Annotated in this window: 46 protein-coding genes and 5 pseudogenes; 26 read left to right on the plus strand and 25 right to left on the minus strand. The window is 71.5% G+C overall.

The window, feature by feature from the left end:
• Positions 1–368, plus strand: a 368-nt coding sequence (locus ACZ5DC_RS28155; RefSeq protein ID WP_468657215.1) for an MmyB family transcriptional regulator, incomplete at its 5' end; no start/stop codon positions are given.
• Positions 365–754 (plus strand): DUF2255 family protein, encoded by a 390-nt coding sequence (locus ACZ5DC_RS28160; protein WP_468657217.1) that lies wholly within the window; start codon positions 365–367, stop codon positions 752–754. The genes ACZ5DC_RS28155 and ACZ5DC_RS28160, both read left to right, overlap by 4 nt.
• Positions 755–889: 135 nt before the next feature.
• Here ACZ5DC_RS28160 and ACZ5DC_RS28165 read toward each other — a convergent pair whose 3' ends face one another.
• Entirely contained in the window at positions 890–1,894 is a 1,005-nt protein-coding gene (locus ACZ5DC_RS28165; RefSeq protein ID WP_468657219.1) for an NADP-dependent oxidoreductase, read from the minus strand.
• Positions 1,895–1,947: 53 nt separating this feature from the next.
• Positions 1,948–2,910, minus strand: coding sequence for a zinc-binding dehydrogenase (locus ACZ5DC_RS28170; protein WP_468657221.1), 963 nt, complete (start codon positions 2,908–2,910; stop codon positions 1,948–1,950).
• Positions 2,911–3,344: 434 nt separating this feature from the next.
• On the opposite strand from ACZ5DC_RS28170, the gene ACZ5DC_RS28175 reads away from it, so the two are divergent.
• The 3 genes from ACZ5DC_RS28175 (at position 3,345) to ACZ5DC_RS28185 (ending at position 6,271) form a co-directional block, all read left to right on the plus strand.
• Positions 3,345–3,812, plus strand: coding sequence for an SsgA family sporulation/cell division regulator (locus ACZ5DC_RS28175; protein WP_468657223.1), 468 nt, complete (start codon positions 3,345–3,347; stop codon positions 3,810–3,812).
• Positions 3,813–3,985: 173 nt separating this feature from the next.
• Entirely contained in the window at positions 3,986–4,852 is an 867-nt protein-coding gene (locus ACZ5DC_RS28180) for a Bax inhibitor-1/YccA family protein (protein WP_468657225.1), read from the plus strand.
• Positions 4,853–5,038: 186 nt separating this feature from the next.
• Positions 5,039–6,271, plus strand: coding sequence for a cytochrome P450 family protein (locus tag ACZ5DC_RS28185; protein WP_468657227.1), 1,233 nt, complete (start codon positions 5,039–5,041; stop codon positions 6,269–6,271).
• Positions 6,272–6,359: 88 nt separating this feature from the next.
• Here the strand turns inward: ACZ5DC_RS28185 and ACZ5DC_RS28190 are convergent, their stop codons facing one another.
• The 5 genes from ACZ5DC_RS28190 to ACZ5DC_RS28210 form a co-directional block, all read right to left on the minus strand.
• Complete coding sequence (locus ACZ5DC_RS28190; RefSeq protein ID WP_366755126.1) at positions 6,360–6,950, minus strand: DUF308 domain-containing protein; 591 nt, start codon at positions 6,948–6,950, stop codon at positions 6,360–6,362.
• A 42-nt stretch (positions 6,951–6,992) separates the two neighbouring features.
• The gene (locus ACZ5DC_RS28195; protein WP_468657230.1) at positions 6,993–8,624 is read right to left on the minus strand and encodes a tannase/feruloyl esterase family alpha/beta hydrolase; all 1,632 of its coding nucleotides are present in this window, start codon (positions 8,622–8,624) and stop codon (positions 6,993–6,995) included.
• A gap of 426 nt (positions 8,625–9,050) precedes the next feature.
• Positions 9,051–11,378: an ATP-binding SpoIIE family protein phosphatase gene (locus ACZ5DC_RS28200; RefSeq protein ID WP_468657232.1), complete on the minus strand. Its 2,328-nt coding sequence runs from the start codon at positions 11,376–11,378 to the stop codon at positions 9,051–9,053.
• A 1-nt stretch (position 11,379) separates the two neighbouring features.
• The gene (locus tag ACZ5DC_RS28205) at positions 11,380–12,081 is read right to left on the minus strand and encodes a cytochrome b/b6 domain-containing protein (RefSeq protein ID WP_468657234.1); all 702 of its coding nucleotides are present in this window, start codon (positions 12,079–12,081) and stop codon (positions 11,380–11,382) included.
• The gene (locus tag ACZ5DC_RS28210) at positions 12,029–12,751 is read right to left on the minus strand and encodes a molybdopterin-dependent oxidoreductase (RefSeq protein WP_468657236.1); all 723 of its coding nucleotides are present in this window, start codon (positions 12,749–12,751) and stop codon (positions 12,029–12,031) included. The genes ACZ5DC_RS28205 and ACZ5DC_RS28210 overlap by 53 nt, the downstream gene beginning before the upstream one ends.
• 445 nt (positions 12,752–13,196) lie before the next feature.
• Between ACZ5DC_RS28210 and abc-f the strand changes: the two genes are divergently transcribed.
• From abc-f to ACZ5DC_RS28225, 3 genes are all read left to right on the plus strand, one after another.
• Positions 13,197–14,831 carry a ribosomal protection-like ABC-F family protein gene (gene abc-f / locus ACZ5DC_RS28215; protein WP_468657238.1) on the plus strand — a complete coding sequence of 545 codons (1,635 nt, stop codon included), beginning with the start codon at positions 13,197–13,199 and terminating at the stop codon, positions 14,829–14,831.
• A gap of 79 nt (positions 14,832–14,910) precedes the next feature.
• Positions 14,911–16,575: an ABC-F family ATP-binding cassette domain-containing protein gene (locus tag ACZ5DC_RS28220; protein ID WP_468657240.1), complete on the plus strand. Its 1,665-nt coding sequence runs from the start codon at positions 14,911–14,913 to the stop codon at positions 16,573–16,575.
• A gap of 216 nt (positions 16,576–16,791) precedes the next feature.
• On the plus strand, positions 16,792–17,355 hold the full coding sequence (locus ACZ5DC_RS28225; RefSeq protein WP_366755119.1) for a CGNR zinc finger domain-containing protein: 564 nt from the start codon (positions 16,792–16,794) through the stop codon (positions 17,353–17,355).
• A 76-nt stretch (positions 17,356–17,431) separates the two neighbouring features.
• Here the strand turns inward: ACZ5DC_RS28225 and ACZ5DC_RS28230 are convergent, their stop codons facing one another.
• Positions 17,432–18,118 carry a hemerythrin domain-containing protein gene (locus ACZ5DC_RS28230; protein ID WP_468657243.1) on the minus strand — a complete coding sequence of 229 codons (687 nt, stop codon included), beginning with the start codon at positions 18,116–18,118 and terminating at the stop codon, positions 17,432–17,434.
• Between the two features lie 390 nt (positions 18,119–18,508).
• Positions 18,509–19,144, minus strand: a complete 636-nt coding sequence (locus ACZ5DC_RS28235) for a hypothetical protein (RefSeq protein ID WP_468657667.1) — start codon at positions 19,142–19,144, stop codon at positions 18,509–18,511.
• A gap of 1,035 nt (positions 19,145–20,179) precedes the next feature.
• Here ACZ5DC_RS28235 and ACZ5DC_RS28240 point away from each other — a divergent pair.
• Positions 20,180–22,261 carry an AfsR/SARP family transcriptional regulator gene (locus ACZ5DC_RS28240; protein WP_468657245.1) on the plus strand — a complete coding sequence of 694 codons (2,082 nt, stop codon included), beginning with the start codon at positions 20,180–20,182 and terminating at the stop codon, positions 22,259–22,261.
• Positions 22,262–22,732: 471 nt separating this feature from the next.
• On the opposite strand, the gene ACZ5DC_RS28245 is transcribed toward ACZ5DC_RS28240, so the two are convergent.
• Entirely contained in the window at positions 22,733–23,230 is a 498-nt protein-coding gene (locus ACZ5DC_RS28245) for a sigma-70 family RNA polymerase sigma factor (protein WP_468657247.1), read from the minus strand.
• A 574-nt stretch (positions 23,231–23,804) separates the two neighbouring features.
• On the opposite strand from ACZ5DC_RS28245, the gene ACZ5DC_RS28250 reads away from it, so the two are divergent.
• Complete coding sequence (locus ACZ5DC_RS28250; RefSeq protein WP_468657249.1) at positions 23,805–24,242, plus strand: cupin domain-containing protein; 438 nt, start codon at positions 23,805–23,807, stop codon at positions 24,240–24,242.
• 165 nt (positions 24,243–24,407) lie between these two features.
• Here ACZ5DC_RS28250 and ACZ5DC_RS28255 read toward each other — a convergent pair whose 3' ends face one another.
• A complete protein-coding gene (locus ACZ5DC_RS28255; protein WP_225814250.1) occupies positions 24,408–24,806 on the minus strand; it encodes a 6-pyruvoyl trahydropterin synthase family protein in 399 nt (132 codons plus the stop codon).
• Between the two features lie 301 nt (positions 24,807–25,107).
• On the opposite strand from ACZ5DC_RS28255, the gene ACZ5DC_RS28260 reads away from it, so the two are divergent.
• From ACZ5DC_RS28260 to ACZ5DC_RS28275, 4 genes are all read left to right on the plus strand, one after another.
• Positions 25,108–25,701 (plus strand): YbaB/EbfC family nucleoid-associated protein, encoded by a 594-nt coding sequence (locus ACZ5DC_RS28260; protein WP_468657251.1) that lies wholly within the window; start codon positions 25,108–25,110, stop codon positions 25,699–25,701.
• A 74-nt stretch (positions 25,702–25,775) separates the two neighbouring features.
• Positions 25,776–26,285 carry a cupin domain-containing protein gene (locus ACZ5DC_RS28265; protein WP_468657253.1) on the plus strand — a complete coding sequence of 170 codons (510 nt, stop codon included), beginning with the start codon at positions 25,776–25,778 and terminating at the stop codon, positions 26,283–26,285.
• Between the two features lie 37 nt (positions 26,286–26,322).
• Positions 26,323–27,087, plus strand: a complete 765-nt coding sequence (locus ACZ5DC_RS28270; RefSeq protein ID WP_468657255.1) for an MBL fold metallo-hydrolase — start codon at positions 26,323–26,325, stop codon at positions 27,085–27,087.
• 281 nt (positions 27,088–27,368) lie between these two features.
• Positions 27,369–27,962 carry a hypothetical protein gene (locus ACZ5DC_RS28275; RefSeq protein ID WP_468657257.1) on the plus strand — a complete coding sequence of 198 codons (594 nt, stop codon included), beginning with the start codon at positions 27,369–27,371 and terminating at the stop codon, positions 27,960–27,962.
• 547 nt (positions 27,963–28,509) lie between these two features.
• Here ACZ5DC_RS28275 and ACZ5DC_RS28280 read toward each other — a convergent pair.
• The 7 genes from ACZ5DC_RS28280 to ACZ5DC_RS28310 all read right to left on the minus strand — a co-directional run bounded on the left by ACZ5DC_RS28280 (position 28,510) and on the right by ACZ5DC_RS28310 (position 34,277).
• Positions 28,510–29,112 carry a GPP34 family phosphoprotein gene (locus ACZ5DC_RS28280; RefSeq protein WP_468657259.1) on the minus strand — a complete coding sequence of 201 codons (603 nt, stop codon included), beginning with the start codon at positions 29,110–29,112 and terminating at the stop codon, positions 28,510–28,512.
• The gene (locus ACZ5DC_RS28285) at positions 29,109–30,548 is read right to left on the minus strand and encodes a dihydrolipoyl dehydrogenase family protein (RefSeq protein ID WP_468657261.1); all 1,440 of its coding nucleotides are present in this window, start codon (positions 30,546–30,548) and stop codon (positions 29,109–29,111) included. The genes ACZ5DC_RS28280 and ACZ5DC_RS28285 overlap by 4 nt, the downstream gene beginning before the upstream one ends.
• A 102-nt stretch (positions 30,549–30,650) precedes the next feature.
• On the minus strand, positions 30,651–31,097 hold the full coding sequence (locus ACZ5DC_RS28290; protein WP_225814242.1) for a VOC family protein: 447 nt from the start codon (positions 31,095–31,097) through the stop codon (positions 30,651–30,653).
• Between the two features lie 302 nt (positions 31,098–31,399).
• Positions 31,400–31,828: an organic hydroperoxide resistance protein gene (locus ACZ5DC_RS28295; protein ID WP_468657263.1), complete on the minus strand. Its 429-nt coding sequence runs from the start codon at positions 31,826–31,828 to the stop codon at positions 31,400–31,402.
• A gap of 358 nt (positions 31,829–32,186) precedes the next feature.
• Positions 32,187–32,819, minus strand: coding sequence for a peptide deformylase (locus tag ACZ5DC_RS28300; protein ID WP_468657265.1), 633 nt, complete (start codon positions 32,817–32,819; stop codon positions 32,187–32,189).
• A gap of 697 nt (positions 32,820–33,516) precedes the next feature.
• The gene (locus ACZ5DC_RS28305; protein WP_030741591.1) at positions 33,517–33,828 is read right to left on the minus strand and encodes a cyclic nucleotide-binding domain-containing protein; all 312 of its coding nucleotides are present in this window, start codon (positions 33,826–33,828) and stop codon (positions 33,517–33,519) included.
• Positions 33,825–34,277 carry a MarR family transcriptional regulator gene (locus ACZ5DC_RS28310; protein WP_078611565.1) on the minus strand — a complete coding sequence of 151 codons (453 nt, stop codon included), beginning with the start codon at positions 34,275–34,277 and terminating at the stop codon, positions 33,825–33,827. The genes ACZ5DC_RS28305 and ACZ5DC_RS28310 overlap by 4 nt, the downstream gene beginning before the upstream one ends.
• Before the next feature lie 999 nt (positions 34,278–35,276).
• On the opposite strand from ACZ5DC_RS28310, the pseudogene ACZ5DC_RS28315 reads away from it, so the two are divergent.
• Positions 35,277–35,481: pseudogene (locus ACZ5DC_RS28315) on the plus strand (IS5/IS1182 family transposase); the annotation flags it as partial.
• A 617-nt stretch (positions 35,482–36,098) separates the two neighbouring features.
• Positions 36,099–36,583: pseudogene (locus tag ACZ5DC_RS28320) on the plus strand (DDE-type integrase/transposase/recombinase); the annotation flags it as partial.
• Between the two features lie 664 nt (positions 36,584–37,247).
• On the opposite strand, the pseudogene ACZ5DC_RS28325 reads toward ACZ5DC_RS28320, so the two are convergent.
• Positions 37,248–38,334, minus strand: a pseudogene (locus ACZ5DC_RS28325) (IS701 family transposase); the annotation flags it as partial.
• On the opposite strand from ACZ5DC_RS28325, the pseudogene ACZ5DC_RS28330 reads away from it, so the two are divergent.
• Positions 38,299–38,461: pseudogene (locus tag ACZ5DC_RS28330) on the plus strand (type II toxin-antitoxin system PemK/MazF family toxin); the annotation flags it as partial. The pseudogenes ACZ5DC_RS28325 and ACZ5DC_RS28330 sit on opposite strands and share 36 nt — an antisense overlap.
• Before the next feature lie 200 nt (positions 38,462–38,661).
• Here the strand turns inward: ACZ5DC_RS28330 and ACZ5DC_RS28335 are convergent.
• Together ACZ5DC_RS28335 and ACZ5DC_RS28340 are read right to left on the minus strand one after the other, a co-directional pair.
• A complete protein-coding gene (locus tag ACZ5DC_RS28335; protein ID WP_468657267.1) occupies positions 38,662–39,522 on the minus strand; it encodes a hypothetical protein in 861 nt (286 codons plus the stop codon).
• A 753-nt stretch (positions 39,523–40,275) separates the two neighbouring features.
• On the minus strand, positions 40,276–40,620 hold the full coding sequence (locus tag ACZ5DC_RS28340; RefSeq protein ID WP_468657269.1) for a transposase: 345 nt from the start codon (positions 40,618–40,620) through the stop codon (positions 40,276–40,278).
• Between the two features lie 210 nt (positions 40,621–40,830).
• Between ACZ5DC_RS28340 and ACZ5DC_RS28345 the strand changes: the two are divergent.
• The 4 genes and pseudogenes from ACZ5DC_RS28345 to ACZ5DC_RS28360 all read left to right on the plus strand — a co-directional run.
• Positions 40,831–41,161: pseudogene (locus tag ACZ5DC_RS28345) on the plus strand (hypothetical protein); the annotation flags it as partial.
• A gap of 2,248 nt (positions 41,162–43,409) precedes the next feature.
• On the plus strand, positions 43,410–44,504 hold the full coding sequence (locus ACZ5DC_RS28350) for a bifunctional DNA primase/polymerase (protein ID WP_468657271.1): 1,095 nt from the start codon (positions 43,410–43,412) through the stop codon (positions 44,502–44,504).
• Entirely contained in the window at positions 44,501–46,051 is a 1,551-nt protein-coding gene (locus ACZ5DC_RS28355) for a DNA primase family protein (protein ID WP_468657273.1), read from the plus strand. The genes ACZ5DC_RS28350 and ACZ5DC_RS28355 overlap by 4 nt, the downstream gene beginning before the upstream one ends.
• Before the next feature lie 202 nt (positions 46,052–46,253).
• Positions 46,254–46,637 (plus strand): DUF6009 family protein, encoded by a 384-nt coding sequence (locus ACZ5DC_RS28360; RefSeq protein WP_014669013.1) that lies wholly within the window; start codon positions 46,254–46,256, stop codon positions 46,635–46,637.
• A 134-nt stretch (positions 46,638–46,771) separates the two neighbouring features.
• Here ACZ5DC_RS28360 and ACZ5DC_RS28365 read toward each other — a convergent pair whose 3' ends face one another.
• The gene (locus ACZ5DC_RS28365; protein WP_468657275.1) at positions 46,772–47,488 is read right to left on the minus strand and encodes an aggregation-promoting factor C-terminal-like domain-containing protein; all 717 of its coding nucleotides are present in this window, start codon (positions 47,486–47,488) and stop codon (positions 46,772–46,774) included.
• Between the two features lie 326 nt (positions 47,489–47,814).
• On the opposite strand from ACZ5DC_RS28365, the gene ACZ5DC_RS28370 reads away from it, so the two are divergent.
• Positions 47,815–48,816, plus strand: coding sequence for a methyltransferase domain-containing protein (locus tag ACZ5DC_RS28370; protein ID WP_468657277.1), 1,002 nt, complete (start codon positions 47,815–47,817; stop codon positions 48,814–48,816).
• Here ACZ5DC_RS28370 and ACZ5DC_RS28375 read toward each other — a convergent pair whose 3' ends face one another.
• Positions 48,817–49,287, minus strand: coding sequence for an SsgA family sporulation/cell division regulator (locus ACZ5DC_RS28375; protein WP_468657279.1), 471 nt, complete (start codon positions 49,285–49,287; stop codon positions 48,817–48,819).
• Positions 49,288–49,605: 318 nt separating this feature from the next.
• Here ACZ5DC_RS28375 and ACZ5DC_RS28380 point away from each other — a divergent pair, with 318 nt between their 5' ends.
• Positions 49,606–50,427 (plus strand): alpha/beta hydrolase, encoded by an 822-nt coding sequence (locus ACZ5DC_RS28380; protein ID WP_468657281.1) that lies wholly within the window; start codon positions 49,606–49,608, stop codon positions 50,425–50,427.
• A gap of 68 nt (positions 50,428–50,495) precedes the next feature.
• Here the strand turns inward: ACZ5DC_RS28380 and ACZ5DC_RS28385 are convergent, their stop codons facing one another.
• Complete coding sequence (locus tag ACZ5DC_RS28385) at positions 50,496–53,243, minus strand: helix-turn-helix transcriptional regulator (RefSeq protein WP_468657668.1); 2,748 nt, start codon at positions 53,241–53,243, stop codon at positions 50,496–50,498.
• 603 nt (positions 53,244–53,846) lie between these two features.
• On the opposite strand from ACZ5DC_RS28385, the gene ACZ5DC_RS28390 reads away from it, so the two are divergent.
• Positions 53,847–54,269, plus strand: a complete 423-nt coding sequence (locus ACZ5DC_RS28390) for a WhiB family transcriptional regulator (protein WP_468657283.1) — start codon at positions 53,847–53,849, stop codon at positions 54,267–54,269.
• Positions 54,270–54,283: 14 nt separating this feature from the next.
• Here ACZ5DC_RS28390 and ACZ5DC_RS28395 read toward each other — a convergent pair whose 3' ends face one another.
• The gene (locus tag ACZ5DC_RS28395) at positions 54,284–54,865 is read right to left on the minus strand and encodes a TetR/AcrR family transcriptional regulator (protein WP_366755385.1); all 582 of its coding nucleotides are present in this window, start codon (positions 54,863–54,865) and stop codon (positions 54,284–54,286) included.
• Positions 54,866–55,069: 204 nt separating this feature from the next.
• On the opposite strand from ACZ5DC_RS28395, the gene ACZ5DC_RS28400 reads away from it, so the two are divergent.
• Positions 55,070–56,272 (plus strand): acyl-CoA dehydrogenase family protein, encoded by a 1,203-nt coding sequence (locus ACZ5DC_RS28400; RefSeq protein WP_468657285.1) that lies wholly within the window; start codon positions 55,070–55,072, stop codon positions 56,270–56,272.
• 94 nt (positions 56,273–56,366) lie between these two features.
• A complete protein-coding gene (locus tag ACZ5DC_RS28405) occupies positions 56,367–56,882 on the plus strand; it encodes a flavin reductase family protein (protein ID WP_468657287.1) in 516 nt (171 codons plus the stop codon).
• Positions 56,883–57,119 lie beyond the last annotated feature (237 nt).

The raw sequence follows: 57,119 nt of genomic DNA on the forward strand, positions 1-57,119 counted from the left end.
ACCGGGACTGGCACCACGACGCCCGCGACGCGGTGGCCGCCCTGCGCATGGAGGCCGCGGCCGACCCCGACGACCCCGAACTAGCCCACCTCGTCGGCGAGTTGTCCCTCCGGGACATGGACTTCTGCACCTGGTGGGCCGAGCACCGTGTCAGCGGCGCCGGTTACGGCACCAAGCACTACCACCACCCCCTGGTCGGCGACCTCACCCTCGACTGCGACACCTGGGCCAGCCCCGACGGCTCCGGGCAGCGTCTGATGGTGCTGACCGCCGAACCGGGCAGCCCCTCCCACGACGCCCTGCGCATCCTCGCCTCCTGGACCGCCGCGGAGCCCGGCACCGGCCGGACGGAGGACGTGACCCGATGACCGCTTGGACACCCGAGGACCAGGCCCTGCTCTCCGAGACCTACGCCCTCACCCTGACCGCCGGGGACGACGGTCGGGGCGGCGTGGAGATCGGCATGGTGGTCGTCGACGGCGAGCTGTACGTCCGCGCCTACCGGGGAGTCCGCTCCCGTTGGTACCGGGCGGCGCGGGACCGAGGCCACGGACGCATCCAGGTGGCCGGCGTCACCCGGGAGGTCTGCTTCCGGACCCGTGACCTGGACCTCTCCCCCGGGCTCGAGGCCGCCTTCCGCGCCAAGTACGGCGCGGTCGCCGACGCCCTCGTCGCGAGCCCGCAGGCGCGGGCCGCGACGATCCGCATCGACCCGGCGCCCGTGCCGGATGCCGGCACGGCCCCGGCCCGCTGAGCCCCGGCCCGCGCCGGACCACGGGGTCGTCGCCACCCGGGCGGGCGGCCCGGCCCGGCCCGGCCGCCCCGGCCCCCTGGGGGCCCGGACGCACCGGCGCCCGCCGCGCTCACCCTCCGGTGGCGACGACCGGGCTCACAGGGCCAGTACCGCCTTGCCGGTGTTCTCGCCCGCGAAGAGCCCGAGCAGTGCCTCGGGGAACCGCTCGACGCCGCCGGTGATCACATGTGTGCGTTCCTTCAGCCGCCCGGAGCGCAGCCAGCCGGCGAGTTCGGCGCGGGCCTCGCCGTAGCGCGCGGCGTAGTCGAAGATGACGAAGCCCGTCATGGAGGCCCGCTTGACGAGCAGTTGCATGTAGTTGGCCGGTCCCCGGAAGCCCTGCTCGGAGTTGTACTGCGAGACGGCACCGCTGATGACCACCCGGGCGCCGTGGGCGAGCGTGGTGAGGACGTCGTCGAGGATGTCGCCGCCGACGTTGTCGAAGAACACGTCCACGCCGTCCGGCGCGAGGTCCCGCACCTGGGCCCGCACGTTCCCGGCCTTGTAGTCCACGGCCCCCTCGAAGCCGAGTTCCTCCACCAGGAAGCGGCACTTGTCTGGACCTCCGGCGATGCCGATCGCGCGGCACCCCTTGATCCGGGCGATCTGCCCGGTCAGCGCGCCGACGGAACCGGCCGCCGCGGAGACGACCACCGTCTGGCCGGGCTCGGGCCGGCCGATGTCGAGCAGACCGAAGTACGCGGTCAGTCCGCTGTAGCCGAGCGCGCCGAGGTGGACCGGCGCCTCGCCCAGGGACAGGTCGACGGGGGCCACGTCCTTGCCGTCGCTGAGCGCGTACCGCTGCACGCCGAAGGTGCCGCTCACCACCTCGCCCACGGGGTGCCCGGGGTGCCGGGACTCGACGACGTGGCCGATGCCGGCCGCGCGCATCACCTCGCCCAGGCCGACGGGGGGCACGTAGCTGCGGCCCTCGTTCATCCAGGAGCGCATCGCCGGGTCGAGGGAGAGGTAGTCGACCTGTACGAGGAACTCCCCCTCGCCCGGCTGCGGGGCCGGTTCCTCGGCGTACCGGAAGTCGGAGGCGGCGGGCAGGCCGACGGGGCGTGCCACGAGGCGGTACTGGGCGTTGGTCCGGGTCATGCGGCTGTCCTTGTCGTGTGCGGTGGTGTGGCCGGGGGCAGGGCGGGCGGGGGTCACCTGCTGCCCGGCCGGACGACCAGACGGCCCCGGACCGCGCCGCGGCGGATGCGGTCCAGGCCCTCGTTGAGGTCGGCGAACGGGATCTCCTCGACGGCCGGTGTGATGCGGCCCTGGGCGATGTAGTCGAGCACCTGCCGGTACTCGTCCTTGCCGGCGCCGTACGAGCCGCGCAGTTCCACGCTCTTGCGGACCAGGTTGCCGGTGGCGAAGCTCGTGGTCCGCGTGCCCAGGCCCACGACGACCACCCGGCCGCGGCGGCGTACGACGTCGACCGCGGCGGATGTCGTGGAGCCCACGCCCGCGAAGTCGACGACGGCGTCGGGCCGCAGGCCGGCGAGTGCGGTGACGTCGGTGAAGCAGTCGCTCGCCCCCGCCGCGCGGGCCGCGTCGAAGGTGTCCGGGTTGATGTCCACACCGTAGACCGTGGCTCCCGCGAGCACTCCGGTACGGACCCCGTTCAGGCCGAGGCCGCCCAGTCCGACGACGGCGATCACCTCCCCGGGCCTGGCGCGGGCCTCGGTGCGGACGGCGTGGTAGGCGGTGACGACCGAGTCGGTGGCGACGGCCGCGTGGACCGTGGAGACGGCGTCGGGTATGCGGACGAGGGTGGAGGCGTGGGCCACCAGGCGCTCGGCGTAGCCGCCGTCGACACCGATGCCCGGTGCGTAGTGCGCCTGGACCTCGGGGTGCGCGATGATCGCGACGGCGACGCGGTCGCCCACCGTGTACTCCCGCACGCCCTCGCCGAGGGCGGACACGGTGCCCGCGACCTCGTGGCCGAGGGTGAAGGGCGGGCGCCGGGTCAGCTCCATCGTGCCGTCGAGGGCGTGGACGTCGGAGCGGCACAGACCGGCGGCCTCGACGTCCACCACCACCCAGCCGGCGTCCGGCACCGGGTCCGGCACGTCCATCAGCCGTAAGGGTGTGCCCTGGGACACGTATCGGAAGGCCTTCATCGGCGAACTCCATACCTCGGTCCGAGCGGACCGGCGCGGTGCGGCACCGCGCAGGTCCTCCTACATGAGGTGTACGGTCCGCGGGCCCTGGATGGTTCGCATGACAACGGCCGTCCCGACGGGGGTTGCGGGACGGCCGTCGCGGCCCCCCCACTCCTCGACCGAGCGAGGGGCGTGCACAGACTACAACGGTCCGGTCGGTCCTGGGTCCGCGTTGACGCACGTGTGCACGGTGGACACCTCGACCACGGCCGCGGCGCGGGGCAGCACATTGACTTACGTCACGTTCCCCTTGCCCCGCGGGGCGGATCTCCGCGTCATCGGGCGCCCCGCGGCGTCCCGTCCTTCGACCGTCATGTGACCGATGTGCGGATCGGGTCCCCGGGCGAACAGTAGGAGGCGCAGGCTTCCTACCACGGAGGGGAACTCCCGTCATGCACCGTGATCAGTCACCACTGCGGGCGCGGTCGACGCCCCGGCATCTGCCGTCGCTGTTCCTGGACCTCGACCAGATGCTCGACGAATTCACCCGGCAGCCGCTCCAGGCGGAGTTCCGGTTCGACGCGGGGATGCCCGCGGTGATCACCGTCGAGTTCCTCGCGGAGCGGGGACCGAGTCTCATCTGGCGGATCGGGCGCGAGCTGCTGTACCGCGGCCTGACGTCGATGAGCGGCTGCGCCGATGTGCGGATGTGGCCGACGCTGCCCGGTGAGCGCCCCTCGTCCTGGCTGCTCCTGGAATCGCAGGAGGTGGAGGCCCTCTTCGAGCTGCCCACCGGGCCGCTCGCCGAGTGGCTGGAGGCCAGCTACCGGATCACCCCGGCGGAGACGGAGATGGACGGTCTGGACTGGGACGGCTTCCTGCTCCGGTTGCTCGACGGTCCGGCGGCGCCGTCGGAGTGAGCGGGGCCGGACAGGGAGGACTTGCACCCCGGTGCGTCACCTGTCAGAGTGGTGACGCACAAGCTTGCCGGGAGTGGGCCGGCGGTCGGCGCCATCACACGTGTGCCGCCCCCGGACACCCGAGGACAACGCTGTGCCGCAGGCCGCACCCGCGGCGGACGAGGAGGAATGACGTGAAGAGCAGCAACCCGGTCTTCTCCCGCTGGGGCGCCAACCGTGACGCCGCCCCCGTCGGGGCGCACACGCGCCACCCGGTGGGCGCCACGGCCGGTGGCCGGCCGGCGGACGACTACCTGACCAACCCCTACGCCCCGGGCGCCGGTGCGGGCCCCGACGCCGGCGCACGGACCGCGGGGACCGCGATCACGATGGACGACGTCGTCGTGCGCACCGCGACCACGCTCGGCACCGCGGTGCTGACGGCCGTGCTGTCCTGGCTGCTGCTGCCCGTCGACGAGGCGAACATCGGCCGGTCGTACGGCATCGCCGTGGGCGCCGCCCTGATCGCCTTCGTGCTGTCGCTGGTCCAGGCGTTCAGGCGGGCGCCGTCCCCGGCGCTGATCCTCGGCTACGCGGCGTTCGAGGGTGTCTTCCTCGGCGTCATCTCCAGCGCCACCTCGACGTACATCGCGCCGGGCGTGGTCGTCCAGGCGGTGCTCGGCACCTTCGCCGTGTCCGCCGGCGTCCTGATCGCCTACCGGATGCGCTGGATCCGCGTCGACCGGCGCTTCGCCGGCTTCGTCGCCTCGGCCGCGACCGGCTTCCTGCTGCTGCTCGCCGCCGACCTGCTCTTCTCCGCCTTCGGCGCGGGCCACGGCCTCGGCTTCCACAGCGGCGGCCTCGGCATCCTCTTCGGCGTGATCGGCATCCTGCTCGGCGCGGCCTTCCTCGCCCTGGACTTCAAGCAGGTCGAGGACGCCGTCGCCTACGGCGCCCCCCGCGAGGAGGCGTGGCTGGCCGCCTTCGGCCTCACCATGACACTGGTGTGGATCTACCTCCAGGTGCTCCAGGTGCTGTCCATCCTCAACAGCGACAACTGAGTTCTCCGGCACCGGAAGGGGCATGCGCGGCGCGCATGCCCCTTCGGCGTGTCTGTCCACGGGCCGCCCCCGCTGAACCGGCGCGGGACCCGGCTCGTTCTCCCATCACGACGACCTGACCGCGCGTCGGGTGCCGGCCGGGACCGCCCCGGGCGGTCCCGGACCGACAGAACGCGAGAGGCATCCATGAGCGCGCAAGAGCACTGCCCGTACCAGGACGGCAGGGTGGTCATCGATCACGCCTTCAAGGCCGACTCCCCCGCACGGTACGCCCGGCTCCGGCAGTTCGGACCCATCCACCCGGCCGAGTTCCACCTGGGTCTGAAGGGCTGGGTGGTCGTCGGCCACGAGCTGGCCCGTCAGGCGCTGACCCATCCCGCCCTGCTCAAGGACGCCACGCCCGCCGCCGAGGCCCTGGCCGCCGCCGGATACGTCCTCCACCAGCCGTCGGTGGGACTCGGCGCGCAGATGATGGAGGCCGACCCGCCCGAGCACACCCGCCTGCGCCGGCTGGCCTCGGCCGCCTTCACCCCCCGCCGTACGGCCGAACTCGCCCCGCGCATCGAGCGGATCGCCCACGAGCTGATCGACGCCATGCCGCCGTCGGGCGAGCTGGACCTCGTCGAGGCCTTCAACGCCCCGCTGCCCGCGACGGTCATCGCCGAACTCCTCGGCATCCCGCACCGGCACCACCTGGACTTCCGCCGCTGGTCGGGGCAGGCCCTCCAGGTGGCCTCCCCCGGACACCGCCCGGCCCTCGCCGCTCTGCACGGGCTGCTGGCCGCCCTGGTCGCCGACAAGCGCCGCCGCCCCCAGGACGACCTGCTCTCCGCCCTGGTGGCCGTGCGCGACGAGGAGGACGGCCGGCTCTCCGAGGAGGAGCTGGTCGGCACCGCCATGATGCTGGTCGTCGCCGGCCACGAGAGCACGGTGAACCTGCTGGGCAACGCCGTGCTGGCCCTCCTGCGGCACCCCGGCCAGCTGCGGCTGCTGCGCGAGCGGCCCGAGCTGGTGCCCGGCGCGGTGGAGGAGTTCCTGCGCTACGACACCTCCGTCGAGCGCTCCACGAGCCGCTACGCCGCCGAGGACCTCGAACTGGGCGGGGTGCCGATCCCCCGGGGCGGCATGGTCGTCGTCGCTCTCGGCTCGGCCGGGCACGACGCCCCGCAGCAGGACGGCGACGACCCCGCCGTGCTCGACGTGACCCGGCCGAACGTCCGCCACCTCGCCTTCGGCCACGGCATCCACTACTGCCTCGGCGCCCCGCTCGCCCGCCTGGAGACGGCCATCGCGCTGCGCACCCTGCTGTCCCGCGTCCCCGAACTGGAACTGGCGGTGCCGCCGGACTCGCTCGAATGGATCGGTTCCGGGATCATCCGCGGCGTGCTGTCCCTGCCGGTGCGCTACCGCGTCGGCTGACCCGGCCGCCCGCGAAGGGCCCGGCGCACGACGAAGTCCCGGCCCGCGCCACGGGGCGCGGGCCGGGACGGCACCCGGCCGGGGTCGGTCAGACGGTCCGGGTGCGCAGCTGGCGGGCCTTCCAGCCCAGCAGCAGGGCCTGGAGGATGAACCACACCCCGCCGCCCGTGGCGTACACGGACAGCACGTCGAGTGAGGGGCTGTCGCCCGCGGCCTGGACGTTGTAGAAGAAGCCGACCAGGAAGGACAGCCCGCCCGAGATCAGGGTCGGCCACTGCCTGCCCAGCTCGGGACCGCGTCGCCGCAGCCCGACGACCACCTGGGCGGCGCCGGAGACGACGGCCCAGGCGCCGAACACGTGGAGCACCGGTGCGACACCGCCGGCCCCGGCGATGCCGACCGCGAGGGCGGCCACGGTGCTGAGCACCCCGTTGAACGCGGTCACCCGGCGCTCGGAACCGTCAGGGGTGGCGCGGTAGTCGATCAGCGAGGAGACCGCGTCGATCAGCGGGTAGACGACGAGCAGGGTGATGGCCACGGCGTCGACGTTCTCGTGGGCTCCGGCGAACGCCAGGGCCCATGCCACGGCCAGCACGCCGCGGCCCAGGTACAGCCTCAGCAAGGAGGAACGTCCGTCCGCCGCCGCCGGGTTCGACGGTGCCGCTGTCTGCGTGCTCATGAGGGATGGGGCCTTTCTCGGGTCAGGTGGTCGGTGGTCGGGTCAGTGCCGGGACGGCAGGACGCAGCGGAAGCTGGAGGCGGCGGCCGGGTCGCCGTGGCCGTCGTAGCGGGACACCGACGGGTAGCTGCACAGGTCGCGGGTGACGGTCTTGTGCTCGGCGTTGACCAGGGTGGCGGGCAGCGTCCTGGGCGCCTTGCCCTTCTCGACCCAGGTGCGCAGCGCGCCGAGGTCGTCGGCCGTGGCACCGCTGCCGTTGTTCAGGCCGCAGTGCGCCGTGCCCGGGGCGAGGAAGAGACGGTAGAAGTCGTCGACCTTCTTGGTTCCGCCCAGCTCCTGCTCGACCTGCTTGCGGTACTTCACGGTGCCCTGGGCGGGGATGTACTGGTCGGCCTGGCCGTGCCAGGTCAGCAGCTTGCCGCCGGACTTGCGGAAGGCGGACAGGTCCGGGTCGTCGGTGCCGATGATCTTGTCGTACTCGGCCTCGGACTGCTTGAACAGCCGCGTGAACTGGCTGTAGGTGATCTTCGTGAGGTCGAAGGACGGGTCCTTCTCCAGCCAGGTCTGGACCCAGGCGGCGGGCACCGGGAAGGGGGCGCCCTTGACGACGCCGTTCGCGTCCGGCGGGGTGACGCCGGCCAGGGCCGACAGGTCGGCGCCGATCGGGACGCCGGCCCACAGCTTCTTGCCCGAGGTGGTGCGCGGGCCGTCCCAGATCTTGCGGACCACGGCCGCGTCGGCCGCCGTGATGGTCAGCTCCTTGCCGTCGCACACCACCTTGGTGCCGATCAGCCGGCGCGGGTCGAAGTCGCACCGGGCCGGGTCGTTGACCAGGCCGTCCTTGACGCCGTCGAGCGGGTCACAGGCCTTGACGGCGGCGTCGGTGAAGGCCGCGAACTCGCAGGAGGTCGGGTAGGTCTTCTCGTTGTTCATGACCACCTGCGGCCACAGGGTGGCGACCTCGAACTCGTCCCAGTTGACGGCGGGCGCGTTGGCGAGGATGCCGTCGTAGTCGTCGGGGTGGCGCTGGGCCTCCATGTAGCCCTGGCGTCCGCCGGTGGAGCAGCCGTTGAAGTACGCGTAGGAGGCGGGCCTGCTGTAGAAGCCGTCGATGACGTCCTTGGCGACGACCGCGGCCTCGTGCTCGGAGCGGCTGGCGAAGTTCTTCAGCAGCGCCTTGTCGACCTTGCCCCCGCCGGTGAGGGCCCAGCCGGTGTCGATGTAGGTGCTGACGCCGGCGTCGGTGGTCGCGGCGGCGTACCCGTTCTTGACCGCGGCGGCCAGGCCCGCACCGTAGTCGCCCGCGGCGTAGGCCGAGCCGCCGATCGTCTGGAGGCGGCCGTTCCAGCCCTTCAGCGGGAGCCAGACGCGCACCTTGGCGTGGTCGCCCTGACCCGGGTGGGTCAGCGTCACCGTCACGTCGCAGAACGCCGGCACGTCGGGGATCTGCGCCCCGGGCAGCGGGGTGACCGGGGGCACGTCCACGGTGCCCGCCGCGTGGCTGACGACGGTCACGCTCTCCACCTTGGTGCCGGCGGGGGCCTTCACGGGCAGCGACCGGCAGCCGAGCGGCGCGGAGGAGGCGTTCGCCGGCTCCGCCGACGCGGTCGGCACCCACAGCGCGGCGGCCAGCGGCACACCGGCGGCGAGGGCAGTCAGAAGTGTGCGTCTCATTGGTTTCCATCCCGGAAGTAGGTGTGCGCCTCACCGCGGCGACACAGGTGCACGGCACATGAGCTGAACAGGGCCGGGGCCGGCGGGCCTGCACGGGCGGACGTCCGCTCGCGTGCCTCCGCGACCTCGGTGCGCGACCCGAGGAGGTCTCGGGTGCCGAAGACTGAGCCAGACACTATCACCGGTTTAACTGGTGACGAAAGAGGGAGGGTCACATGTCTTGCGACCACATGTCTTGCGACCACATGTCGTACGGCCGCGCGGAGACGTCGCCCCGCAGCCGTGGGCGCCTGCTCGGTCCGTGCTCCCACTCTGGCCGGGCCGGCCCCGGTCCCACCACCGTCAGTTGACGGTCCGTGGACACCCCCCGGTGCCGGCATCCGCCGAGGGGCGGTTGGGTCATTCGACGGTCGGGCGAGGGCGGCCCTACGCGCCGGGGATGTCCATCTCCAGCCAGACCGTCTTGCCCCGGCCGCTCGGAGAGGTGTTCCACGTGTGCGCCAACGCGTCGACCAGGTACAGGCCCCGGCCGTGTTCCGCCCGCGCGCTGCCCTCCTCGGTGAGCGAGTAGGCGGTGGGCACGGGCGGGTCGCTGTCCGAGTCCCGCACCTCGAGACGGACCCGGTGACCGGAGGCCCGCAGCCGCACGTCCACATCGCTGCCCGCGTGGACGAGCGCGTTGGTCACCAGTTCCGAGGTGATGAGTTCGAGGTCGTCCGACAGATCGGCCAGACCCCACTCGCACAGGCACTCGTGCACGAAGCCGCGCGCCTCCCTGACCGCCCGCAGATCACGCCGGTGGACGTGGAAACGCGCGGTCCGGGGCGCGGCGGAGTCGTCCGCTCCCTCGTAGCGGGCCAGCAGCAGCGCGGCGTCGTCGCGCCGGCCGGGCGTGCCCGCCAGCAGGCGGTCCGCCAGGGTCTCCAGGTCGGCGCCCGCCCCGCCGGCACCCAGGCGGGCGCCGACGTCGTCGCGATCCGGTTCGTGCACTCCGTCCGAGTAGAGCACGAGCACGGTTCCGGGCGGGAGCGTGTGCTCCCGGGAGCGGTACGGAGTGCGCCCGTGCAGCCCGAGCGGCACGTTGGCCGGCGCCCACAGCGGACGGACGGTGCCGTCGGACAGCCGGGCGAGCGGCGCCGGATGTCCGGCCAGCGCCACCTCGGCCACCCCCGTCCCGGTGTCCACGGCCACCACGCAGCAGGTGGCGAGCAGTTCGGTGCCCATCCGGGACAGCAGCCGGTCGGTGCGGTCGAGCAGCGCGGCCGGCCCGTGGCCCTCGGTGGCGTAGGCGGCCACCGAGGTGCGCAGCTGACCCATGACGGCGGCGCTCTCCAGCGTGTGGCCCTCGACGTCCCCGACGACCAGCATCACGCGGTCGTCCGGCATGGTGATCACGTCGTACCAGTCGCCGCCCGCCTCGCTCGCGGCCTGGGCCGGCCGGTACCGGGCCGTGGTGGGCAGCCGGGGCGCCTCGGGGAGGGCGGCGGGCAGCAGCCGCCGCTGCATGCCCTCGGTGAGCGCCTGACGTGCGGCGCCGAGCTGGATGCGCTGGACCGCCGCGCCCAGCAGCCCGGCCATCATGGTCAGCACGGCCCGCTCCTCGGGCGGGAACGTCCGCGGCCCGTCGAACGACAGGCAGCAGACCCCTACCACCGGGGCGGCGCCGGCCATCGGCAGGTCGACCACGTGCCGGCTGCCGACCAGCGGCAGGTAGGCGGCGGCGTGCCGTCCGTCGCCCCCGCCGGGCACACCGCTCGACGCATCCCCGGGGCCGGCGTCCGGGACGCGGCCCGCGGCCGGCGCGCCGGCGGAACCCGGGACGAACAGCGCCCGCCCCCGCATCGCCCGCGCGGCGGGCGTGCCCGCGTGCAGGGCGCCGCCGTGCAGCTCGGCCACCAGGTCCGCGGAGTCCCCGCTGTGGCCGAGTACCCACAGCCGGCCCTCGGCGGCCGAGGTCAGTGCCAGCGCCCGGGCGCGCATCGGGGCCAGGACACAGAACTCCGCCACCCCGACGACGTCCTCCATGGTGGTCGCCCGGTTCAGCATCTCCGTCAGCCGCTGGAGGGCGTACAGCAGGGTCATCCCCGCGGAGCCGGGCACACCCGGCACCCCCCGGACGGCGACCTGCTCCCCGGCCGCCGCCGGCGGTTCGGCGGTGCCGAACACCGGCACCAGTACGGGCAGGCTGCCGGGCGCGATCGTGGCGCCGCGGGCCTGGAGTCCGGCCAGCAGGTCGGCCAGCCGGTCGCCGATCCGGGTGAGCTCCCGGGAGTCGGTGCCGCCATAGTCCCCGCTGTCCTCGGTTCGCAGCACGGTCAGCGAGCCGAAACGGCGCCCTTCCGCCTCCAGCGCGACGGAGGCGACGGTGTACGGGTAGGCCAGGGCCCCGCTCTCCGGTTCGGCGAGCGGGTCCGGTTCGGCCAGGAACGCCAGACGCTGCCCGGCCAGGGCGCGCGCGGAGGCGTAGGGGGAGTCCAGTTTCATGCGGCCGGGGAGCGTGAGCATGGACGGCGGGCTGCCGCCGATCATGGCGGCGCGCAGTTCGCCGCCGTCGGGGGTCAGCAGGTACACGGCGGCCGTGACGGCGTGCAGACGGTGAGCGGCCTGGTGCACGGCACGGTGCAGCAGCGCCGTCAGCTCGTCCCCGAGCACCCCGGCGGCTCCGGGCCCCCGGCCGTCCGGGAACCCGGCGTCTGGAGCGCTGCGGTCGTCCATGAACCCTTCCGGCCAGAGCCGCCCCTTCTCGGGGGACATGTCACACCTTGTCCGCTTCCTCGGTTTCTCCGGTCACGGTACCCATCCGCTCCTCCTTCAGCCACCGGGAGTGGTACCGCTCGGCCCAGGACCGGCTGACGTATCCGGTGCGCATGCCGAGCCGCGCCTCCGGATCCTCGAACGCCCGGCGCATGTGTCCGAGGAGGACGAAGGTGATGGCCCAGGCCAGGAGGTCGTGGACGAAGATCGCGCTGGTCCGGGAGATGAAGGGCAGCAGCCCCATGAACCACATCAGCAGACCGGTGGACATCATCACCAGCACGGCGCCGGCGATCCAGCCCGCGTAGATCTTCTGGCCCGCGTTGAACTTGCCGGCCGGCCGCGCCTCGGGCCAGTTCCGGCGCTTGCGCACGGCCCGCAGCCACTGCCGGTCGTACACCGCGAAGCGGTTCAGCCTGCGCAGGTCCGCCCGGAAGTCGGCGGAGAGGAGTCCGAGCAGGAAGGGGACCGGCAGGCAGATGCCCGACCACTCGTGCAGCGTGACCATCAGGTGGCGCCGCCCGACGAGCTGGGCCAGCGGCCCCAGGTACAGGCAGGCGGCGGTGACCAGGCACACGAGCATCAGGTAGCCGGTGGCCCGGTGGACCATGCGCTCGGCGGTGCTGAACCGTCGCACACGGCCGGGCGGTTCAGGCCGCGCCGCTGTGCCGGTCGGCGTCGTCGAGCCAGCCGTCGACTGCATAACCGCGTTCCTCCCAGTAGCCGGGAACGACCTTGTCGGTGACCGAGATGCCGGACAGCCACTTGGCCGACTTGTAGAAGTACATGGGGGCCACGTAGAGGCGGACCGGTCCCCCGTGCTGGTGGGTGATGGGCTTGTCCTGCATGTTCAGCGCCACCAGGACGTCGGAGCGGCGGGCCTGTTCCAGGGTGAGGCTCTCGGTGTAGGCGCCGTCGAAACAGGTGAACCGGACCGCCGCGCCCGGGGAGCGCACCCCGGCGGCGTCCAGGATGTCCGCCAGCTTCACCCCTTCGAAGGGTGTCTTGTCCACCCGCCACCCGTCCGTGCACAGCACGTCGTGGACGACCCGGGTCTGCGGCATCGCGCGCAGTTCGTCGAGCGTGTAGGTCTTCGGCTTCTCCACCAGACCGTCGACCTTGAGTGCGTAGTTCGTCGCGTCCTTCTGCGGCACCGAGCCGACGACGCTGTAGTACCGGAAGCCGCCCGGGTTGGGCAGCAGACCGGTCAGGCCCGTGGCGTCGACCTGGGAGGCGGCACCGAGGAACCCCTCCCAGCCGCGCTGGAGATAGGGCGCGGCGGCGAGCCCGGCGGCTCCCGCTCCGAGCATGCCCAGCATCGCCCGCCGTCCCACCGGTGCGCCCTCGGCCCCGCGCTTCGGCTTTCCTGCCATGGTCAGTGTGCTCCTTAGAGGTGGCGACGATCCCGGCGAGGTGCGGCCGGACGCGGGCTCCGGTTCGGGCGGGCCCACACGTGTGAACACGGTCGGCCGTTTCCGGCACCGTCACCTGTTCAACTGGTGACGATGGTGGCACGTTCGTCCAGGACTGTCAACGGACGCGCACATATGTGTGAACCCTCACTCCCGGGAGACGGCGGACGAATCCCGGGAAACGACGGACGCCCGCCTGTTACACTTGCGGGGACGTTGACCGTGTATCGAGGAGTCGCAGACGTGGTGGGTGAAGACGACATCTCCGGGTGAGATCCGGATCTGACGGCCACCGGCCGGTGCTCAGGAGCGCCGCCGACGTGGTCCGTCTCGTCGTACCCCTTTTCCCACGTCTGCCCTGGGCAGAGGTCCAAGCCCTGCCCTCAGTACCTCAGAGGTCGCCTCCATGTCCGACGCCGCCGTCGTCTGCTCGAACCTGTCCTTCGCCTGGCCCGACGACACCCCGGTCTTCCACGACCTGTCCTTCACCGTGACCACCGGCCGCACGGGCCTCGTCGCTCCCAACGGCTCCGGCAAGAGCACCCTGCTCAAGCTGATCGCCGGCGAACTCAAGCCCGCCACCGGCTCGGTGTCGGTGGCCGGCACGCTCGGCTACCTCCCCCAGAGCCTGCCCCTGACCGGCAACCTCACCGTCGCCGAGGTCCTCGGCGTCGCCGCGGTGATCCGCGCCATCGACGCCGTCGAATCCGGTGACGTGAGCGAGGAGCACTTCACCACCATCGGCGACGACTGGGACATCGAGGAGCGCACCCGCGCCCAGCTCGACCGCCTGGGCCTCGCCGACCTCACCCTGGACCGCAGCCTGAGCACGCTCAGCGGCGGCCAGGTCGTCTCCCTCGGCCTCGCCGCCCAGCTGCTCAAGCGCCCCGACGTCCTGCTGCTCGACGAACCGACCAACAACCTCGACCTGGCGGCCCGGCGCAAGCTCTACGACGTGCTCGGGGACTTCAACGGCTGTCTGCTGCTCGTCAGCCACGACCGCGCGCTGCTCGACCGCATGGAGCGCATCGCCGAACTCGGCAGCGACGAACTGCGCTTCTACGGCGGCAACTTCACCGAGTACGAGGAGGCGGTGCGCGCCGAGCAGGAGGTCGCCGAGAAGAACGTCCGCAACGCCGAGGCGGAGCTGAAGCGGGAGAAGCGGGAGATGCAGCAGGCCCGCGAGCGCGCCGAGCGGCGCGCGAGCAACGCCGCCAAGAACCTCAAGAACGCCGGTCTGCCGAAGATCTTCGCCGGCAACATGAAGCGCGGCGCGCAGGAGGCCGCGGGCAAGGCCGGCACGATGCACGCCTCCCGGGTCACCGAGGCCAAGGCCCGCCTCGACGAGGCCGGACGCGCGCTGCGCGACGAGCAGCGCCTCACCCTGGAACTGCCCGACACCCAGGTGCCCGCCGGACGCAACCTCTTCCTCGGCGAGGGCATGCAGGTCCACCACGCGGGCAAGGCCGTGTTCGCCGACGGCGGCGTCGACCTGACCATCCGCGGCCCCGAGCGCATCGCGCTGACCGGCCCCAACGGCGCGGGGAAGACCACACTGCTGCGGCTGATCACCGGCGACCTCGCCCCGGACAGCGGGGAGATCAAGCGCAACGACGGACGCATCGCCTACCTCTCGCAGCGCCTGGACCTGCTGGACCTGGAGCGCACCGTGGCGGAGAACTTCGCCAGGTTCGCCCCCGAGCGGCCCGAGGCGGAGCGGATGAACCTGCTCGCCCGCTTCCTCTTCCGCGGCGCCCGGGCCCACCTGCCCGTCGGCGTCCTGTCCGGCGGCGAACGGCTGCGCGCCACCCTGGCCTGCGTGCTGTGCGCCGAACCGGCCCCCCACCTGCTTCTGCTCGACGAGCCGACCAACAACCTCGACCTCGTCAGCGCCGGACAGCTGGAGAGCGCGCTCAACTCCTACCAGGGCGCCTTCATGGTCGTCAGCCACGACGAGCGGTTCCTCGCCGAGATCGGGGTGAACCGCTGGCTGCGGCTGGCCGACGGGGCGCTCAAGGAGACCGGGGCCCCGGCGGTGTGAGCCGCCGGCGTGTGACGTGGCCCGCGTCCGAGGCCGTGTGCCCGGCGGGCCGACCACCGATCACGTTGGACGGTTCCCCGTGTCCCAACCCGCCCTGCTCGCCCGTGACGTCGTCCGCGCCCTCGGCGGCCGTCGCGTCCTCGACGGTGTCTCCCTTACCGCCTCTCCCGGACACCGCATCGGTCTGATCGGGGAGAACGGCGTCGGCAAGTCCACCCTGCTGCGGGTGCTGGCCGGCGTCGACGAACCCGACGCGGGGAGCGTCACGCGCCCCGGCGACCTCGGCTTCCTGCACCAGGAGATGCCCTTCGACGCCGGCTCGACCATCGCCGCGGTGCTCGATCAGGCACTGCGCGAGGCCCGTGAGGACCTCGCGGAGCTCGAACGGCTCGGCGAGGAGCTGGCCCGCGTCCCGGAGGACGATCCCGGCCACGCCGAACTCCTCCAGACCTACGGCCGGCGGCTGGAACAGGCCCAGGACCGCGAGTCCTGGGACGCCGACCGCCGCGCGGCCCTGGTGCTGGACGGCCTGGGCCTCGGCTCGGTCGGGCACGAGCGCACGCTCGGCTCGCTGTCCGGCGGGCAGCGCGGGCGGCTGGCCCTGGCCGCGCTGCTCGTGCGCAGGCCGTCGGCGCTGCTGCTGGACGAGCCCACCAACCACCTCGACGACACGGCGGCCGCGTTCCTGGAGGAGCAGGTCCGCGGCCTGCCCGGAACCGTGGTCGTCGCCAGTCACGACCGGGCGTTCCTCGACGCGGTCTGCACGGACCTGATCGACCTCGACCCCGCGGTGGACGGTCCGGTCCGCTACGGCGGCACCTACAGCGCCTACCTGGCGGAGAAGCGCGCCGAACGGGAGCGCTGGGAGCGGCGGTACGCCGAGGAGCAGGAGGAACTGGAGGAACTGCGGCAGTCGGCCGGCGTGACCGCGCACCGGGTCGCCCCCGACCGGGGGCGCGTCGACAACGAGAAGATGGGCTACGGCCACCGGGCGGGCCGGGTGCAGAACTCGATCTCCCGCCGGGTGCGCAACGCCGCCCGGCGGCTGGAGGAGCTGGAGCGCACCCAGGTCGCCGAACCGCCCCGTCCGCTGCGGTTCGCTGCCGGGGAACTGGCCGCCCGCACGGAGGAGAGCCCCCAGCCGCTGGTGTCCCTGCGCGACGTACGGGTGCCCGGCCGGCTCGCGCTGGACACCCTGGACGTCTCGCCGACCGACCGGCTGCTGGTCACCGGTGGCAACGGCGCGGGCAAGTCGACCCTGCTCGCGGTGCTCGCCGGACAGCTGCCGGCCGAGGGGGAGGTGCGCAGGCGACGCCGGCTCACGGTGGGCCTGCTCACCCAGGACACCGTCTTCGACCGGCCCGAACGCACGGTCCGCGACACGTACGAGCTGTCGCTGGGCCCGGCGCGCGCCGAGAAGGTGCCACTGGGCTCACTCGGTCTCCTGCACGAGGCGGATATGGACAAACCCGTCGGCGGGCTGTCCGTGGGGCAGCGCCGGCGGCTCGCGCTGGCCCTCCTGGTGGCCCGCCCGCCGCACCTGCTGCTGCTCGACGAACCCACCAACCACCTGTCCCCCACCCTGTGCGACGAACTGGAGGCCGCGCTCGGCACCGGCCCCGGCGCGATCGTCCTCGCCAGCCACGACCGCTGGCTGCGACGCCGCTGGCAGGGCCGCGAGATCCATCTGCAGCCGGGAGGCGGACGGCGGGAGGACCCGGGGACGTCCGGTTCGCGGGGCTGAGCCGGGGGCGCACGCAGGGGTGGGGGGCCGGGGCCGCGATGCCGGAGCGGGACCGCCGGTCCGGAATGCGCCCCCAGCCCGTGTCCCCCCACCCCCTCCCGGTGCCTGTGATCGCGATCCCTCTGTACTGTGACGACCGAAGCCCGTTCCGAGCGGCACCGCCCGGAACGGTGACGCGTCTTGCGCTCCACGGCAGTCACCTGTCAAAATGGTGATGTGAACCTTGACCATGTCTTCGTATGCGGGCACCCGGCGCTCGACTTCGCGGCCACTCTCCGCGCCCGGCGCTCGACCCGGTTCGAGATGTTCGTGACACCGGAGCGGCTCAACGCCTGGTACCTGGAGTCCGGTCTCGTGGACACGATCACACCGGGCGACGAGCAGGACGTCCGGGCGGCGACGACCGTGCGCGAGGCCATCTACCGCCTCGTCACCAACCGCCGTCGCGGTGAGGAGTTCGACCGCGAGGCACTCGCCGTGGTCAACGGCGCCGCGCGCGAGACCCCCGTGACGCCGCAGCTCACCACGGCCGGGCGGCACAACGAGGCGACCCCCGGGCAGGCCCTGGCGACCGTCGCGCGGCAGGCCGTCGAACTGCTCAGCGGCCCGGACGTCCCCCTGATGAAGGAGTGCGGCAACCCGGAGTGCACGCGCGTCTACATCGACCGCTCCCGGGGCATGCGGCGCCAGTGGTGCGGCATGGAGTCGTGCGGCAACAAGATCAAGGCGGCGGCCTACCGCGCACGGAAGAAGACCGCGCCCGCCATGCCCGTACGATGACCTGCTGACCCAGGCACGGCCCGCGCCACCGAACGAGCGCACGCGAACCCGCGGACGCGAACCCCCGGACGCCCGTTCAGTCCGCCGCCAGTGCCCTGAGCGTCCTGCGGAACCTGCCCGCCAGCATCCCCCGGGTCCAGCGCACGGACGGCGGAAGGCCGGCGTACAGCCGGTCCCGGCCGGGAAGCGGCTCCGGGTGCTCCAGGAGACCGAGGACCAGATGCGGTCCGCCGTGCGGGACGGCGTCGGCCAGCGCCTCGCGGAGCCGTACGACGTCCTCGTCCCGGATGACGGGAGCCAGCGCCCTGAGCAGCGGCTCTTCCACGCCGAGGCGTGCGGCCAGCAGGTCCTGGGCCCGGTGCGAGGCGAGCGTTCCCTCCCGCATCGCGTGCCCCCAGCTCACCGACCCGCCGACCCGGCGCTCCTCGGTGATCCGCGCGATCACGCTCTCCAGTTCGTCGAGCGCCTCGGCCAGCGCGTCGGCGTCCTCGGCCAGGCGGTCGAGCCGGCGGACCCTCTCGGGGAACCGCTCACGCAGCGCCGGCCAGAACAGCTCGTCCTTGCCGCGGTGGAGACGGCGCGCGAAGTCGACGAACCACTGCACGGTCGTCACCAGCGTCTTCGTGTCGACGGCCGCACCGCCCGCCAGCCGGGTGAAGGACCCGGCGACGAGCCGCGCGCCCCGGGTCATGACACCGTGCACGGCGCACAGTTCCTCGAAGAGACGGGTGCCTTCCTTGGCCGGCACCTGCGTGGCGCACATCCGTAGACCTTTCTCACCAGAGAGCCGGGCCTCGGGCAGGCGTGCCACCCACACACCTGGTGCGGGCGGCTGCACGCGGTCACCGGGCCGGGCCGAGCACGGAACGTACCACAGAGACACGTGTCGGAAGATCCCGTGGAGGAGAAGTGTTTCGGCGCCCGCTCCGTGGCACGTGCTTCAGGTCCCCCGGCCGGGAAACACCGGCGGCCCCGAGCGGGGGACTCGGGACCGCCGGCACGGGGACGGTCATCCGTCCGCCGGGGGGATGGACAACCCCCGGCAGGCCCGCCCCGGCCCCACCGTCCGCGTGTCCGACGGCGGGGCCTTCCAACTGGACAACGGACCCGGCGCCGGGAAGGTTCAGCGACCGCCCGGGGGGTCCGGGGCACTTCACAGGTACAGGGCGCGATGGCTGCGGTAGGCGAACGCGTCACCGGAGCTGAGGATGGTCACGATGTCCTCGCAGTAGCGCCGGTACTCCGTCTCCTCCTCGGCCGGCAGCGTCACGGAGCCGGTCCGGGCCTGGCCCATGACCTGCCGCAAGGCGCCCAGGAGCCGCTGCGGCGGCGGGAGCAGCAACACCTCCATGACGCGCCGGAAGGCGTCGACGAGGGTGTCCTTCCGTTCGGGACGGTCGGCACCCGCTTCGGTGTCCGACCGGCCCGGCCCGGCCCGCCGGGTCCCGCCGGCCGCGGCGAACAGGTCGAGGCAGGCCGTCAGGTGCCCGAGGTCGGCCGCGTCGACCTCGATCGGGTAGAGACTCGTCAGCTGGGCGCCGCCCGCGCCGTAGAGGGTGTACCCGGCCGGTTCGCCCGGGGCGTGCCCGGCCGCCGTGTCCGTGGCGTGCCACTGGGACCACAGCGGCAGTTTCAGCAGCACCTGCACCCAGCTGTCGTAGGCGTCCGCGATGATCCGCTCGTCGTCGGACTCCAGATCCGCGCTGTGGAGCAGGTAGAGGTGGCGGAGGAGCGGCTCCTCAAGGCTCTCGAACTTCGCGAAGAACACGGGATCGTCGGGGACCAGCACGTACAAGGGGGCTCCTCCTCTCAGCGGCGTGACGACGCGTGAAGGCGAGCCGTCGGCCGGACCGGCCGGCCGGCGCCCGTAGCGGCCTCGCAGCCGTGGAGGCCCGTCATGAGGACGAACGGCGCCGGCGCAGGATTCCGCATGCCTCACCTGCCGTCCTCGCGCCATGGGCGTCCCGGCACACTCGACGCCCGGCGAACGCGTACACGTGTACACCCGTGGGCGCGGGCATGTGTACACGGGTGGGCGGTACGGCCCGGGGACCTGCGGCTGTCACCCGGACATGATCCACCATGCCGGAGGGATCCACACCCCAGCGGACGCCCCAGGGTGTCCACCCACTCAATACGTCACCGCCTTGACCGGTGACGCAATAAGGAGCATGATGATTTCCGTCCCCATTGGCACGTCAGGCGAGGTGCACATGCCGGTCATACACACCCAGGGCCCGGTCACGCGCGGCGGAGACCCACGCTCGACAGGTCGGGGCGCGCACTCCTATCGTCATGTGACACGTCGGAGCATCGTCATGTGACGCATCGGGGACCCGGACGGCGCCGGAGCGGCAAGTCGGCAGACTGATACGCCCATGGCCACCGACTGCCATGCTGGCCCCGTGAGCCCCCCGTCCCGCAACGAACCGACTGGCCGGACAGCATGGCCTGTAGTACAGTCGGGCGCTAAACGGACTACGGAGTCCACTTACGGGCGTGCCGTGGCAGAAGCGTCTCCGCTTCCCGGTGCCGCGGCACGGCGACAGCCGGGGCAGCACCGTCCCTGCCACCGGACACGTCGACCCGGCAGTGGTCGGGTCCGGACACGCCCGTCCCGTGCGCACATGCCCTGCCCGTTCCCACCGGGGTGCCATGACATGTCTGACATCGCCACAGGCATGCCGGGAACCACCTCGCGGCGGACGGCCCCGTCCCGGACCGGACGATGACCCCGCCGGACGGGCGACCAACGGCACGACGTGAGAATGACGAGGCCAGCGGCGAGATGGACGCGACAGTGCGCTACTCAATCCTCGGCACCGTGCGGGCATCGCGTGGTGACACCGAGATCGACCTCGGCCCTCCGAAGAGACTGGCCCTGCTCGCCCTGCTGCTCCTGCGCGCCCCCGGCCCGCTCTCCGTGGGCGAGGCCGTGGACATCCTGTGGGACGACGAGCCACCCGCCAGCGCCGTCAACGTGGTGCACCGGCACATCGGCGCGCTGCGCAGAACACTCGAACCCGAACTCCGCAGCAGGACGCACGCGACACACCTCGTGCGCGCCGCCGACGGATACCGCCTGCTCGTCGACGCCTCGACCTCGGATCTGCTGCACTTCCGCGACCTGCGCGCCCAGGCACAGCTCGCGCTCAGGAGCGGCGCGCCGGAACGGGCCGCACAGCACTTCATGGAAGCGCTGCGGCTCTGGCGCGGTCCGACCGTGGCCGCCGGCACCCATGTGGCCCGGCACCCGGTGTTCACGTCGGTGGGGCACGAGTTCGTGGCGACGGTGAAGGAGGCGGCCGACGCCGTCCTCACAGCGCAGCCCGCACTGACCGAAGAAGTGCTGACGATGCTGCGCCGCGCCGTGGAGAGCCACCCCTTCGACGAGGCCCTGCACAGCCGGATCATCGCGGCACTGGCCGCCAGCGGCCGGCAGGCCGCGGCCCTGGAGCAGTTCGAGGACATCCGCCGGGGACTGGCCGAGGAACTGGGCGTCGAACCCGGCCCCGAACTGCGCGCCGCCCAGCAGCACCTCCTCCAGCGCCGGATCGCCGTCAGCACGGACCATCCGGCACCCCGGCCCGTGGGCCTCGCCGCGCCGGCCCAGTTGCCCGCGGACTGCCTGTCCTTCGCCGGCCGCGAGCAGGCGCTGGGCCAGTGCCTGGAGCTGCTCCCGCTGGCGGGTGAGAGCCGGCCGCCCACGATGACCGCGGCCATCTGCGGCATGGCGGGTGTGGGCAAGACGACGCTGGCCGTGCACTGGGGCCACCTGGTGGCCGACCACTTCCCCGACGGACAGGTCTACGTGGACCTCCAGGGCCACCACCCGTCCCAGGCCCCCCTGGAACCGGGTGCGGCCATCGCCGAGGTCCTCGAGGCGCTCGGCGTGGAGAGCAGCCAGTCGTACCCGAGCGCCGCAGCCCTCGGCTCCGCCTACCGCAGCGCCCTGGCCGGGCGACGGCTGCTGCTCCTCCTGGACGACGCGGTGGACTGCGAGCAGGTACGGCCGCTGCTGCCCGCCACCCCGGGGTGCCTCGCGATCGTCACGAGCCGGCGGCGGCTGGAGGGCCTCGCCGTCACCGACAACGCCCGGATCATCACACTCGACCCCATGACCCGGCAGGAGGGTCTCGAACTGCTCGACCGGCGACTGGGCACGGACCGGACCCGTGCCGAGCAGGCCGCCGCGGAGGAGCTGGTGGAGTCGTGCGGCGGGCTGCCGCTGGCGCTGGCCGTCGTCGCCGCCCGTGCCCTGACGCAGCCGCGGTTCCCGCTGGCCTCGCTCGCCGCCAGACTGCGCGACACGGCCGACAGCCTCGACGCCCTGTCCGGCCGGGACGCCCGCACGAGCACCCGCGACGCCTTCCACCGCTCCTACGACGCCCTGAGCAGCAGCGCCGCGCGCCTGTTCCGGCTGCTCGGCCTGCACCCCTCGCGGGACATCGCCCTGCCGGCCGCCGCCAGCCTGGCCGGCACCGATCTGCGCAGGACCCGGCAGGACGTGGCCGAGCTGATGGACCACCACCTGCTCGTCGAGCTGGTCGCCGGGCGGTACACCTGTCACGGACTGCTGCGCGCCTACGCCGCGGAACTCAGCTCGCTGCTGGACTCGCCGAGCGCCCGGTCGGACGCGGTCGCCCGCATGGTCGAGCACTACCTGTACAGCGCCGAGGCCGCCACGGCGCTGCTCGCACCGCACCGCAGCACCGTGATCCTGCCGCCGCCGCGACCGGGTGTCCGTCCCCAGCACTTCCAGGGACGCGCGGACGCCGCCGAGTGGATCGTCGCCGAGCAGTACCTGCTGCCCGAACTCGCCCGCTCGCTGAGTCACTACCCGAGAGGCGACGCCTTCCGGCGGCAACTGACCTCGGCACTGGAGATGTGCGTCAGGGACGAGTAGGGGCGGCCGGTTCCACGGGGCCGGTCCGCCGCGCGACGTCCACGGTGGAGGCGTCCCCGGCGCCCCCGACCCGGGCCGGGGGGTGCTGCCCGCTCAGGCGGCGGACCGCCCTCCGGGAACCCAGCGCGCCGCGTCCGCCCACGCCTCGTCGGACGGAACCGCACCACTCTGCATCCTGCGCCCGGCCGGATACAGGTCCCGGCGAACCGAGGGCCCGCGTCGCGCACCCCGCACACGCCAGGACCGGCGCGTGGTGCCGGAGCCCCGGCCCGCGGGCGCGGAGGCCGCCCGGCGCCGACGCCCTCTCAGGGCCGGGCGGCACCACCGCGGCGACGGTCGCGCGGTGTCCGAGGCCGTCGCAGGGTGGGTTCCGGCGGGGTCCTCGCCCGGCCCGCCGTGTGTTCCCACGCGCCCCCTCCCCGCCGGGACCTCGCGGCTCCGGCGGCGGTCCCGACGCGAAGACAACGATGTCTAAGCGGCCTCCGGCCGTACGACGGCGCGCAGCTTGCGCAGGGCGTTGTGCTGGCGGCTCTTGACCGTGCCGGCCGGCACGCCGAGGATGCCGGCGGTTTCCTGGATGGTGCGGTCACACAGGTAGATGTGGACCAGCACGGCCCGGTGCTCGGGAGACAGCCGGCGCAGCAGCGGCTTGACCACCAGGGCGTCGTGCACCGCCTCGGTGCCGTCGGTGCCCGACACGGGGTCGTTGTAGTTGTCTCCGATGACTTCCCTCCGGGCGTGGGGTTTGCGCACCCAGTCGATGACCAGGTGCCGCGTCACGGTGAAGAGCCAGCCGCGGACCGATCCCTCCATGCCCACCAGGCGGTCGATGTTCCGCCAGGCCCGGATGATGGTCTCCTGGACGATGTCCTCGGCCAGTCCGTGGTCACCCAGCATCTTCTCGGCGTACGAGACGAGGCCGTCGCGGTGTTCCCTCGTGATCGTGCCGAGCAGGTCGGACCGGGACATAGCCGTGAGGGGCGTAGCCATAGTGTTCTGAACCATCCTGGTTCTCTGTTGTGCGGCGACCGGGGGCCGGATGTAACCCCCGCTTTCGCACTGTAGGCAGCGGCGAGTGCCAGAAATCTGCTGCATTTGTGCCGTCGCGGTGCCGGGCCCCCGTCCGACCGGCACACGTGCGCGCACGCCGCCCGGGGCGAGTGGGAGCACCCCTTCTCACCAGGCAGTTTCCCGGTCCGCCGGGTCGTTCCCGCTCTTAACAGACTCTAAACATGTACGACCGGTGAGTTATATGTCACGTGTGTCACGCCGCCTTGACTCGCGGGACGGTACGGCTCCCAAGGTAAACACGTGTGATTGTCGTGGGGCAATCGGGTGGGGAATGTGGTGGCCCGGGCGGCTCCCGCCACAGGTGTGACACCGTCGGCTCCACACGCGACGCGCGCGGGCACGATACGGACCCCCGGGGCCACCTGTGCCGACAGCGCCCGTCAACGCGTGTTCCAGCGAGCCGGCGCGCCGGCCCTACCGGCCATACCGGCCCCTGCCGGCGCTGCGGATCCACCTGAAAGGTTTGACCCACATGCGCAAGAACCTGCTGCGCCTGGGAGTGACTCTGGCCGCGGCCGTCGGTCTCTCCCTCGGCACGGGCACCGCGTTCGCCACACCGGCCGGTCCCGGCGTGAAGGGCACGGTCATCTCCCAGACGACGTTCGGCGGGAAGGACTACGTCCTCCGGCAGATCACCATCCCCCCGGGCCAGAGCACGGGCTGGCACTACCACGACGGAACCGTCTACGGCCTCGTCCAGCACGGCACCCTGAGCCACTTCGCCTCCGACTGCGCCTCCGACGGCGTGTACCGCGCCGGCAGCGGCATCACGGAGCCGTCCGGCGCCGGCCACGTGCACATCGGCCGCAACCTCGGCACGACCGACGTCGTCCTCGACGTGCTCTACGTCCTGCCGTACGGCGCCCCGCTGTCCGAGGACGCCCCCAACCCGGGGTGCGACTTCCAGTAGGCGCCGCCCCCGCCCCGCTCACGGGTGCACGAAGAGACCGCCGCGGCAGCACGCCGTGGCGGTCTCGCCGTACGAGGAGGCCGGGGGCCGGCTCGGCCACCGACCGGTCCGGCCGGCCACGAGGCCACCGACTCCCCGTGGCGGGCCGGCGCCCTCACTCCTCGATCACACGCGCCGCTCGTACGACGCCCACGCGATGTGCGACTCGTGCAACGTCACGGCCACCTCGCGGATCCCCCGGGCGCCCTCCCCCAGTGCTCCCGCCTGGATCCGCTCCACCAGCCGGTCGGCGATCACCTTGGCGAGGTACTCCGTCGACGTGTTGATCTGCCGGAAGTCCTCCTCGTCGTCGAGGTTGCGGTAGTTGAGCGCACCGAGCACCTTGCCGAGTTCCGCGGTGGCGAGACCGATGTCGACGACGATGTTGTCGTCGTCGAGGTCGGGGCGACGGAACGTCGCGTCCACGACGAACGTCGCACCGTGCAGCCGCTGGGCGGGCCCGAAGACCTCACCCCGGAAACTGTGGGCGACCATCATGTGGTCACGTACGGTGATGCTGAACAAGAGTCCTCCAAGGGGGGCCACGAACCGGCGCGACAAGACACCTGGCGCACCTGTGACGGAGATGTTTCCATACCTGGCCGCCGACCAGTGAAAGACGTTTCCGGTTTCCCCGGCATGTGAACCAAGTGCGTCGTCGTCTCGTGTCCATCATGTGTCCGAAGGCACCACCGGCCCGGCTCCGCCCTCGAAGACCGCCTGGCCCGGACACGGGAACGGCCCGGAACGTGTCCGCGGCGGACGCGGCCGTCCGGCCGCTTCGAGGTATGCCGCCCGTGCGCGGTTTCACCGGCAGAGGAGGACGATGGACAGGCCACCGGGGAGCCGCCTGGAGAAGATCCTTGCCGACTTCGCCGAGCAGTACGGTGCGCTGACCAGGGCCCGGGAGCAGATGAGGGCGCTGTCGGTGACGGCGTGCTCCAAGGACGGCGTCGTGGAGGTCACCGTGGGTGCCGACGGGCGCGCAGCCGGGGTCCACTTCGTCAGCCGACGCTTTCGGGAGCTGGCCGGCCCCCAGCTGGGCGACAGCGTCATGGAGGCCCTGACGACGGCCCGCACCGAGTTCGCGGCCCGCGCCGTCGCCGTGCTGACGGCCGCGAACATCCGTCTGCCCGCGGCCCTGGAAGGCCCGGGCGGGGACGCACCGCTCGGGCCGGAGGCGATCCGTGAGGCACCGTCCGTGTCTTGGCGCCGCCTGGTCCACGAGGCCCGCACGGCGGCGGTCGGCCCCGGCCCGGTTCACGAGTCCGCGTGGGCCAGGCCGTTGTGGGGCCGCCCCGGCACGCCGTCCGCCGTGCCGCACACCCCCCTGCCGTCGGAGCTGTACGAGGCCGTCAGGGCATTGCGGGATGCCGTGTGCGACGCGTGGGACACGCCCTCGCCCGCGGGCCGGCGCTGACCGGCGGACCGTCACCGCCTACCGGCGCACGTATCCTCCCGAACCTTCGTCATCCGATACAAGGAGTCACAGCTGTGAGCAACGTGGACGACTTCCCCTCCCCGCCGCCGGTCTCCCAGGACCGCCAGTTCGTCCTCGGCCGGCACCTGCGCCTGTCCGTCCTCACCTCCGCGGACGAGACCGAGGGCCGGCACGACGTTTCCGACGTCACGCTTCCCCCGGGCGCCGGGACCCCGCTGCACGTGCACACCGGCTACGAGGAGCGCATCTGGGTCGTCTCCGGCTCCCTGACGGTCTGGGCGGGCCCGGACACGTTCACGCTGCACTCCGGGGACTTCTACGCCATCAAGATGAACACACCGCACACCATCAAGGCGGGTGACGACGGCGCACGCACCCTGGCCATCACCTCCCCCGCCAGGTTCGCGGAACTCATCAGCCGCACCGGCACTCCCGCACACCTCGCCACCACCGAGACCGAGTGGGACATGGGCCTGTTCCAGGCCGTCACCGAGGAGTTCGGCGACATCATCCTGGGCCCGCCCGGAGCCACCCCGGCCGACCTCCCGAGCAACGGTCGGTAACGGTCCCCCGCCCTTTCCATCGAGGAGTCATACGGCCATGCCGGCAATCCTGCGCGACGACGACATCGTCCGGGTCCAGGACGACGTCTACACGGTGACCGGAAGCAACACCAACTGGGTGATCGTCAAGGACGGCGACAGCTGCACCCTGATCGACACCGGCTACCCCGGCGACCGCGACGCCGTGCTCGCCTCGCTGCGGGCGGTCGGGCTGAACCCGCGATCGGTGGCGGCCGTCCTGGTCACGCACGCGCACAACGACCACATCGGTGCGGCCGAACACCTGCGCTCCGCGCACGGCGTGCCCGTCCTCATGCACGGGGACGAGGTGCCGCACGCCCGCCGCGACTTCCTCGACCAGGTCTCGGTCGGACAGGTGCTCGGCCAGGCGTGGCGGCCCGGCGTGCTCCCGTGGGCCGTGCACGCCCTGCGCGCGGGCGGCACCAGCCATGTTCCGGTCCGCGAGCCGCGGGCCTTCCCCGCGCCGGGAGCCCTGGACCTGCCCGGCGCCCCCGTGCCCGTGCACACCCCCGGTCACACCAAGGGGCACTGCGCGTACCACCTGCCCGGCAGGGGCATCCTGGTCAGCGGTGACGCGCTGGTGACGGCGCACCCCACGTCACGCGTCAGCGGACCGCAACTGCTGCCCGACATGTTCCACACCGACCGCACCAGGGCTCTTGAGTCCCTCGCGGTGTTGGAGGGGATCGACGCGGACACCGTCCTGCCGGGCCACGGACCCGTGCACCACGGTCCGGCCGGTGCGGCCGCACTCATCGCCCGCGAACGCGCGGCGATGTGACCTCGGGACCGGTGGGGCGGGTGCTTCCCGTCCCACCGGTGCGCAGAGGGTTCGACGACACACGCACCGGGCAGTCTGTTCGAGGGGAACCTCGTGCGGGTGGCTGTCACGTCCCGGAAGCCGTGTGAAAAGCCGGCACTTGCCACGTGCATCGGGCGCATCGCGCTTATCGTGAAGAGTGAACATGCCCGGCGAACCGTCTGGCGTCGACACTTATCTGCACGGGACCCTCGGCGTGGGTACCATGCGCAACGTCATCCATATCGAGGGAGTGAACGGTTGTGACCAGCCAATCAGCCGCCACGCTCCGGTCGCGGTACGTGGAACAAGCCGCATCGGACCTGGAGGAGAACCGCCGGCGACAGCAGGAGCTGGAGGAGAGGATCAGGGCGTTGAAGCAGGAGGAGGCCCTCCTGGCGGACATCCTGAACCTCGCCGAGCGGTACGAGGGCTTCGCCGACCCGTCACGTCTGCCCGAGCAGTTGCAGGACGAGCCGGTCCTCGCGAAGGCGAAGCCGGTCTCCGGAACCGCTTCGCGGCGTTCGGCGTCGATCAGGACCGCGACCAAGGGCAGGGCGGCGAAGGCCGGTGCGAAGGGGAAGTCGCACCGGCCTCTGCTCGGCGACCTGCTGACGGAACTGCTCGCCGGCTACGACGAGCCGCGCCTGGCCAAGGAGCTGCGGGACGAGCTGCTCGAGAAGCACCCGGACCGCAACCCCACCCCGCAGGTGGTCCGGAACACCCTGGAAGCCCTGGTCGCCAAGGGCCGCATCCGGCGTCACAAGCAGCAGCGTTCCGTCATGTACACCCTGGTGAAGCCGGCGTCCGCCACGACGGTGAAGCCGGCCTCGGCCGCGACGGAGTCCGCCGACTGACACCTGTGCGCCCGTCCCGTCGGCGGTGGTCCCGCCACCGGACACCGGTACGTGTCCGGTGCGGTGGGCCTCGCCCCACGGGACGGGTGAGCCACTTCCGGGCGGTGCGGCAAGGGCTCGGCCGACGGTGCGGCGCCCCGTCGCGCGACCCCCGCCGGACAACTCGGCGCCGGTCCCCACAAGCGCGTCTCCCCTCGGGTCCCTGCCGGCGGGCGACCCGCCCGGCTCTCTCCGCCCTCCCTGTGTCCACGGACGGGCGGGGCCGAAAGGTTCACCCGGATCCGCCCCCGTGTCAGACGGACCGGCGGGCCCTCGGCGACCACAGGCGCCGCGCGCGACCCGGACCGCCGGCCGCGCCCCCACGTCAACGCGGTCAATCCGTTCGGTTCGCTCATGGGTGTCGGTTCGCTCATGGGTGTCACGGCCCGCTCCCCCGCCGCCGTACCCATCCGGCCGCAGGCCGTCCCCAGGGCTTTTCGTCCGGATCATGCCGGGCTCGCGGACCCTGATGCCGCGCCCTTATCCGGCCTGATCCGAACGAAGGACCCTAGCCCCGCCACATGTTGTCGAACGCGGCGTTCTCGACGTCCCTGCGCAGCCGCAGCGCCTCCAGGCTCGTCACCGCGTCCCCCACGGCGGCCAGCACCGTCGTGACCGCGTCCCCGGTCGCGCTCCCGTCGTCTGCCGATGGGCCCGCGCCGATCCCCACGGCTGCCAGCAGAGCCCCGAGGACGGGCTCGCCGGACTCCCGGCGCTCCTCGGCACGCGCCCGCTCCGGCGAGTCCGCCGGCACGGTCCGCCCCGACCACAGGTGGAAGCCGTGGCGCCGCGGGTGGACGAAGAGCCCGGCCCGGTCCAGGTCGTCGACATAGGCCGCGGCGAGTTCCCGGCCGCGGCGCCACAGCCAGTCCTCGACCGTCTCGTGCGGCTCATGCCCGGCGAGCGAGGCGGCCGCCTGGTCCAGCAGACGGTCACCCGTCGCCACCCGCGGACCGGGCACCATGCGTTCGCCGTCCAGGGTCAGCGCCCCGCTCTCCAGCAGATCGACCGCCTCGGCCCCCGCCAGCGCGAGGGACAGGTCGCCCTGCTCCACGGGCTGCTCGGGCAGCAGCCCCAGGACGACGAGCATGAGGTCCTGTGCGGTGGTCATGAGTCCCTCCACGTCTCCAGCAGGCGCAGCCACACTTCGCTGATGGTGGGGAAGGCGGGTACCGCATGCCACAGGCGCTCGACGGGCACCTCCCCGGTGATGGCGACGGTGGCCGAGTACAGCAGCTCACCGACGCCCGGCCCGACGAACGTGGCGCCGACGACGACGTGGCGGTCACGGTCGATGAGGACACGGGCCCGGCCCCGGTAGTCGGGGCGGTACTGCACGGCGCCCGCGAGGTGGCCGATCTCGTAGTCGACGACGTCGACGGCACGGCCGGCACGCTCGGCCTGATCCGCGGTCAGACCGACGGAGGCGACCTCCGGATCGGTGAAGACGACGCCGGGAACGGCCTCGAGGTCGGCCGTGCTGCTGTGCGGGGCCCAGCGGCCGGTGTCGAGTTCCTCGCCCCGGGCACGGGCGGCGATCACGGCTCCGGCGATACGGGCCTGGTACTTGCCCTGATGGGTGAAGAGCGCCCGCCGGTTGACGTCGCCCACGGCATACAGCCAGTTCCCGGGGACGGCGGTGACGGTCAGGCTGTCGTCGGTGGGTATCCAGTCGCCCGGGGTGAGCCCCACGGTGCCGAGCCCGATGTCCTCGGAACGCGGAGCGCGGCCCGTGGCGAAGAGGATCTCGTCGGCGGTGAGTTCGTCCCCGTCCGACAGTGTGACCCGCACCTCGCCGTCGCCCAGCCGTCGCGCGGCGACGACCGAGACGTCGAACCGTACGTCCGCACCGGCCTCGCGCAGACGCTCGGTGACCAGTTCGCCCGCGAAGGGCTCCATGCGCGGCAGCAGCCCGTCTTCGCGGGCGAGCAGGGTCACCCGGCTGCCCAGGGCCTGCCAGGCGGTGGCCATCTCGACGCCCACCACACCGGCGCCCACGATCACCAGGCGCCCCGGCGCCCGCTGGGCGCTGGTCGCCTCCCGGCTGGTCCAGGGCCGGAGCGTGTCGATCCCGGGCAGGTCGGGCAGGGCCGCGCGGCTGCCGGTGCACACCGCGACGGCGTGCCGGGCCCGGAGCCGGACGGTGTCGCCCTCGGGTGTCCGCACCGACACCTCACGGACCCCTTCCAGGCGTCCGTGGCCACGCAGCAGGTCGATGCCGGCCGACTTGATCCACTCGACCTGCCCGTCGTCCTTCCAGTCGGCGGACATGCGATCGCGGTGTGCCAGGACGGCCTCGACGTCCAGCGGGTTCTTCACGGCCGGGTCGAGCCCCGGAACGTGTGTGGCGTCCGCGCGCAGCAACGCGGGGCGCAGCAGCGCCTTGCTGGGCTCGCAGGCCCAGTACGAGCATTCGCCACCGGCCAGTTCACTCTCGACGAGCACGGTGCTCAGCCCGGCGGCGACGGTGCGGTCCGCTACGTTCTCGCCGACCGGGCCCGCGCCGATCACGATGACGTCGTAGGTCCGGATGTTCTCGGTCGGCATGTGTCCTCCGGTGGATGGGTGCCGGTCGGGTGGGTGTCGTGGTGCCCGAACACACGGGCGGTCCCGGCGCGGCGGGGGTGTCGGCCGCGCCGGGACCTGGTCTCAGCGGCCGGGCGCGCGCTCGGTGACCTCCTGGAGGAACCACTCGTTGCCGTCGAGGTCCTTGAAGGCGGCGAAGGTGCCGTAGCTGGCCCGCTCCGGGTGGAGGCCCGGGACCCGGTGGGAGTCACCGGCGTGGTGGAAGGCGCCGGTCTCGTCACGGAACGGCCCGGTGACCTCCACACCGCGGCCGGTCAGCTCCTCCTGGGCCTTGACGATGTCCGTGACGGTCAGCTGGAGGCCGTGCAGCGTGCCCGCCGGCTGCTCGGTGAGACCCTCGCCGAAGATGATCGAGCACTCGGAACCGGGCGGCGTCACCTGCACGATCCGGTAACCGTCGTGGATCGGGAAGTCGGCGTCCAGGCGCCAGCCCAACTGCTCCACGTAGAAGCCCTTGGCGCGGTCCACGTCGGAGACGGGAAGGATGACGACTTCGAGCTTCATGTCCATGGGGTATCTCGCTTTCGGTTCGAATGTGGTGGTGGGTCTGCGGGCCACGTGTCGACGTGCCGGCATTCGCCGTCTCCGTGCTCACTGTCGCCCGGGAACGGCATGCCCGCCTCAGTCACCTGACGGTGTGTTCGGTGCGGCCCGGTGAGCCGACGTCCTAAGCCGCCTGGCCGGCCGAGGTGTCCCGGCCCCCGGCTCGACGCGGTCACGTGTGCCGTGTCACGCCGTCGTGGTCGGGGGCGAAGCGGGTCCCGTGCGGGGGGAAGGGGCACGGGACCCGCGGTCTGGTGGGTGTGTGGGTGTCAGGCGGCGGCGGTGGCGTTGATGGTGACGGGGATGTTGTCGCGGGTGGCCTTGGAGTACGGGCAGATCTGGTGGGCGGCGTGGGCGAGTTCCTCGGCGGTGCTCTGGTCGACGCCGCCGAGGACGGGGTTGAGGACGGCGGAGAGGGTGAACTCGCCGTCGTCGCCGTGGGTGAGGGTGATCTCGGCGGTGATGGTGGTGCTGGTCAGGCGGATCTTGCGGGTGGTGGCGGCGCGGCGCAGGGCGCCGAGGAAGCAGGCCGCCCAGCCGGCGGCCAGGAGCTGTTCGGGGTTGGTCGCGGTGCCGGCGCCGCCCAGTTCGCTGGGCAGGGCGAGGCTGGTCTGGAGCAGGCCGTCGGAGGAGCGGACGTGGCCGCCGTTGCGGCCCTCTCCGTCGACGTCGACGACGGCGGTGTAGCTGACTGCCATGGCTGCTGCTCCCGATCTGGAACGAGTGGTGTGCGGGCACCTCCGGCCGGACACCTGTCCTGTCACCGGTTGGGGTGGTGACGCAATCATGGCAGGGCCATGCGTCACCAGTCAAGGCGGTGACTTACATCGTTGAGGGGTCCACCGACGGCTCGCCCGTCACCGCTCTGCCGCCACGGATGCACACGCCGCGTCGCCCCGCTGTCACTGCTGCGGCAGGCCCCAGGCACACCAGGGTGTTCGATCGACACGTGCCTCACAGGCATCGGCCGCAAGGGAGCGTCCGCACCGGTTTCGCCACACGTGTTCCGTCTCTCAAGTCACACGTGTGCACGTGCCGTCGTTCGAGGGTGGCTGGTCAGAGCAGCCGGAAGCCCAGTTGCTCGGCGGTGGCCGCCAATCCCGCGGGGCCCCACCGCTTCACCACCTGCTCCGTCGTGGACAGGGAACGCAGTTCGGCGCGGTCGAGGTAGAGCACCCCGTCGAGGTGGTCGGTCTCATGCTGCACGATCCGCGCTCCGAGCCCCGCGTGCTCCTCCATGAGGCGCCGGCCCGTCTCGTCCTCGCGGGTCAGGGTGATCCGGTCGGGGCGAGCGACCACGGCCTGCCAGCCGGACACGCTCAGACACCCCTCGAAGCTCATCGTCTGCGGTCCGCCCGCAGGCTCGTAGGAAGGATTGATCAACACGGTGAACGGCACGGGCTCCTGCCCGCTGGCGACCAGCCGGGCGGTGAGCCCCTCGGGCGTAGCCAGCACCGCGAGCCGCAGCGGAAGTCCGACCTGGGGCGCGGCGAGACCGACGGCGTTGTGGGTCTTCTCCATCGTCTCGCGCATCCTGCCGATGAGCTGCCGCAGTACGTCGTCGCCGAGCTGCCCGTCGTAGGAAGCCGTCTTCTGCCGGAGGACGGGATCACCGGCCTGGACGATGCCGAGAGGGCCCGGCTCCCCGAGGAGCTGGGCGACCCTGTCGGCAAGTTCACGGTTCTCCACGTCTCACCTTTTCGGACGACTTCAGGAAGCGACACATGCGCGTTCTCCGGCGTACGGGATGGGCCGCGACGTCAGTATAGAGACACGTATCCCGAACAGCCGCCGCCTCGGCGTCTCGAAACACATGTGTGCCGAGGTGCATACAGACCGCGGAGCAGCATGGAGGCGGCGGGCAAGCGGCGTGCGATCACGCTGGGCGAGGACGGGACCGTCGACGCAGAGGCGGAAAACAGTGTCCGCGCCCCGGCAGAGCCCTGCCTGAAGGCCGCTGTGGGGCCGTTCTCCACGCGAAATCGTCCTGGGCGCTTCGGGGGCGTCTACGGGAGAATCGTTCTGAGCGAAGAATCGAACTGTTCGAAAGCGGGGCCGTTATGGGTGGATATGCCCGACTGATACGCATGAGGGATTCCACCCAGGGACCGAGCGCCCCTCCCCCTCGGAAGCGAGTCAGCCCGCGACGTCGGCCCGGCCAAGAACCAGAGAGGAGCCGACAAGGGACCGACAAGGGACTGACACTGGACCGTCAAGGGACCGACAGGGACTGACACTGGACCTTCAAGCAGCCCACAAAGGGACCGGCATAGGACCAGCCTCTTGCCAGGACGACAGTCAAAGGCGTCCTACGGATCGCACCTCATTGACGTGACGTACATCTGGCGCGATCCGCGGACCGCCTCAGATCGATCCGGAGAGCGCCTCAGGTGGCGCGGCGGAACGGGACCACGACCCGCTCCCCCATCTGCCCTGGGGTCAACCGGTAGTACTTGATGTGACCGATCTTCTCCGTCTGCTCCAGCCAACCGAGTTCGATGACCTGCTTGCGCGTTCTGGAGAAGACGGGCGGCGCCATGCCGACCAGCTTGGCCAGCTGGGCGGCGGTTTCCAGGACGGCGCCTGAGCGATCAGTCGGGTGCAGAGCGTAGAGCATGACGACGAGGCGCTGGTTGGCGGTCATGCCGGCCGTGGCCTCCAGCAGCCTGAGGTTTTGCTGCCTGTCGTCGCTGGTCACTTTGCCTCCCACCGTGCTGGCGTGTTCTCGTCGAAGCCGGGGATGTCTGGTGGATTACATGATTTCACCGCTTCACGCTGTTCCAAGCCTGTGCCATGGAAAGCGATGTAAGGACTGATGCGGTAAAGGTTGTAATTTCCGATACGTCCACGCACTACCAGGATGCGGTGCTTGGTCAGCTTCCTATTGATTTTCCCCACGGCGTCGGTCGACATGCCCACCCGTTTGGCGATGTCGGCTCCCGTGGCCCTCAACGGCTCCATCCCTTCCGGAGAGACGCCGATCCACCAGAGGACCAGGAACTTCTGGCTGGGCGTGAACGCCTTCGACTCCGTGATCGCCTCGACCCTGGCCTTGTCTACCTGGGTGTGCCTGCCGGAGAAGGCGTATGGCGCATAGAGGACTGGCTCGCCCGTGTCGGCATCCACCAGTCTGCGTGCTGCTCCCAACAGGCCCTCCGTGCATGGGTCATTGCCGCACCGTTCCTTGAGAGCGGCCTTCGAGCCGCCCTCATGAACCTAACGTACATGAGCAGGAAGTCAATCAACTCCGCCTGTCGGCCGTGTCGTCTGTCGTCACGGATCACTTCGCGAACTCCTCGACACCGGCTGCACCTGCGTGAGAGATGTACGTGACGTCAATCTACCGCTGCTGTAGAACAGCGGTACTCAGTTCCTGTGGACGTGGTGGCAGTTCCTGAGAACTGCTTGGCAGTCCCTCGGAACTGCCTGGCGGTTCCCTCAGCCGTGGTAGCGGTTCAGGGGAACTGACTGCCACGATCCGTGGAACTGGGCACTCGGTTCCACGGATCCGCCTCTGCTGTCACAGGAACTGCCTGGCAGTTCACACGGTCTGGGTCCGGACCACTGTTTCCGCAGGTCAGAGCCCTTTCCAGAGGTGTTGCTCTCTTTACTTAAACCCAGCGCCGTACGGGGTTCCCGGACTCGGCTCGGGCCCGTGCACGCAGGCACTGTCACCGATCGCGCACTCCCCTCTCCCCCACTGCTCCCGCACCACAGAAAGTCAGCCACGACGTACCGCTACGGGCACGATCAGGCGCGCGTGTGTCTCCATCAGCCCCCCACCTGGCTCAGCCACGTTCATCAAAATCCGGTCACCTTCCACCGTCTGGCAGCGGTTGACGACACCTCAGGCCTCCAGGTGGGGACACCGAATCCACCCACGCGACCGAGGCTGAGCGGCTCGCCTCACCGGAAGGGGCGCACGCCCAGGCAGCAGAGCCACGTTGGGCCGGCGGGCGACGAAAGGGGGCCGGTAGTCCAGCCCCAGCGGGGTCCGTGCTCCTGGGTGATCCAGCTGCCGTAGACCCCGCCGGCGAGCGCCAGTTCTGCCGGTGACCTATTACGGCGTAATAGCCCGCGTGGGAAGTGGTCCAACGCTCGCGAGCGGGTTGACATGGTCTGGGATCAGCAGGTTGCGCGAGCTGCCTGGCCGCGCAAGTGCTGCTGGTCGCGGTGTACTACCGCGTGAACCTCACCATCCGGCAGCAGGCGCCACTCATCGGCTGCTCACCTGCCACCGCCGGCCGGTGACCGTAAGGTCGCAGCCTCCTCACGCAACTACCGATTCTCGGCGCGTGTGCAGGTCATCGTCGCCGCCGACACCCGCCTGGTGGCGGCATCCGCCCGGCCGTGATCGCTGATGACGGCTACTGGTCACCGGCCTGTCCGTCCGCCACCGCAGGCGGGCCGGACGGAAGCGGAGCCTGACCACCAGGCGGCGTGTTCATCGAGCCTCGTGATCATGGGTGGGTCGCTCGTACGACGGGTGCATGCGCCTGTACTGGCGAAGGTTCGCGCGCCTTTGATCTGGCCGGGCCGCCCAAGCGTCCGCCCTGATCGGGTCCGGGCTGCCAAGGAGACAAGGCCGACCAGACACGAAAACGCCAGTAGCTCGGCTCCCCCGGCAGCTGGCCGCCGCCCTTCGACCCGGCCCACTACCGCGGACGCCACACGGTCGAGTGTCGCATCAACCGCCTCAAGAGAAACCGCGCTGTCGTCACACGCTACGACAAGCTCCCCGCCAACCGCGGCGCCAGCCGGAGCACACCGTCCGCGCCGACCACGTGGGTGGACGGTTCGGTCAGCTCCACTGCCGACTGCTCAGTGGTCCAGCTATCGAAGGCAACCGCCGAGCCGATCCGACGGCCACCGTCACCAGGACGGACCGCAGCCTTCAGCTCGGCCGGTCCGGCATATCGACAACTCCACCCACACACTCATGTCAGCCAACCTAGAGCCCGTGTGCTGTCCCGGACGCTTCGATCGCCGCGGCAGACCCCGGCCGCCGTGGAAGAACAGGTCGTCCGGCTGCGATGCGAGCACCGGATCGGTCCGGTGCGGCTGGCCGCCCGTGCCGGTATCGCCGCTTCGACCGCCCACGCATCCTCGTCCGGAACCGCCTGCCCGTCCTGGCCGCCTGCGACCGGGCCACCGGCGAACCGATCCACATCAACGTCAAGAAACTCGGCCGCATCCCCGACGGCGGCGGCCACAAGGTCCTCAGCCGCGCAGCCGGCAGCCCGGACAAGGACCGCCGCAACGGCGCCGGATACGCCTACCTGCACACCGTCCTGGACGACCACAGCCGCCCGGCCCACACCGAAGACCTGCCCGACGAGACCGCCGCCACTTGCGCCGGCTTCCTCACGCGGAGCGCGGCCTGGTTCACCGCCCACGGCATCACCGTCGAACGGGTCCCGACCGACAACGCCTGGGCCTATACCAAGAACACCTGACACCTAGGAGGGCGGCGGAGGGATCAGCCAGACGTTAGCCGAGCCGATACCGAGGGCGGGCTGAGCTCAAAGGACTGCACTTCGCTGGGACTGCACCTCGCCGCCCCCCCTTTGAAGGCGACCCAGCGGCACAGGCCCGCGCCGGGTGAGACCGGCCGCACGGCCATCGTGGCTCGCTTCAACGAGCGACGATGGCCTCCGCGAAGCCGAACTTCGGGCCCCGTCATGCGGGGCGAAGCTATTACGCCGTAATAGGTCGACGGCAGATGTACGGCGTGGAGCCCTGCCGGAACGCGACACGCGTCGAACCGTCCGAGCTGCGACCAGCCCACGACCTCGATGGTGGCGGACGGTTGACCTCGATCAGGTCCGGGCCATGCGCGATGGCTGCCAAGCTGGCCGAGACTCCGCGTGGCCTCCAAAGATTCATCGCCCTTCTTGGGGTGCCGTGGCGGTCCACGATCACGTGGTGCTTGGGGCCTGAGCGGCTCTGGTCCACCGTCGAGGGACCCACAGCATCACAAGGCTCAGCGAGAGGTGCTGTGCTCAGGCGGATCCGTACCCTGCGTCGGAACAGCCCCGCAGTCGGCGTGAGGCTTGATCCGGGGCCCAGGCATCGCCAGCAGGACCCAGCTGATACTCCAGCCGTAAATCGTGATCTTCACGTTCGAGCGGCTTGCCGCCGGTAGCGGCTGGTCTGGGATCGGGCCTGGTGGCGACGTCGCCAGTCGGACCAGTCGAGCCGGTGGACCGGGTCAAAGGCGGGCCGGATGACGAGCATGATGAACAGCCGTTGGATCTCGTTGCAGGTGAGCGGTATGAGGGCGTCTGGTGCGGGATCGCGGTCGGGTTCGTTCGCACGGACGGCGGCGAGGAAGGCGTGCGCGAGCATGGCCCGGGTGACCCAGCGGGACCAGGACGGGTAGCGGCAGGACCTGGTGCTCGTCCAAGGCCGCCAGGCCCTTGCCGGACTGGAAAAACTCCTCGACCCGCCACCTTGATCCAACGATGTGCATCAGGGTGGTTAGCGGCACTGCGGCGGCCCGCGAGTAGCAGCGGTAGTACGCGAGTTCGCCGGTACTGCGGTTGCGGCGGCGGATCAGCAACTGCCGGCTCCCGGGACGGAGGTCGGTGAGGTCGATGACGGCCCAGTCGTAGAAGCGGTGGCCCTTGGCTCCGCTCCCTGCGGACAGCTTCTGCCACGCCCTCTTGGGCACCTTCCTGGCCAGCGTGTCCGCGCGGAACTTCCGGGCGCCTGAGGTGACTTCGTGCGAGCTGGCCACCGCGAGGACGTAGCCGGTGCCGCGTTCTTCCAGCGCGGCGCGTAGCGTCGGGTTGCCGCCGTAGACCTCGTCTCCCGCGACCCAGGCGGCCCGGTGGCCGGCGTCCAGGAATCGGGTGACCGTGCGGGCGGCAAGCTGCGGTTTGGTCGCGGATTCGGTCTTGTCACCGAGTCCGGCGGCCCGGCAGCGGTCGGGGTCCGAGGTCCAGGTACGCGGAACGTACAGCTCCCGGTCTACCGCGGCGTGTCCGAGGCGGCCGGCGTAGACGAGATAGACGGCGACCTGCGCGTTCTCGATCCTGCCCGCGGTGCCGGTGTACTGGCGCTGGACACCGACGGTGTCGGTGCCCTACTTCACGTCGCCGGTCTCGTCGACCACCAGAACCGCCTGGTCGTCCCGCAGATACTCCACCACGTGGGCCCGCACGTCTTCGAAGGCGTGCTGCGGCTCGCGTTCCCGCGTCCAGACTTCACCCCGTGCACGTGGCTGACCACTGTGTCCCGGGACGACCTGATAGAGCGGGCAGCCGTCCTGCCCCCCCGTGAAGCTCAGCGAGATAAGGGATGCCCTCCGTCCCGGTGAACTCGGGTAGACGAAGAAGGACCCGACGCCCGCGACGGCGTGGGCGATCTCGGGCGAGATGATCGACGCTGGCCACCTGCTGCCCCGGCGCCCCTCACCACCGAGATCACGATCTACGGCTGGAGTACTAAGCGCCGCGTCGGCGTGCTCGGCTTCGGGGGTCTCCAACTATTACGGCGTAATAGCCGGAGACCCTGAACGAAACGACACTCACGCGCGATGCGCCACGGCACCGGGGGAGTCGGGTTCGTGACTGGTCCCCGATCCTTTCTGTAGTTCCACAGCAGCGACCAGAGCCAGCCGGGCCTCCTCGGTCAATGCCGGTGAACGGCCCGTCCGCTTCTCCACCTTGGCCAGAGCCCGCAGGGCCGCGTCCAGGTAGCGGTTGAGGCTCACCATCTGCAGCGGAGTCTGGCAGCGGGGGAGTACCGCCTCGATCTCCTCCAACCAGTAGTCGGCGTCCTCGTCGCACTGCAAGGACAGGCGTTGCTCCAACAGACGGGTGGCCACCGGGACCAACAGCTCATGCCGCCGCTGCGCCGCCTCCTGGGCGCGACGCTCGGCAGCCTTCTCCAAGGCGATCCGCCGCTCAGCATCGAGGACCGCCTCAGGCGTCCGACGTACGGGCTGGGCGTGAGGCGTTCCGTCGATGAGCTGGACGGCCTTCAGTCGCTTCGCCTTGTTGTAAGCGGCGTTCGGTGCGCCGACAGCCAAGGCGGGAGCCAACTCGATCCACTGGGCTCCCGCTCGACGGGCGTCGTCCACTGCTCGCGCCTGGTGGATCTCGGTCTGCTCACGAAGGTACTCCCAGAGCTGCACGCGCTTCAGCGCCGCGGCACGCTGCACTTCAGGTGGCTGTCCCCGCAACGCCTGCACGTGTTTCTCGGCATACACGAGCGCACCGAACAGTTCGTCATCGGCAGGCATGCGCTCCACGTCTGGGTCTTCTGCGTCCTCGTGCATCTTGCGTAGTTCACCGACGACGGCCGGAGCATCGAGGGAGCCGACCCGCATAGGTGGCTTGACCAGCGGTTTTGTGGGGCGACTCGCACTTCGCACGCGCTTCTTCATGCGCACATACTGCCCCGCCCAACCATCGTTTCACAGTCTGTGAATCGTTTTCGATATCGGTGCCCCGGACAGCGTGGAGGGGTGGCTGACCTGCTGTGGGATGACGTGGGTTCCCTCGTCGACCCGGACTTGACGGGCTTGTTGCCGGACGCGCTGTCCCGTTCGGCGGGGACGAATGCCCTACGGGAGATCAGACGACGACTGGTGAAGCCCCCCGCGCTGATGGAACCGGAGGGCGCTGTGGCTATCCAGTGCTCGGCTTCGATACCGAGACCGATCAAGTCGTACGCCTCGCAGACCTCGAAGACCCTGCACCCGCGTCGACTGAGCGGCCATGTCCCTCGCGAACGCCAGCCGGCACGGCGGTGGCGTAGTGTTCGCCCTCGCCGACGTCCAGGCCGAGGAAGACCTCGAGGCCGCTGGTGTCGATCACACGCAGGCCGCACCATCACGCTCTCATCCGGCCTTCCGGCCTGGCCTCGACACCGAGCGGCCACCTCCACGTTGCGGAGAGCCCTTCCGGCTCGGAGGGCGCCGGTGTTCAGGTCTCCTCAGCAGCTCGTAGATGCCGCCGGACCTGGTGAGCCCAAGCTGGCGAGGGGGAGGAGGGGGCATCAGGCGCGGAGCTATTACGGCGTAATAGCTCTAGCGGTCCGCCCGGGACCAACGATCTTGGGAGCGATTGAGGTCGGGGCATGCTCGTGATCAGCAGGCGGCCTGCCGGGCGAGCACAAGTTCGGTGCCGGGCTTGCGTCACGTGGGCCTGCGGGCGGAGCGGTCTGCGACCAGTCCGGCGATGACGAGGTGGGTCTCCGTGGAGGTCTCGCGGCCGCCGGTGAACCACTGCAGGGGCCGCCACTGCTTGTACTCGGCGCTGGTGCGTTCGGCATGGATCCGTGCCGCGGACTGCTGATGACGTCGCTCGCGGCAGGCGTGGTGCTCGCCCAGTCGGGCGCCGTCCTTAGGCTTCTTCGGTGGGGCGTCGACCTGGGCAGGGAACTCGTTGGCCAGCCCACGGGAGGCCTCGGCGTCGGCGTAGGCGAACAGGCGGGTGGAGCGGTCCACCACGTACAGCTCGGCGAGCGCCGCCTGCGGCAAACGAGTCGCAGGCGCAGCGCCGACTCACGCGCAGCCTCCCAACGCGGAGCAAGTTCTTCGAGCAACTCGCCGAAGTGTGCACAGGAGACCCCGGACAGGACAGGAGGGGAACAGGCCGCACGGGCCCAGGCAAGCGTCACAACTCGCCTAACCCCTACGGCCCCGCCCTTCTCGTGTCACGGGCAGACCGCGACCACAAGTCCTACGACTGTGCTGGCCATACCACCGCAGCCGGATGTGCGGGGGCTGTCTCGTCCGGTGGATGCCGAGTGTCCGAACCTGCGGGTCTGGCCGACCGACGATGTGCAGGCGATCTTCCGCTTCCATGCTGACGATGAAGTCGGCTTCGACGTCGACCTGCGGGAGTTGCAGGGCCAGGAGCGACGGCTTCCTTCGGGAGAGCGAGCAGCGGCTGGGCAAGCCCGTGCTGATGAAACCGGAGGGCGGCTACGGCCATCCCGTGCTCGGCTTCGACGCCGAGGCCGATCGAGTCGTGCTCCTCTGTGGCTGCCCTTGGGCGATTGGGGCGAGAGCGGCATAGGCGGCGAGGTGGCCACACCGACTCTCGGCGTCGACGTCAGGGCTTTCGAACGAGGGAGGTTCTCAGGCAGTTCGTCGATCCGCCCGGCCAGCAGGTTCCGTTGGTCGAGGACAGCGGCCAGGAACTGGCCAGGCTCGGGACGTCCTCCACGGCTTCGGCTCCAGCAGCGCGTGACCCGTCGCCGTCTCTGGACCAGAGAGTCGAACCGTTCCAACAGCAAGGGGACGGCCGGGGGCTGTAAACGCGACCCCGGCACCTGCTTCGGCGAGGCGACGGAGGGATCCGCAACAGTAGGCCGTGCAGCCGGTTCGGCGATCGTCTCGTCCTCGCCGTCGATCGCCCGCAGCGTGGAGGCATCGCCCGGGCCGCGTCCGGGCACGACCGGCACCGACCCGTGCTTGGCCTTGAGCTTCTTCCCGGCCGAGAGGGAACGGCGGTGGCATCGTGTTCCCTCGCCGACGCCCAGGCCGAGTCAGACGTCGATGCCGCCGGACCCGGTGACCCCATCCGCCAGATCATGAACAACAAGAGACGGGCGCGAAGACGCTGACGGGGGAGGAGTAGCCATCAGGTGCGGAGCTATTACGACGTAATAGCTCCGCACCTGATCCGGCGCCCTCACGTCTCCCTCCCTTGTCTCCTCTTCCCGAGGTTCGACGGGCGCCTGCCCCCGAATGCGAGGCCATCCTCACCCTGCCGAAGCGGTCCGAGTGGATGACCGAGCCTGGGCTGGGGGCCGTTCGCGTTGCCGGGGCTGAAGCTGTGTCCGGGCCGACCTCGGGGGGCGGACCGGCAGGGGATGCGCGGGAGAAGCCGGCGTGGGGACCAGCTGTATCTGGTGCCCGGTCGAGGGCGGTGGTCGACTCCTCCTACGGGCGGACGGCCACCAGAGCCAAAAGCGTGCCCAGCCCGGGCGTCCGGGCACGGCCTGACAGCAAGCACCACCTATCGCCGAAAGACGAGGCCGGCCACACGGCACAGGCCTGCGCAGCCGCCAGGAGCGACGAGACGAGACATCGCGCTGCACCGGGTAGTCCTCGACCGGAGCGGAGCCGCTCGCCGCTACGTGAAGAACTGCACCGTCGCTATGAGCGCAAGGCCGAGCACCTCCTTGGCACACCCGTACGGAACCCAAGCACAGTCCGACAGCCGCTGGAGGCTGGGCCTGTGCCGCGTAATGCAACAACGTCCGGTCCCTCCAGCCCTGTGCAGTCAGGCCGCCAGTCCCTCAGGCGGGGCTCATCACTGGCGGGGGACAGCACCTCCTAGCCGCGCGGGCCCGCGACACACAGCTTCCAGGTGGTTGACAAATACGCCCTGTCAGTAAAAACCTGTTAAAGAGGGGCTGAGCCTCGCCTAGAGGGCTGAAGACCGTCAGGGCCCTGAAGAGGCCGCCCGCCACGGCTTGCCCAGGGACTGAAGAGAAACGTTGCGCCTTCTCAAGGTGAACGGCGGCAGGGACCGGAAAGGTTCAGTCCCTGCCGCGGCGGCTCGCCCGGGGCGGAGGCGCCAGGGACTCCCGCTCCGGGACAGCGCAAGGGACCCAAGGGGCGGAGGGACCCAAGAAGTTCACAGGGGCGGCAGGGCAGGGCAGACCTGGACCCACCAGGGCCTGGAGCGGCCGCAGGGCCTGACCACAGGGGCGGGAGGGACTGCTGTTGCTTTGGTCCCTGGGCTTCCGTCCCTGACGTTTTCGCAGGTCAGAGCGCTGATACAGGGTCTGAGAGGGACTGTAGGGACTGAAAAGCGCAATTATGACGTAGAGAAGAGATGTATTCGTACACGCGCGCGCATACAACACAACACTCAAGTACAGCTCATAATGGCGACGTTCAGTCCCTACGGTCCCTGCCCTGATCGGGCTCAAGGCTCTGACCTGCGGTGATGCTCCCAGCCCGGGCAGGGATCGTCCGTTTTTCCAGCCCCTGGCCGTTGGTCCCTGGACCCTTTGGCCCCTCGCCCGCCTCAGCGGGGCGCCCCTCGCCCGGTTCCTCCCCGAAACGCTGGCGAAGTTCACCGTGCTGTTCAGTCCCTTCAGCCCCTAGGGTGGGAGTGGAGCACCTAGCCAGGGACCCAAGGGACCCACGAAACTGATAGAACGGCACGCGGGTCAGACAGACACTCCCTTTTCAGTAAGCGGGCCTTACACTCGTTTGGCATCAGAGTCCCTTCGGTCCCTGGTGCGGGCAACGTCCCACGCCAGGTGTGTGAAGTGATCGGGCAGACAGAAGTGACGAGGACGATTCCCGTGCGCCGCGAAGACGAGAGCAGCCGTAGTGCAGCCGGAGTTGCGCACGGGTCGCCGCGAGCGGTCGCGCGGTGGTGTGCGGCCCAGGGCTGGCCGGTTCACCCGCTGACACCGGGACGCAAGACTCCTGTGGGGAACTGCCCCGCCTGCTCGGGCCGCCGGCACGAACCGTCGGCGTGCCCCTGTCTGCCCGCAGGACGGCCTTGTCACGGCTTCCACGCCGCCACCAGGGATCCCGGTCTCATCGAACGCTGGTGGGCCGACACGCCCGCCGCTGGTGTCGGAGTCGCCTGCGGTCCCGCCGGCCTCGTCGTGATTGACATCGATGCCCACCAGGCCCCCGTGCCGGACCGGGGACGGCTCCTCCCCGGCATCCCGATCCCCGACCAGGTGCAGCTCGCCGGGCTGGCCTCAGGTTTCGACACGCTGGCTCTCCTGGCCGCCTACCGGGGTGAAACCTCCCCTGCCGAGGACGAGAACACATTGCGCGTACGTACTCCCTCAGGTGGTCTGCACGTCTGGTACCGCAATCCGGACACGTCGACGCGGTACAGGTGTTCGACCGGGTCCGCCCGCCACACCGCGCTCGCCTGGCAGGTCGACGTACGTGCCGAGGGCGGCTACATCGTCGCCCCCGGCACCCGCACGCCGCAGGGTGTCTACCGTGCGCAGGGAACGGCCCGCCGTCCGGCCGTGCTCCCGGACTGGCTCCAGCGCGAGTTGCGCCGCACAGGACACGTGCTCGGGTCGGAGCGCCCGGCTGCGGCCGCCGTGGACGCCGTCCCCGCCCCGGGGGCGCGGTCGCAGCGCAGCCCCGCCTCCGCGGAGCGGCTGCTCGACCCCCTGATCGCCAGTGTCGCGGAGTGCGCCGCCGCCCCCGAGGGGACAGGGTTCACCGAGAAGCTCAACCGCGCCGCCTACACGGCCGGCGGCCTGGTCGGCGCGGGCCATCTCGACCACGCCACCATTCGTGACCGACTTGTCCGTGTCGCTTCCTACGCCCGGCCGTGGCAGCAGACCAGGAATGAAAAGATCGTCGACGACGCCCTTGCCGTAGGGTCCGTCCGCCCTCTTCACCTCAAAGGACGTCCATGAGCAGCAGCGCCGAAGGCTCACCGCGTTTCGATCCGCAGGCCGCCGCTCAGCAGATGCTCGACCTGGAGACGGTGGAAGTGGTGGCCGCGCCCGCACGTCTGCCCGCGCAGGGCTTCGTCAACGCCCCCGTGGCGTCGTTCGGCGGCGGAGCCGCCTCGTCGGCCCCCCCGTTGCCTCCTTCCCTTTCGGACCGGGGAAACGCCCGTCTGTTCGTGCAGATGCACCGCGATCAGTTCCGGCATGTGGAGGGACTGGGCTGGTTCGCCTGGGACGGCTACCGGTGGAAGCGCGGGGGAGGGGAGAAGGCCGCGCTGTGGGCCGCGGGCGAGATGGCGGAGGACATGCCGGCCACCGACCCGCGGGGGGTCTTCAGCGACCGGGAACTGGCGAACCACAAGCGGCGCACGCTGTCCACCACCGGCCTGAAGGCGCTCCTCACCCAGGCGAAGGCCTCACCGGACATCTCCGTCTCCCCCGACAGGCTGGACGGGGACCCGTACGCCCTGTGCACCCCCGTCGGAGTGGTCGACCTGCACAGCGGGCACCTGCGCAAGCCCGACCCCACCCGTGACTTCCACTCCCGTGCCACCAGCGTCGCCCCGCAGGCCATGGAGACCCCTCGCTGGCACCGCTTCCTCGCCGACACCTTCGGCGAGGACGACGAGGGCCGGGAGATGATCGACTTCCTGCACCTGCTGCTCGGCTACTCCATCACCGGCGACGTGGGCGCGCAGGTGCTGCCCTTCCTGCACGGTGAGGGCAAGAACGGCAAGTCGGTGCTGCTCGACATCATGATCCAGATCCTCGGCGACTACGCGGACGCGGCTCCGCCGGGCTTCCTGATGGACCGGGGGGCCTTCTCGGAGCACTCCACCGAGCTGACCGAACTGCACGGGCGCCGCCTGGTGGTGTGCAGCGAGCTGAAGCCGAACGACAAGTTCGACGAGGCGCGCGTCCGCCTGCTGACGGGCGGTGACAAGATCAAGGCCCGCCGCATGCGGCAGGACTACTTCTCGTTCACCCCCACGCACCACCTGTGGCTGCTGGGCAACCACCGTCCGGAGGTGTCCACGGGCGGCTTCGCGTTCTGGCGGCGCATCCGGCTGCTGCCCTTCACCCGGACGGTTCCGGCGCACCGCAGGATCGACAACCTCGCCTTCGAGCTGGTCCGTGACGAGGGGCCGGGAATCCTCCACTGGCTCATCGAGGGGGCACAGCGTTACCTGCGCACCAGGGACCCGCTGGAAGGCCCTGACAGGGTCCGTATCGCCACGACGGCCTACGCCACCACCGAGGACCACATCGGCCGTTTCCTCGCCGAATGCTGCACGCGTGACGGCGAGGGGAAGGACCTGAGGGTGGAGCAGGGGCTCCTCTACTCGGAGTACAGCTCGTGGTGCAACGCCGGCGAGGGGATCCGGCCCGCGACGCCCCGGGCCTTCGCCAACCGCGTCCGCCAGGAGGTGGGTGTGGCCTCGCCCGCCGACATGATCAAGTCAAATGGCCGGAAATATTATCCTGGCATCGCCCTATTGGAGCACTCATGACGGCCTCCGTTTGTCTGCTCTCTCCACCACGTGGCCTACACGGTCGTCGGAGTGCGCTCTACGATGGTGAGCGGGCCCCGGGTGCGGTGAGCCCCCGAGAAGCGGCCCGTCCCCCGGGGAAGGGCGGGCCGGTGCGACACGGACAGATGCCCGGCCATGTCCCATGGCCGGGGAGCACGCCGACGAAGGAGAGGCTGCAGCCATGAGTTCGCTGTTGACCGAGAGCGACCTCATCCACGAGGCCGAGGTGGTGTGGCTGGAGAACCTCGAACGGCTCGACTACGTCCGTCAGGCGCTGGACAAGACCAGGCGGCGCAACACCAAGCCGCCGTACGCGCGCGACGGCCGCATGGTCGGGTACGCGCTGCTGGACGAGGACGCCTCCCCGGACCCGGACAGCGGCCTGTACAAGCGCCGGGTGTTCTTCCTGCTGCCCCACGACCGCGACAGCCTGCCCGACGGCCTGTACCGCGAGGGCGCGCCGGGAGAAGCGGTCGACCCGCGCACGATCGCCCCGAAGAAGCCGGGAGCGAAGACGCCCAGGTCCCAGTCCGGTTCCGTGGCCATAGCGACGTCCACTCCCTGAGGCAGGGCTCCCCGGCCGGGCGCGGGCCGGGATTCCTCCGTTACGGGAAACGAGCGGTGGTCGCACGGAGTTCACGTGCGTCCGCCCCCGGGGGCGGACGCACGCGGGGTGCCGTCCCGCTCGACCGAGGGGCCTCAGTACCAGTGGTTGGCCTGCCAGAACGCCCAGGCCTGGCAGGGGCTGCCGTAGGAGCTGTTCATGTAGTTCAGGCCCCACTTGATCTGGGTGGCCGGGTTGGTCTGCCAGTCGGCGCCCACGGAGGACATCTTGGAGCCGGGCAGGGCCTGGAAGAGACCGTAGGCACCGGAGGAGGCGTTCACCGCGCGGTAGTTCCAGCCGGACTCGCGGGTCACGATGTTGCTGAAGCACTGGAACTGGCCGCTCGCCACCATCTGGCGCGCCATCGCCTGGATCTGCGCGACGGTGTAGCTGCCCTGGGCCGGGAAGCTGGAGGAATCGCGGACGTCGGTCCCACGGCTGGCCGCGGCCTTCTCCTCGGTGCGCTCCTTCGCCTCCTTCGCCTCTTTGGCCTCCTTGGCCGCCTTCTCGGCGAGCTCCTTCTTGGCGATCGCGGTCTCGGCGGCGGCCTTGCGGGCCGCTTCCTCGGCGTCCTTCCTGGCGCTCACGTCCGCGGCGATGGCCTGCGCGTCGGCCTGCTGAGCCAGGGACGCGGTCTGCACCTGCGCCTGTCCGCCCGCGGGGATGTCCATGAGGAGCGTCGCGTCCGCCGCCGTCGCCCCGGCATCATTGGCCTGCGCGGTGCTGCCCGAGGCGATGCCGACGACGCTTCCGACAGCGGTGACCGTGGTGGCCGTGGCCACCGCTAATCCGCGGACCGAGATCGTGCTCACGCGTGTTCCTTCCGGTTCGTCCGTGACGCCGAGTCGCCGCGCACGCACATGTCCTGTCCGGCGCATGCGGCAGCGAAGCACTCTGCCGTGCTCGGGGCCGCAGCGCAACGGCCGGTGAAGAAGGTGTGGATGGTCACACAGCAGGCCGACCGCGCGGGTTTCGCGGAAGCGCGGCGGAACGACTCCACGGAAACGGAGCGGAACGGCTCCGCGAACGGAGCGGAACACACCCGGCGCTGTTCCGCATGTGTTTCCGTGTGTGGCAGCATGTGTGTGTCCAGCAGGAAGGGACATGTGTCGTAGAACAGCGCTCTCCGGAGGCTTCCGTGTCCGCATCGCCAGAGAACACCGGCCCTGCCCCGGCCGGCGCCCTGCCGTTCGGCGAGGACCCGGTGGCCACCCTGGAGGCGGCCGCTTGGGCGATGGCCGCCGTGGTGAGCACCCAGCGGCAGGCGCTGTCGCAGCCCTTGCGGGACGTGCTCGCGGGCGACCCGCGGCGTACGGCGGTCCTGGAGAGCGTCGGCCTGGTCCGCAGGGACGCCGGCGGTTTCGCCGTTCACCCCTCGCTCCTCCAGGCGGACGCCCTGACGGCGCGCAGCGCGGTGGAGGCGAAGCTCAGCTCGCTGCGCCAGGCCGTCTCGGCCGCCGCCTCGGACGCGGAGGACTCCGCGGGGCCGGGCTGGGGCGCCCAGGACGACGAGGTGCTCCTCGGCCAGGGGCGGGCCTCCGCCGCGACCGGCCGTGCGCTCGCCGGGAAGGTCGTGCCGGAACTGCCGGGGTGCGCCGAGCGGCTTCAGGCGGAGGGCAGCCGCATCCTCGACGTGGGCACCGGTGTCGGCGCGCTGGCCGCAGTGCTGGCCGCCGGCTTCCCCGCGGCACGGGTGGAGGGGATCGACGTCCTGGAGCGGGCGCTGGACCTGGCGGGAGCGGAACTCGCCGCGGCGGATCCGGCCGTCGCCGCCCGGGTCAGCCTGCGCCGTCAGGACGCGGCGGAGCTGTCGGAGAAGGAGCGCTACGAGCTGATCTGGCTGCCCGCGCCCTTCCTCTCGGAGGAGGCGCTGCGGGCCGCTCTCCCGCGCCTGGCCGCGGCTCTGGTGCCGGGCGCGTGGCTGGTGGCGGGGACCAACCCCGCCGCCGACGACGCGCTGCGCCGCTCGGTCGGCCGGTGGACCGCGACGCGTGGCGGCGGCAACTCCTTCGACACGGTGCGCATGGGCGAGGAACTCGCCGCCCTCGGGCTGGAGGAACCGAGGACGTTCCCCACGGTTCCGGGCGGCCCCGTCCTCGTCGCCGCCCGACGTCCCGCGGGCCGGGAGCGTCCCGCGTGATCAGTCGGATGCGGCCTCCCGGCCGTCGAGCAGGTCCGCCGCCGTCATGTCCCAGTCCATCCCGGCCAGCTCGTCACCGGCGGGAACGAGCTGGTAGGTGTGCTCCAGCCACTCCGCGAGCGGCGGCACCGGCAGTTCGAACAGCGCGGCCATGTCACCGGAGGCGAGCTGGAGCCGCGCCGTGGCCCGCTCCTCCAGGTTCGTCGGCCAGACCTGGACGTCCCCGAAGCCGCTCATCGAGTACAGCCCCTGGTGGAGGAGGTCGCGGCCGATCCGCCACAGGACGCGCGGGCCGCCTGCGATGAGGAACTCCACGCACACGATCAAGGGGCGCTCCGGGTCGTAGCTGAACTCGGCCCTGATCGCCTGCCGGACGGAGACGTCCAGCACGCGCTCGATGTCCAAGCTCAGCTGAGGACGACCGTGCGGTGCTGTCCGGCTGGCCTGTACACCTGGCTGGTAGCCGCTCATGACGGGTAGATCCTTCCCTGGGGCGGAGGCTGGCCCTACCCACTCTCGCCGTCGCGGGATCGCCGTACATAAGTAACTTGACCGTCGAACACGCACCGCGGTGACGGTGAACGCCGTGACGGCCGCCCGCCAAGCGGACCGGTCTCCGTCTTTCGGCGCCCTGTCCGGGGATCGGGCCGGGGGACCGGTCCGGGCCCGCGTGCCACGGCCGCGAACATTAAGTCATTCGACTGTCGCCCTTGATCCGTGCCTGAACGATGCTGAAACAGTCGCCGGTGTTCCGGTGCCGGATGGTCGTCATGCTCGGAGGAGCCAGCCGTGGAACGTACTCCCGTCGTCTTCATCCATGGCGCGTGGCTGCACGCGCTCTCCTGGGAGTCGTGGGCGGAACGCTTCGCCAGCCGGGGTTTCCTCGCGCTCGCGCCCGGATGGCCGGGGGAGGCCGCGGCCGTCCCGGACCTGCGCAAGTCCCCGGAGCTGCTCGGCAGCGTCGGTCTGGACGCGCTGACCGACCACTACGCCGGGATCGTGCGGTCCTTCGAGACCGCGCCGGTGATCGTCGGACACTCGGTCGGCGGCCTCATCGCACAGCACCTCATCACCGCCGACGTCGGCCGTGCCGCGGTGGCCATCGCCCCCGCCCCGATCAACGGCGTCCTGGTCGACGACGTACCGCCGCCCGGGTCCTCCGCCCGGCTGGCGTACGCCGCCGAACACGATCCCGCCGGGCAGCTGGTGTCCCTGTCGGCGGAGCAGTTCCACCGCGTCTTCGCCAACACGGTGAAGGCGGAGGAGTCCGACCGGCTCTTCGACCGCTACGCGGTGCCGGCGCCACGTCGCCTGCTCGGCGACATCGGGTGTACGGGTGCACCCCGCAGCCCGCGCGCCGTGGCGGACGTGGCCAACCCGGACCGGGGCCCCCTGCTGCTGATCTCCGGGCAGGAGGACAGGCTCGTACCGGACGCGGCCACCCGCGCGGTGTACAAGCAGTACGGCGACACCACCGCCGTGACCGACCTGAAGCAGTTCGCGGACCGGGGCCACTCGCTGGTCATCGACAGCGGATGGCGCTTCGTCGCCGATTACGTGCTCGGCTGGCTGGACGGGTACGGCATTCGCGGCCATCCCACGGAGGGCTGAGCGCGGCGCCACCGGCGGGCCGGACGCACCCGTGCCGTGCCGGCGGGCCGCACGGTCACACCTCACCCTCACACGTCCTGGCTGTCGGGCATGCTGCCGAGGGCGTCGCGCAGGGCGGCGCGGGAGGTGATGCCGAGTTTGGGGAAGACCCGGTAGAGGTGGGAGCTGACCGTGCGCGGTGACAGGTGCATCCGCTGGCCGATCTCCTTGTTGGTCAGGCCGCCGGCGGCGAGGTCGGCGATACGGCGTTCCTGCCATGTCAGCTCGGCGAGGTGTGCCGGTGAGGCGACGGTGGCCGCACCGGTGGCGCGCAGTTCCGCCCGTGCCCGTTCGGTCCAGGTGGGTGCGCCGAGCCGTTCGAAGGTCTCCGCGGCCAGGGTCAGCGACAACCGCGCCGCCTTGCGTCCCCGGGTGTGGCGGAGGTGGATGCCGTGGGCGAGGCGGATGCGGGCGAGTTCGAAGGGGAAGGTGGGGGCGGCGGGGTGGGTTTCGGCGTGGTGGTAGTGGTGGTCGGCTTCGGTGGGGTCGGTGGTGGTCATGGCGAGGGCGCCGTGGGTGATGAGGGCGAGGCGGGGTGAGATGTCGGGGAGGTGTGCGTGGTGGGCGGCGAGGGCGTGGGTGCGGGCTTGGTCGGTGCGGCCGGTGTGCAGGGCTGCTTCGACGAGGTCGAGGAGGGTGCGGGGGGCTTGGTGGGCGTAGGGGGTGAAGGTGCCGGGGGGTGTGATGCCGATGGCGTGGAGGTAGGCGGCTTCGTAGTCGCCTTCGCTGAGGGCGGCGGTGGTGCCGATGGCGTCGGCGATCTGGGTGAGGAAGCCGACGCCGCGGGGGCGGGCCCAGGCGTCGACGGCGGCCTGGAGCTCGCGTGCCCGTTCCACGTCACCGCGCATCGCCGCGAGCAGACCCAGATACGCCCGCGTGTGATGGGCGAACAGGGCGTGGTGGCGCGATGACGCCAGTTCCAGGCTACGCAGGCCGGTGCGCTCGGCCTCGTCCCACTCGCCGACCGCCATCTGGTCCAGCATGATCAGGTGCAGCATGATCATGCCGGACGCCGTGGCCCCCGTCTCCACCTCGCGGTCGACGATGCGCTGGAGGTGCGGCCGGTACCGGCTGAGGGTGTCCACGTGGTACGCGGCGACCGACAGCCGGCTGACGTCCCACGGTTCGAGTGCGCGCAGGTCGGCGAAGGCGCGTTCCACCCGCTCCGCCACACCGGCACCGCGCCGGACCACGTCCCCCCACGCGTTCTCGTAGACGCGGGAGAGGGGGGACACCAGGTCGCCCAGGGAGCCGAGGAGCTCGTGCGTCCGTTCCCAGCACGTCTCGTCGCTCGCGTACTGGTCGATCGCGAGCAGCAGGTTCACCAGCCGGGTGAGCACCTCGTCCGGCGCTGTCACGCCGCCGTCCCGGACGCCCTCGATCGCCGCCAGGACCCGGTGGTGCGAGGAGCGGACGTCCCCGTCCTCGTACAGGGCGCCGTAGGCCGACGCGACCACCGAGGCCGCGGAGTCGTCCCCACCGGACGCGGTGTCGGAGCCGACCAGCTGCTGGGCCCGGTCCAGCAGGCCGGCGTGACCGGCGATGAACGCCGCGCTGCCCAGTCGCCGGGACCGTTCCTCGCGGCCCTCGCTCAGCTCAGCGGCCCGGGTCAGCCAGGCCACGGCGGCCTGGGAGCCGCCCCGCCGGGTCGCTGAGTCGGCCGCCGCCTCCAGCGCGGCCGCCACCTCCTCGTCCGGGTCGACCGTCGAGGCCGCCAGGTGCATGGCACGCCGTTCCACGTCGTCGCGGTGCACGTGCGCGAGCACCGCGTGGGCCGCTCGCCGCTCGTTCGGGGTCGCCGTCTGGACGACCGTCGAGCGCACCAGGGGGTGCCGGAAGACGAACTCGCCGCTGAGCGGGTCGATGTCCAGCAGCCCGCAGGCCGCTGCCTCGTCGGCGTCCCTCATGCGGTAGCGCGTCCCGCGCGTACGCCCTCCGGCCGTGCCCGCTCCCACGCCGTCCAGGGCGCCGCGCAGCAGTTCCGCGCGTACGGCGTCGCCGAGGGCCTGGATGCGGGCGTCGTAGACGTGCCGCAGGCGCAGGGGCAGCGGGACACCGCTGTAGCCGACCGTCTCGTCCCGGTCGCCCGCGGTCCGGCCGCTGCGCAGCACATGGGGCGGCAGTTCGAGCAGCGCCAGCGGGTTGCCCAGCGCCTCGTCCAGGACCAGACGGCGGACCCCGGGATCCAGCCCCGGGTGGTGCAGGTCCAGGAGCTGCTCGGAGGCCTTCTCGGACAGGGTCGTCACCGGCAGCTGCGGCAGCGCGGCCGTGTCGAAGCCCGAGGGCACGTCGGAGCGCAGGCCGACGGCGAGCTTCACCGAGCTGCCGGTGAGCCGCCGTCCGACGAATCCGCACACCTCGGTGCTGGAGGTGTCGAGCCACTGGCCGTCGTCGAGCACCAGCAGGAGGGGTTCCTGTGACGCCGCGAGGGAGAACAGGTCGAGGACGGCGATGCCGAGGGTCATGACCGAGGGTGGCGGGCCCTCGCTCCTGCCGAAGACGACGTCGAAGACCCCTCGGTGGCTGTCGTCCAGCCGGTCGAGGTGGGGGAGCAGCGGGTAGAGGAACTGGTGCAGGCCGGCGAACGGCAGCCCCGACTCGGCCTCCACCCCGGTCGCCCTGATCACCCGGTGCCGCGCGCCCGCGGCGAGGCCGGCGACGTGGTCCAGCAGGGCGCTCTTGCCCACACCCGTGTCGCCGCGCAGGACGAGAGCCCGGCCACCCGGGGCCGTCACGAAGCCGGACAGCACCTCCTGCTCGTGTTCGCGGCCGACCATCGTCCTGTCGATCGACTCCACCGTCCCCCACTCCCTTCCCCGCTCGGTCGGCCCCGCCCGACGCCGCCGTGCCCGTCCGCACGGATCGCGCCGGGCACAGGGGCGAGGGACGCCGTCGTCGCTCTGCCCGTGGCGGTGCCTCTCCCCGTGGCCTCCCCTTCGGGGCCCGGGGACGGGGCGTGTGCGTGCTCCGTGCGGCCTCCTGGGCAAGTGATCGTGCTCCACGGCGGGTCCGCCGCCCGGCGAGCCGCCTTTGAGCCAAAAGACTAGATGTACCTCATGAAGTTCGTCACCTGGTATGGCCGGAAATGTTCTTGTTGCACAGCCTTCACCTGCGCTTGGCGGCGCCGGACGGGGTGGCACGCACTCGTACGAGCCGTACCTTGCCATCCGAGGACGCCCGAGGCCACCCTCCCCTGGCCATCAGAGACACGTATCGAATTCGCCCGGCATGCGAGGACCGGCCGGAGATGCGGCCGAGCCGGGGTCCGTCCGGTGCGCCGGCCGGGGGACATGTGAGCTAGTGTCGTCCGTGTCCTTTGATACGTGTGTACGGACGCGGCAGGCGGCCCGGCCGGGCTGCCGCAGGGGAGCGAGGCGGGCATGGACTGGGTCGACCAAGGGCTGTGCCGGGCGCAGCCCGACCGGATGTTCGCCGAGGGCGCCGCGCAGAACGAGGCCAAGGCCGTCTGCGCCGCCTGCCCGGTGCGGCTGGACTGCCTGGCCTACGCCCTGGACCACCGCGAGCAGTACGGCGTGTGGGGCGCGATGACCGAGCGGGAGCGCCGGGCGCTGCTGCGCCGCCGCCCGGCCGTGACGTCCTGGGCGGAGATCTTCCGCACGGCCGCTGCACACCCCGACCTGGCGCCGGTCGCCACGCCCCGTGACGTGATCCCGGCAGCGTCCCGTGACGTGACCCGGGCGACGCCCCGTGGCGTGGCCCCGGCGGCGGGGGCGTCGTACCCGCCCGCCCCGGCACGCAGGCGGCGGCGGCCGGGTGCGGCGCCGGCGGGGCTCGACCGCTGAGACCGTGACGGGGTTCAGGGCCGCAGCGCCTGGAGGGTGAGTTCGCCGTACCTGCGCCACAGCGCCGGATCCCGCTCCGCGAGACGGACCAGTTGCAGGCACATGCCGCACAGCACCACACGCAGGTCCAGCGGGTCGGCGTCCGGGCGGACCCGGCCGGCGGCCCTGGCCTCCGCCAGCAGCGCGGCCAGCCGGTCGAGCAGGGGACCGGTGTACGCCGTCGACCGCCCCTCCGCCAGCACCTCGGACAGCAGACGGTCCCGGGCGAGGTTCTCGAACAGCAGCAGGACGTAGGTGTCGAAGGCCCGCGCCGGCTCGGCCTCGGCCAGGGCGGGCGCGGTGATCCGCTCCAGCTCCGCCAGCCGGTGCCCGACGACCGCTTCCACCAGGTCCTCCTTCGTCGGGTAGCTGCGGTACACCGTGGCCTTGCCCACGTCGGCGCGCTCGGCGACCTGCGGCACGGTGCCCTGGAGCCCGTACTCCTCGAAGACCTCCCGGGCGGCGGCGAAGACCCGCTCGTGGTTGCGCCGGGCGTCGGCCCGTCTGCGGGGGGCGTCCAGGCCGTTCTGCTGCGGAGTCGTCTGCACCGGATTCACCCGTTCATTGTGCCTGCCGTGCCTCCCGCAGTGTTTTCCGCCGTGCCTCCCGCTGTGTTCCCCGCAGTGCCTCTCGCCGTGCCTCTCGCCGTGCCTCTGGCCGGGGACGCCGGGGCCCCGGGGCACAAGTGGACCTGAGAGTCCGGTTATGCTGGGACAGCAAACGGACCCATGAGTCCGAATCCTGCTGTCCCTGGAGTGGTGATGACCGCATCGATCAGCGGCGAGCGCGCCCCGCTTGCCGACCCGACCCGCCGGCTCGTGGCGGCGACCCGAGGGATCGCCCCCGTGCTGCGCCGCGCCGCGGACGCGGCCGAGCGCGACAGCCGGCTGACGCCCGAGGCCGAACGGGCGCTGCGGGAGGCGGGCCTGTTCCGCCTCGGCGTACCGAAACGCTGGGGCGGTGAAGAGCTCGCGCCCGCCGACAGCCTGGACGTGTCGGCCGAAGTGGCGTCGGCCTGCCCGTCGAGCGCCTGGGTGGTGATGGTCTCGTACGTGGCGCAGCAGATCGCCGCCTCCTTCGGGCAGCGGGCGTGCCAGGACCTGTGGGGCGACGGCCCCGACGTGCCCATGTGCGGGGTGTTCGGCAGCTTCGGAGTCGACTCCGCGCCCGTCGAGGGCGGACTGCTCGTCTCCGGCTCCTGGGCCTGGGCGTCCGGCAGCCACCAGGCCGACTGGGCCCTGCTCGGCGTCCCGCTCCCGGGGGCGCAGGGCGCCGGGACCGCGCGAGGACTGGCACTCGTGCCGACATCCGCCCTCACCATCGAGAAGACCTGGGACATGGCGGGCATGCGCGGCACGGGCAGTGACACCCTGGTCGCCGACGAAGTCTTCGTCCCGGACCACCGGCTGAGGCGCTTCGCCGACGTCCTCCACGGCCGGGGACTGCCCGAGGAGCCGTTGTACCGGATTCAGCCGGGCTCCATGACGGTCGTCTCCATGGGACCGCTGCTGGGCATCGCGAAGGAGGCCCTCCGGCTCACCCTGGAGACCGTCGGGAGCGGCAAGCCGATGGCCATGTCGCTGCACGCCCGGCTCGCCGACTCGCCCAGCGTCCAGGCAGCGCTCGCCGAGGCGGCCACCCTCATCGACTCCGCCCACCTGCACCTGAGGCGCTCGGCGGAGTTCATCGCCACGGCCGCGGCCTCCGGGAGCGCCCCCACGCTGGTGGAACGCGCGCGGGTGCGGATGGACGCGGGACACGCCTCCGCGTGCCTGCGCCAGGCCATGCAGGCCCTGCTGACCGTCAGCGGAGCGGGCAGCTTCTCGCTCACCAAGACCCTCCAGCGGCACTGGCGCGATCTGGAGACCGGGTCCCGGCATCCCACGCTCAACCCCGGGCTCGCCAAGGAGATGTACGGCCGTGCGCTGGTGGGCGACGAGCGGCCGGTCAGCCCCATGGTCTGAGCACCGCCCGCGGCCCCCGTATCCGCTCCCACGCCCGCCGGGCGGGCCCATGGCCGTCGCCGTCGCCCGGCGGGCGAGAAAGAAGAGAAGGCACATGTTCGACCTCAGCGCGCCGGCGGACACCGCGGGCACCGTGCGCGAGGTGCTCGGGCACTTCGCGACGGGTGTGGCCGTCATCACGGCCGGCGGGCCGGCCGGCCCGCTCGGCTTCACCTGCCAGTCCTTCGTCTCCCTCTCCCTCGAACCCCTGCTCGTCTCCTTCTCCCCGGCCCGTACCTCGCGGACCTGGCCCCTCATCCGCACGGCGGGCACCTTCGGCGTCAACGTCCTGGCCGCCGGCCAGGCGGACGTCAGCGCCGCGTTCGCCGGCTCCGGGAACGACAGGTTCCACGGGGTGGGATGGTCTCCGGGCCCGGGCGGCGCACCACGGCTGGACGGTGTGTGTGCGTTCGTCTCGTGCGAGCTGTGGGACGAGTACGCGGCCGGTGACCACACCCTGGTCCTCGGCCGCGTCCTCGCGCTCGGCGCGGATGCCGCCCGGGAACCGCTCATCTTCCACCGCGGCCGCTACCGCGCACTGGACCCGGGAGCGCCGTCGCACCCGCGGTGAGCGGGCCGCGGCCCGACACGTATGCCGGGTCGCGGGAGGTCGGACACACCTGGGTGACGAGCCTCACATGAACCCCCACCCATGACACATACGTCCACACAAGTGAGGAAACGAGTACATGCCGACCGAGGCGGTCCCGGACGGCGTCCGCGGCGTGGACAGGCTCCGCGGGGACGCGGTCCGGTGCGAACACCCCACCGCTGCACGAACGGCCGCACGTCGGTGCCGCCCCACGCG

The organism is Streptomyces sp. NPDC031445, from assembly GCF_055581365.1.

What these genes read in the sequence shown, in the direction of transcription:
- ACZ5DC_RS28160 (WP_468657217.1), top strand. Translation starts at nt 365, where the DNA reads ATGACCGCTTGGACACCCGAGGACCAGGCCCTGCTCTCCGAGACCTAC.
- ACZ5DC_RS28165 (WP_468657219.1), bottom strand. Translation starts at nt 1,894, where the DNA reads ATGACCCGGACCAACGCCCAGTACCGCCTCGTGGCACGCCCCGTCGGC.
- ACZ5DC_RS28170 (WP_468657221.1), bottom strand. Translation starts at nt 2,910, where the DNA reads ATGAAGGCCTTCCGATACGTGTCCCAGGGCACACCCTTACGGCTGATG.
- ACZ5DC_RS28175 (WP_468657223.1), top strand. Translation starts at nt 3,345, where the DNA reads ATGCACCGTGATCAGTCACCACTGCGGGCGCGGTCGACGCCCCGGCAT.
- ACZ5DC_RS28185 (WP_468657227.1), top strand. Translation starts at nt 5,039, where the DNA reads ATGAGCGCGCAAGAGCACTGCCCGTACCAGGACGGCAGGGTGGTCATC.
- ACZ5DC_RS28190 (WP_366755126.1), bottom strand. Translation starts at nt 6,950, where the DNA reads ATGAGCACGCAGACAGCGGCACCGTCGAACCCGGCGGCGGCGGACGGA.
- ACZ5DC_RS28195 (WP_468657230.1), bottom strand. Translation starts at nt 8,624, where the DNA reads ATGAGACGCACACTTCTGACTGCCCTCGCCGCCGGTGTGCCGCTGGCC.
- ACZ5DC_RS28200 (WP_468657232.1), bottom strand. Translation starts at nt 11,378, where the DNA reads ATGTCCCCCGAGAAGGGGCGGCTCTGGCCGGAAGGGTTCATGGACGAC.
- ACZ5DC_RS28205 (WP_468657234.1), bottom strand. Translation starts at nt 12,081, where the DNA reads ATGCAGTCGACGGCTGGCTCGACGACGCCGACCGGCACAGCGGCGCGG.
- ACZ5DC_RS28210 (WP_468657236.1), bottom strand. Translation starts at nt 12,751, where the DNA reads ATGGCAGGAAAGCCGAAGCGCGGGGCCGAGGGCGCACCGGTGGGACGG.
- abc-f (WP_468657238.1), top strand. Translation starts at nt 13,197, where the DNA reads ATGTCCGACGCCGCCGTCGTCTGCTCGAACCTGTCCTTCGCCTGGCCC.
- ACZ5DC_RS28230 (WP_468657243.1), bottom strand. Translation starts at nt 18,118, where the DNA reads ATGTGCGCCACGCAGGTGCCGGCCAAGGAAGGCACCCGTCTCTTCGAG.
- ACZ5DC_RS28245 (WP_468657247.1), bottom strand. Translation starts at nt 23,230, where the DNA reads ATGTCCCGGTCCGACCTGCTCGGCACGATCACGAGGGAACACCGCGAC.
- ACZ5DC_RS28250 (WP_468657249.1), top strand. Translation starts at nt 23,805, where the DNA reads ATGCGCAAGAACCTGCTGCGCCTGGGAGTGACTCTGGCCGCGGCCGTC.
- ACZ5DC_RS28260 (WP_468657251.1), top strand. Translation starts at nt 25,108, where the DNA reads ATGGACAGGCCACCGGGGAGCCGCCTGGAGAAGATCCTTGCCGACTTC.
- ACZ5DC_RS28270 (WP_468657255.1), top strand. Translation starts at nt 26,323, where the DNA reads ATGCCGGCAATCCTGCGCGACGACGACATCGTCCGGGTCCAGGACGAC.
- ACZ5DC_RS28280 (WP_468657259.1), bottom strand. Translation starts at nt 29,112, where the DNA reads ATGACCACCGCACAGGACCTCATGCTCGTCGTCCTGGGGCTGCTGCCC.
- ACZ5DC_RS28285 (WP_468657261.1), bottom strand. Translation starts at nt 30,548, where the DNA reads ATGCCGACCGAGAACATCCGGACCTACGACGTCATCGTGATCGGCGCG.
- ACZ5DC_RS28290 (WP_225814242.1), bottom strand. Translation starts at nt 31,097, where the DNA reads ATGGACATGAAGCTCGAAGTCGTCATCCTTCCCGTCTCCGACGTGGAC.
- ACZ5DC_RS28295 (WP_468657263.1), bottom strand. Translation starts at nt 31,828, where the DNA reads ATGGCAGTCAGCTACACCGCCGTCGTCGACGTCGACGGAGAGGGCCGC.
- ACZ5DC_RS28335 (WP_468657267.1), bottom strand. Translation starts at nt 39,522, where the DNA reads ATGAAGAAGCGCGTGCGAAGTGCGAGTCGCCCCACAAAACCGCTGGTC.
- ACZ5DC_RS28355 (WP_468657273.1), top strand. Translation starts at nt 44,501, where the DNA reads ATGAGCAGCAGCGCCGAAGGCTCACCGCGTTTCGATCCGCAGGCCGCC.
- ACZ5DC_RS28360 (WP_014669013.1), top strand. Translation starts at nt 46,254, where the DNA reads ATGAGTTCGCTGTTGACCGAGAGCGACCTCATCCACGAGGCCGAGGTG.
- ACZ5DC_RS28375 (WP_468657279.1), bottom strand. Translation starts at nt 49,287, where the DNA reads ATGAGCGGCTACCAGCCAGGTGTACAGGCCAGCCGGACAGCACCGCAC.
- ACZ5DC_RS28385 (WP_468657668.1), bottom strand. Translation starts at nt 53,243, where the DNA reads ATGGTCGGCCGCGAACACGAGCAGGAGGTGCTGTCCGGCTTCGTGACG.
- ACZ5DC_RS28390 (WP_468657283.1), top strand. Translation starts at nt 53,847, where the DNA reads ATGGACTGGGTCGACCAAGGGCTGTGCCGGGCGCAGCCCGACCGGATG.
- ACZ5DC_RS28400 (WP_468657285.1), top strand. Translation starts at nt 55,070, where the DNA reads ATGACCGCATCGATCAGCGGCGAGCGCGCCCCGCTTGCCGACCCGACC.
- ACZ5DC_RS28405 (WP_468657287.1), top strand. Translation starts at nt 56,367, where the DNA reads ATGTTCGACCTCAGCGCGCCGGCGGACACCGCGGGCACCGTGCGCGAG.